This is a genomic window from Rhizobium sp. WW_1 (genome assembly GCF_003610155.1).
Classification (GTDB): domain Bacteria; phylum Pseudomonadota; class Alphaproteobacteria; order Rhizobiales; family Rhizobiaceae; genus Rhizobium; species Rhizobium tropici_A.
In genome coordinates, this window is sequence record NZ_RAIN01000010.1 from 169,275 (window position 1) to 225,923 (window position 56,649).

Sequence of the window (56,649 nt, forward strand, 5' to 3'; positions counted from 1 at the left end):
GTCAAGGCAACCACCAACGAGAAAATCGGCTTCGTCGGCCGCCGCGAAGGCATAGCAGCCATCGCGACGGCGACCGTCGTCTATCGCGGAGGCAAGGCATAATGCATTTTCCCGATGAGATTATCGCACTCGCTCAGAAGATCGTCACCGACTTCACAGCTAAGGGCTGGATGGTCGCGACGGCCGAATCCTGCACTGGCGGCCTGATCGCCGGCGCGCTGACGGAAATTCCCGGCTCGTCCGCCGTCGTCGACCGCGGCTTCGTCACCTACACCAACACCGCCAAGATGGAGATGCTCGGCGTTCAGGAGCAGACGCTCGCGCAATTCGGCGCGGTGTCGAAGGAAACGGCGCTACAGATGGCGCATGGCGCCCTTTTCCGTTCCCGGGCGGATTTCGCCGTGGCGGTAACGGGTGTTGCCGGCCCTGGCGGCGGCTCTGCGGAAAAGCCTGTCGGGCTCGTCCATCTCGCCGCCAAGGCGCGGAGCGGCGGCCTCATCCATCACGAAATGCGCTATGGCGATATCGGCCGCGACAAGGTTCGGCTCGCTACCTTGAACACTGCGCTGGAGATGCTTGTTACGCTCGGTCGATAACCAGCGAGGCTTCAGGCATAGATCTTGTTGGCGCGTGTCTCGAAGGCATCCGTGAACATGCGGAAGGCACGATCGAACATCGACCCCATCAGGGCGCCGAGGATACGGCTCTTGAACTCATAGTCGATGAAGAAATCGATGACGCAGCCGCCGTTTTCCGATGGCGTAAAGCGCCAGCGATTGTCGAGATATTTGAACGGGCCGTCGATATATTTCACATCGATCGCTCGTTCGGCCTTGTTCAGCAGCACCTGCGTCGTGAAGGTCTCGCGGATCGCCTTGTAGCCGACGGTCATATCGGCAATCAGCAGGATCTTACCGTCGCGCTCCTTGCGGCTGCGGATCGTGAGCGCGTCGCACAGCGGCAGGAACTCCGGGTAACGTTCCACGTCGGCGACGAGGTCGAACATCTGATCGGGTGAATGCGGAACGGGGCGATGGGTTTCGAACTGAGGCATGAGCCGCAATTAAGCAGGACGGCCAAGAAGATCAAGAAGCTGACGCATTTCGCCGCGGGATTTCAGCTGCAAGACTGGGACATCGGGACCATGTTGTGCGAGGCCGGCCAGAACTCTCGGCGCAAATTTCTCCTCGAACGTCCAGATGAACCGCAGAAACTCCCAATCGACCTTCTCGATGCAGCCGGGCGCCATTTCCGGCCGCGTACGGCCCATCCATTTGATCCAGCGCGAGACCGCGCCCCAGATGCACACGAGGCGGGGTACCCTCACCCATATGACAAGATCGGTGCGCGGCAAGCGGAGATCGAATGTCGAGGGGTTCGTGCCATCAAAGATCCAACGCCGTTCCTGAACTTTGGAGGCAATGATGGCGCGCTGCTCGTCCTTTGCGCGCTCGACCCAGCCCGGCAGCCAGAGAACGTCGCGATCGATCGAGACATAGGTAAGGCCGAAGCGAGCAGCGATCTTCTGCGACAGGGTCGATTTGCCGCCGCCGGAGCACCCCATGACCATGATCCGATCTGCGCGGCGGATATGATCGGCTGCTTCGGCGAGATTACGCAACAACGGCATCATAACCTGATCCATGACAACCCTCTCAGATCTTGCTTCGGAGAAGCGACAGCAGTTCCTCGCCATCACGATAGGATTTCAACGTCACGACGGGCACATTTCCGCCGTGCCGCGCCAGCATGCCCTCAAACTGCGGCGCCTCGTCGCGTTCGAACGTCCAGATGTAGCGCAGGAATTTCCAATCCAGCCGCTCGGGGCATCCCGGTGCCATTTCGGGCCGGGAATGGCCCCTGTAGCGCAGCCAGCGCGAAATGACGCCTCTCAATGCCACGTACCGCGGCGGCCTTCGCCATATGACGATATCGGTGCGCGGCAGCCGCAGCGGTAACGTGCTGGGGCTGTTGCCGTCCATAATCCAGCGTGGTCCGGCAACCGCCTGCTCGATCAGCGCAATGGCTTCCGGCCGCGGCCGTGATTTCCAGCCGGGCAGCCAGAAAATATCGCGATCCATCGAAACATAGGTCAACACACGCAGCGATGCGATCGCCTGTGCGAGCGTGCTCTTGCCGGTGCCGGAACAGCCGATGACAAGAACACGATCTGCCTTTTCGAGGATGCGAGCCGCCTGATCTATGTCGACAGCACGAACAAGCGCCTGCGGCGCAAGAGTTTGCTCCACGGTTCAGCTCCATAGTCGATTCTAAAGCGCCGAAACCGGTAACAAACGGCGGCGTGTTCCCTAGGCCGCATTAATGACAAGCAAATGACAGCGCGAACAAAAACCGCGGCACAATCGCCGCGGCTCGTTCGGATGACAGGATGTAATCTCGGTGCGCTTATTCGGCAGCCAGCAGCAGCTTCTTTTCGCGAGCCGCACGCAGACGCTCGAAATCGTCACCGGCATGATGCGAGGAGCGCGTCAGCGGGCTGGAAGCGACCATCAGGAAACCCTTGGTATAAGCCACAGTCTCGTAGGACTTGAATTCCTCCGGCGTCACGAAGCTCATCACCTGATGATGCTTGCGCGTCGGCTGCAGGTACTGGCCGATGGTCAGGAAGTCGACATCGGCGGTCCGCAGGTCGTCCATCAGCTGCAGCACTTCGTTGCGCTCTTCGCCGAGGCCCACCATGATGCCCGACTTGGTAAACATGGTCGGGTCCAGTTCCTTGACCCGCTGCAGCAGGCGAACGGAGTGGAAGTAACGGGCACCGGGCCGAACCGTCAGATAGTTGCCGGGCACGGTTTCCAGATTGTGATTGAAAACGTCGGGCTTGGCGGCGACAACGCGCTCCAGCGCGCCCGGCTTCTTCAGGAAGTCCGGCGTCAGGATCTCAATGGTGGTGTTTGGCGAGGCCGCGCGGATTGCCCAAATCACCTTCTCGAAATGCTCGGCGCCGCCGTCTGCCAAGTCGTCACGGTCGACCGAGGTGATGACGACATGGCTAAGGCCCATTTCCTTGACGGCCTTGGCGACATTTTCCGGTTCGGCCATATCGAGAGCGTTCGGCTTGCCTGTCGCGACGTTGCAGAAGGAACAGGCGCGCGTGCAGATCTCGCCCATGATCATGAAAGTGGCGTGCTTCTTATCCCAGCATTCGCCGATATTCGGGCAGCCAGCCTCTTCGCAGACCGTGACAAGCTTGTGCTCCTTCACGATCGAACGGGTTTCGGCATAGCCCTTCGATGTCGGCGCCTTCACACGAATCCAGTCCGGCTTGCGCAGGACTTCCGTATCCGGGCGGTGCGCCTTCTCCGGATGCCGGACGCGCTTGGCTTCGGGGTTGATCGTGTCGAGAATGGTGACCATAAGACGTCTACTTTCCGCCGCTTGAAATGCGGCCCTTCATCGCCGAGCGAATTTGGCGAGGAATATCAGAATGCATGCACCGATGAAACCAGTGATGAAAAAGCCGAGCCGGCCGCCGGGTATGCCGACATGTAGGGCTGTCATCAGCCCTGCAGCGACCACCGAGCCGGCGATGCCGAGGATGATATTCAGGATGATGCCGTAGCGCGCATCCATCAGCTTGCCCGCGAGCCAGCCCGCAAGACCGCCGATGATGATCAGACCCAGCCAACCGACACTTTCCATCGCATCCCCGATCTCAGAGCATTTCCATTTCAACTGAAGTGACGGAAATGCTCTATCCTTTTGTCTTTGCGCAATTCCGGACGGAAAACCGCTACGCACTTTTCCTGGAGTTGCTCTAGGCGATCAATCTCGCCAGCAGCACCACGACGATCGCGCCGACGGTGGCATGGATAACCTCCACCACCAACGCATTCTGAATACCGAGCGAAATCCCGAAATAATGGAACAGGAAGCCACCCACGAAGGCGCCGATCACGCCGCTCACCAGGCAACCGATCAAGCCGCCGCCACCGCCGACGATCAGGCTGGCGAGAAAACCCGCCACCAGGCCGACAAGAAGAAAGACGATCCAACCTTCCGCTGCGATAGACATGTTGATTTCCTTTCCTGTTTTCCACCCCCTGGATAAAGGGCATGGCAGGAAATTATCAAGCGTTCAGCACCCGGCCATAGGCATCGAGCACCGCTTCCTTCATCGTTTCCGAAACGGTCGGATGCGGGAAGATCGTGTGCATCAGTTCTTCTTCCGTCGTCTCCAGGTTCATGGCGACAACGAAGCCCTGGATGAGTTCCGTGACTTCGGCGCCGACCATGTGCGCGCCGAGGAGTTCGCCGGTCTTCTTGTCGAAGATGACCTTGCAGAGACCCTGATCTTCGCCAAGCGCGATCGCCTTGCCGTTGAAGGCGAAGGAGAAGCGGCCGACGCGGATATCGCGGCCGAGTTCCTTGGCCTTGGCTTCCGTCAGGCCGACGGAGGCGACCTGCGGATGGCAATAGGTGCAGCCCGGGACCTTGCCCTTGTCGGTCGGGTGAACATTCGGCAGTCCGGCGATCTTCTCGATGCAGACAACGCCTTCATGTTCGGCCTTATGCGCCAGCATCGGAGGGCCGGCGACGTCGCCGATCGCATAGATGCCGGGAACATTGGTCTTGCCGTAGCCGTCGATGACGACGCAGCCGCGGTCGGTCTTCACGCCAAGCGCCTCGAGACCGAGGTTTTCGATGTTACCCTGCACGCCAACGGCCGAGATCATGCGGTCGGCAACGATCTGCTGAACCTTGCCGTCCTCGGTTTCGACATGGGCGGTGATCGAGTTGGCAGCCTTGTCGACCTTCGTGACCTTCGCCTTGGTGAAGATCTTCAGGCCGCGCTTTTCGAGTTGCTTGCGGGCGATACCGGAGATTTCGGCATCCTCGACCGGCATGATGGTCGGCATGACTTCGACGACGGTAACGTCGACACCCATCGAGCGATAGAAGCTCGCGAATTCGATGCCGATGGCGCCCGAGCCCATGACGAGCAGCGACTTCGGCAGGAAGTCCGGCTTCAGCGCCTCGAAATAGGTCCAGATCAGCTTGCCATCCGGCTCGATGCCGGGCAGCGCGCGCGGACGGGCGCCGGTCGCAACGATGATGTGCTTGGCGGTATAGGTGCCCTCGCCCTTGACGTTCTTCGGCAGCGGATGCTGCGGCTCGACGACGGGCTTGGTCGACTTGCCGACGACGATCTCGCCGGGCTTGGTGATCTTGGCTTCGCCCCAGATCACGTCGACCTTGTTCTTCTTCATCAGAAAGCCGACGCCGGTGTTCAAGCGGGCGGAAACGCCGCGCGAACGGGCGACGACCGCCTTCACATCCGCGCTCACCTTGCCTTCGAGAACGAGGCCGTAATCCCTCAGATGGTTGGAATGATCGAGAATTTCAGCCGAACGGAGCAGCGCCTTGGTGGGAATGCAGCCCCAGTTGAGGCATATGCCGCCCAGGTGCTCGCGCTCGACGATTGCGGTCTTCAGACCAAGCTGGCCGGCGCGCACGGCGGCGACATAACCGCCGGGACCGGAGCCGATGATAATGACGTCGTAATTCTCAGCCATGTGTTTCCTGCCTTATTGCTGGCGGCGGGTCAGAGCCGGCGCCTTGAATTTATCAGAGACCGAGCATCATCCGCACGATCGGCTCGAGGCCGCGACCGAGCGCCCGGGTGTTTTCCGCATCGAGATGCACGCCATCGAGCGGCGTGGTGACGGCGACCGTATTGGCATCGAAGAAGCCGCATCCGAGTTCATCTGCCAGATCGCCATAAAGCGTCGGCAGCTTGCCCGATTCCTTGACAGCACCGAGAAAGCTGGCCGCAAAGGCGGCATTGGCCGTTTCGGTGATTGCCGGCGGGGCGACGATCAGGATATCGGGCACCTCGTAGTCGAACCCCCAGGCATGATTGCGCACCAGCTGGACCAAGCGGCTGATGCCCTGCAGGGCGGCAAAGGCCGAACCGGCGACAACCGGCTTCATGTCGTTGGTGCCGAGCATGATGATGACGAGATCGAGCGGATTGTGGCTCTGCAGGATCGTCGGCAAGATCCTCGCGCCGTTGCGATCGCAATCGGCAAGATGATCGTCGAAAGCAGTCGTCCGGCCGTTCAGCCCTTCCGGGATGACGCGTACCCGATCGCCGAGCGCCTTTTGCAGCACGCTCGGCCACCGATCTTCATAGGCATGACGGCCGACCGTTTCGGCACTGTAGCCCCATGTCAGCGAGTCGCCGTAACACAGAACAGTCTTGGTCATTCATGCCTCCGTGTCAGAACAAGGCTCAGACGAGCATCCCCATCGGATTTTCGATGTAGCCCTTGAAGGCTGCCAGAAGCTCGGCGCCGAGCGCACCGTCGACGGCGCGATGGTCGGTCGACAGCGTGACGGTCATCACGTTGGCAATCACCATTTCGCCCTTCTTGACGATGACGCGCTGTTCGCCAGCGCCGACGGCCAGAATGGTCGCGTGCGGCGGGTTGACGACGGCGGCGAAGTTCTTGACGCCCATCATGCCCATGTTCGACACAGCGGTCGTACCGCCCTGATACTCCTCGGGCTTCAGCTTGCGCTCCTTGGCGCGCTTGCCGTAGTCCTTCATCTCGTTGGAGATGGTCGAGAGCGTCTTCTGCTCGGCGCTGCGGATGATCGGCGTGATCAGGCCGCCCGGAATGGAGACGGCAACGCCGACATCGGCATGCTTGTGCTTGACCATGTTGCTGTCGGTCCAGGAGACGTTGGCATCCGGAACATCGCGCAGCGCCAGCGCCAGGGCCTTGATGACCATGTCGTTGACCGAGAGCTTGTAGGCCGGAACGCCATCCTTCGACTTCGGAGCGGAATCGTTGAGCTGCGTGCGGAGAGCCAGCAGCGCGTCGAGTTCGCAATCGACCGAGACGTAGAAGTGCGGGATCGTCTGCTTGGATTCCTGCAGGCGCTTGGCGATGGTCTTGCGCATGCCGTCATGCGGCACGAGTTCGTAGGAACCCTGCTCGAACAGCTTGAGGACGGCGTCGTCGGACATGCCTTTCGGTGCGGCCGGAGCAGCAGCAGCCGGCTGTGCGGCCGGTGCGGCTGTCGGAGCAGCCTTGGCGATGCCGCCAGAAACAGCAGCTTCCACGTCCTTCTTGATGACGCGACCATGCGGGCCGGTGCCGGAAACCGCCGATACGTCGATGCCGGCTTCCTTGGCAAGACGGCGAGCGAGCGGAGATGCGAAGGTACGATGACCGTCGTTTGCAGCAGGAGCGGATGCCACCGGAGCAGGTGCAGCAGGAGCCGAAACGCTTGCCGGAGCAGGCGCTGCAGCGGGAGCGGCCGCAGGGGCCGCTTCTGCCTTCGGAGCTTCCTTGGCAGCCGGAGCAGCACCGGCGCCAGCGCCGGAAGCCGCCGCCGCAACATCCTCGCCATCGGCGGCGAGCACGGCGATCAGGGCATTGACCTTCACGCCTTCGGTGCCGGCGGGAACGACGATCTTGGCGACCGTGCCCTCATCGACAGCCTCGACTTCCATCGTTGCCTTGTCAGTCTCGATCTCGGCGATGACATCGCCGGACTTGATCTTGTCGCCTTCCTTGACCAGCCACTTGGCGAGGTTACCCTCTTCCATGGTCGGCGAGAGGGCAGGCATAGTGATGTTGATAGGCATCGATGAGCCCTCCCCTTACTTGTAGCAAACGGCCTTCACCGCATCGACCACTTCAGCGACGCTCGGGAGCGCCAGCTTTTCGAGGTTGGCGGCGTAGGGCATGGGTACGTCCTTGCCAGCGATCGTCAGGATCGGCGCATCGAGATAATCGAAGGCCTGCTGCATGACGCGGGTGGCAATTTCCGTGCCGACGGAGGACTGCGGATAGCCTTCCTCGACGGTGACCAGGCGGCCGGTCTTCTTGACCGATTCGATGATCGTCGGAAGATCCATCGGGCGGATGGTACGCAGGTCGATGAGCTCGACATCGATGCCCTGGGCTTCCAGCTCGGCGACAGCCTTCGTGGCATAGGTCATGCCGATGCCGAACGACACGACCGTCACGTCCTTGCCCGGACGGTGGATGCGGGCCTTGCCGATCGGCAGAACGAAATTATCCAGCTTCGGCACATCGAAGTGCTGACCGTAGAGGATTTCGTTTTCGAGGAAGATGACCGGGTTCGGATCGCGGATCGCAGCCTTCAGCAGGCCCTTGGCGTCAGCTGCCGTGTAGGGCATGACGACCTTGAGGCCCGGGATGTGGCTGTACCAGGACGCATAGTCCTGGCTGTGCTGGGCGCCGACGCGAGCTGCGGCACCGTTCGGACCGCGGAAGACGATCGGAGCGCCCATCTGGCCGCCGGACATATAGAGCGTCTTGGCGGCGGAGTTGATGATCTGGTCGATCGCCTGCATGGCGAAGTTGAAGGTCATGAACTCGACGATCGGCCGGAGGCCGGCCATCGCGGCGCCGACGCCGATACCAGCAAAGCCGTGCTCGGTGATCGGGGTGTCGATGACGCGGCGTGCGCCGAATTCCTGCAGCAGACCCTGGGTCACCTTGTAGGCGCCCTGGTATTCGGCCACTTCCTCACCCATGACGAAAACGTCCGGATTGGCGCGCATTTCTTCGGCCATGGCGTCGCGCAGCGCTTCACGCACCGTCATCGATACCATTTCGGTACCGGCCGGAATTTCCGGATCGGCAGCGGCGGCAACCTTCGGCTGGGCGGGAACCGGTGCAGCTGCCGGAGCCGGAGCGGCGGCAGGAGCTTCGGACTTAGCCGGCTCGGCAGCGGGTGCTGCCTTTGCGGACGAAATGGCATCGGCCGATTCACCGTCCTGCAGCAGGATCGCGATCTTGGCGTTTACCTTGACGCCTTCGGTACCGGCGTCGACCAGCAGCTTGCCGATGATGCCTTCGTCGACGGCTTCCACTTCCATGGTGGCCTTGTCGGTTTCGATTTCGGCAATGACATCACCGGAAACGACCTTGTCGCCTTCCTTCTTGAGCCATTTCGAAAGGGTACCCTCTTCCATGGTCGGAGAAAGGGCGGGCATGAGAATGTCGATGGGCATAGTGTCCCTCCCCGATTTAGAGCAGAATGTCGGTGTAGAGCTCGGATGCATCCGGCTCCGGATCGTTCTGGGCGAAATCGGCGCTGTCGGCGACGATGTCGCGGACATCCTTGTCGATATCCTTCAGATCATCCTCGGTCGCCCAGCCCTTTTCGAGAAGGCGAACACGAACCTGCTCGATCGGGTCATGCTCGGAGCGCATCTTCTGCACTTCGTCCTTGGAACGGTACTTGGCCGGGTCGGACATGGAGTGACCACGGTAGCGGTAGGTCAGCATTTCCAGGATGATCGGGCCCTTGCCGGAGCGGCAATGCGCAACGGCTTCGTCAGCCGCAGCCTTGACAGCGCGAACGTCCATGCCGTCGACCTGGATGCCGGGAATGCCGAAAGAAGCGCCGCGCTTGGAGAAATCGGCCTGTGCGGTGGCGCGAGCCGTCGAGGTGCCCATGGCGTAGCGGTTGTTCTCGATCACGAAGATCACAGGCAGCTTCCAGAGTTGCGCCATGTTGAAGCTTTCGTAGACCTGACCCTGGTTGGCAGCGCCGTCACCGAAATAGGCGACGCTGACATTGTCATTGCCGCGATACCAGTTGGCAAAGCCGAGACCGGTGCCGAGCGAGACCTGCGCGCCGACGATGCCGTGACCACCGTAGAAATTCTTTTCCTTGGAGAACATGTGCATGGAGCCGCCCTTCCCTCGGGAATAGCCGCCCTGGCGTCCGGTCAACTCGGCCATGACGCCGCGCGCGTTCATGCCGGTTGCCAGCATGTGACCGTGGTCGCGATAACCGGTAATGACCTGGTCGCCATCCTTCAGCGCCAGCTGCATGCCGACGACGACGGCTTCCTGGCCGATGTAAAGGTGACAGAAGCCGCCGATGAAGCCCATGCCGTAAAGCTGGCCGGCCTTTTCCTCGAAGCGGCGGATCAGGAGCATCTCACGATAAGCCTTGAGCTCCGCATCACGATCGAAATCTGCGATCGGACCGCCATTGGTTTCCTTGGCTGGCCTTGATGCTGTCTTACGGCTGGAAACGGTCGCGTTTTTTCGCGGCGCCATTCAACCCTCCCTGTGTGAGTAGCCTCGTTTTATAATGAGGCGTAACATAGGCAAGATTGTTCGCCACAGCAATGCTATAATTGCATGGCTCGTATTCTTTGCAAGCCATTGATATCGCTTACAAAAATACGATTAACCGAAATCCGGTTAATTGTGGCTATTTATTGAAGATGACGATTTCGTTCGCCTTGGAATAAGTCAGCTGATAGCGCGCGTACTGGTCGAGCATATCCTTGTCCAAAGAGCCGTCGCTGAGCAGCGCGACCTCCTTTTCAAGGTGTTCGCGCTTGGCCACGAGATCAGCCAGTTCCTTGGCGCGGTCGATGCGACGCTGCTCGAAAACCTCGGTCGCCTTCAGGCCGTAATCGCCATGAATGCAATGATAACCGAAGTAGCTCACAAAAGCGATGGTGATGGCGGGAAGGATGAGACGGCCGAACCTTCTCTTCTTATGATATTTTGTCCACATACTCGCTCGTCACGCCCTGGCTTTACGCAACCTCCCCCAAAGCCAATGTCGCCTCGAACAAGATCACATCAAATCAAACACCTAGAGCTAAATTAACCGGCAGAGATTAACCGTCCGTTGACTCTAACTGAGTGGCGCAACAAAAAACCGCGCCCGAAGGCGCGGTTCGATTTCAACGAAGATCATCGTTGCGGATCAGAAGAGATCCGGCGGGATGCTATCAGCCGCGCAGGATGGAGCGGCCGGCGTACTTTGCCTGCGGGCCGAGCGCTTCCTCGATGCGGATGAGCTGGTTGTACTTGGCAAGACGATCCGAGCGCGACAGCGAGCCGGTCTTGATCTGGCCGCAGTTCGTGGCAACGGCGAGATCGGCGATCGTGGAATCTTCCGTTTCACCCGAGCGATGCGACATGACGGCCGTGTAGTTGGCCTTGTGCGCGGTTTCGACGGCGTCGAGGGTTTCGGTCAGCGAACCGATCTGGTTGACCTTGACGAGGATCGAGTTGGCAACGCCCATGCGGATACCGTCGCGCAGGCGGGCGGAGTTGGTAACGAACAGGTCGTCGCCGACGAGCTGGGTCTTCTTGCCGATCAGATCGGTCAGCGTCTTCCAGCCTTCCCAGTCGTCTTCGGCCATACCGTCTTCGATCGAAACGATCGGGTACTTGGCGGCGAGTTCAGCGAGATATTCGGCCATCGCGCCGGATTCCAGCGTGCGTCCCTCGCCTTCGAGAACGTACTTGCCGTCCTTGAAGAATTCGGTCGAAGCGCAATCGAGGCCGAGAGCGATTTCGTCACCCGGCTTGTAGCCAGCCTTTTCGATCGACTTCATGATGAAGTCGAGAGCTGCGGGAGCGCTGGACAGGCCCGGTGCAAAGCCACCTTCGTCACCGACGTTGGTGTTGTGGCCCTGCGATGCCAGTTCCTTCTTCAGAACGTGGAAGATTTCCGAGCCCATGCGGACGGCTTCACGGATGGATTCTGCGCCAACCGGCAGGATCATGAATTCCTGGAAGTCGATCGGGTTGTCGGCGTGAGCGCCGCCGTTGATGATGTTCATCATCGGAACCGGCAGAAGACGGGCATGAGCGCCGCCGACGTAGCGGTAGAGCGGCAGGTTGGCGCTCTGCGCGGCGGCCTTGGCAACGGCGAGCGAAACGCCGAGGATGGCATTGGCGCCGAGACGCGACTTGTTCGGCGTGCCGTCGAGCTCGATCATGATGTTGTCGAGCTGGATCTGGTTTTCTGCATCCATGCCGCCGATGGCATCGAAGATTTCCGAATTGACGGCTTCGACAGCCTTCTCGACACCCTTGCCATGGTAGCGCTTGCCACCATCGCGAAGCTCGACGGCTTCATGCGCGCCGGTCGACGCGCCCGACGGAACCGCCGCGCGGCCCATGCTGCCATCTTCGAGGTAGACATCGACTTCGACAGTCGGATTGCCACGGCTGTCGAGAATCTCGCGGGCGATAATGTCGGTGATTGCGGTCATGATAGCTTCCTGCTCGCTGGTTTATAAATCGATTTAAATCGTCTTAATCGAAGGCGCGGAAATTACAATGGCGATCCGCACCTCGATCTGGCGCTCCCTCAGGCCCGTAACGCAAGTTCATGTCAGCCTGTTGAACGCCGGCTACTTTTCAGGCCTTGGCAATGGCGTCGAAGGCGAGCAGCTTCTCCAGAAGCCGCGGCATGTCCTTCAGATAAACCATGTTCGGGCCGTCGGACGGCGCATTGTCCGGATCTTCATGCGTCTCGACGAAAAGGCCGGCGACGCCGACGGCAACGGCAGCCCGCGCCAGCGTCTCGACGAATCGGCGATCGCCGCCGGTTGAGCCGCCCTGGCCGCCGGGTTGCTGCACCGAATGGGTCGCATCGAAAACAACCGGCGCGCCCATCGCCGCCATGATCGGCAGCGAGCGCATGTCGGAAACAAGCGTGTTATAGCCGAAGGAGGCGCCGCGCTCGCAAAGAAGAATGTTCGGATTGCCGCTCTCGTTCAGCTTGGCAAGCACGTTCTTCATGTCCCAGGGCGCGAGGAACTGTCCCTTCTTGACGTTGACGACGCGGCCGGTCTTGGCAGCGGCAACCAAAAGGTCGGTCTGGCGCGAGAGGAAAGCCGGGATCTGCAGGATATCGACCGTCTTGGCGACTATCGCGCACTGCTCTTCCGTGTGGATATCAGTCAGGACCGGAAAGCCGTATTCCTTTTTCAGATCGGCAAAGACTTCCATGGATTTTTCGAGGCCGATCCCGCGCTTGCCCGACAGCGAGGTACGGTTGGCCTTATCATAGGACGACTTGTAGACGAGGTCGATGCCGAGTTTGCCGCAAAGTTCCTTGAGGACGCCGGCGACCATGAAAGCATGGTCGCGGCTCTCCATCTGGCAGGGGCCGGCAATCAGCGAAAGCTTGGCGTTATTGGAGAACAGGACCTTGGAGGCGCCCTCGCCGACGGTCACTTCGGAATTCGTGCTCATACTATCTCCTCGAAGGCGAACAGTGCGCCCTCACCGGGCGCCAGCCTTGCCAATAGACGATTGTTCTTACGCGTGTAGGTGACGCCGTTAGCAGCGAAATGCGACGATGTCACGGAAAGATCGCGCGTTTTGAAAAGGATTGCGCGCGCCCTGAGCCCAGGATCGCTGGTGCGACACGGCAAATCATAAAATACCTCCATGCCCTCCGGCGTCAAAATCTCCAGATCCGCATTGGCCACCCTGACCGTCAAGCCGAACGAATGCTCCATTATCCGCGGGCCGCCAGCAACCTCTTCAAAGAAGCTGCGATAAGCCGCCGGCTTTGGCGCGCAAAGCGCTACCCGCGCGATGCCTGTCACGCCATTCTTATGGTGTTCGAGCACGCTGCGGTCAGCCGGCAAGGCATTGATACGCTGACAGCAGAAGGCGAGGAAGTCCGGCGCGCGCAGATCGGCAGCAAAAGCGAGACGAAAGCCGGCCGTCGTTTCGGTTCCGTCCGGCATCTTCATAGGTCGGGAAAAATCCAGCATTTGCCCCGCCGAAATGGCTGCCGCCCTGAAACGCTCGTCATCAGCAACGGCATCATCCGTGCCGAACACCACAGCCGAGAAGCCATCCTGACCAACCCGGAAGCGGTAGGCCTGGTCACGGGCGACGAAGACATTCCCGTCGACGATACTCGTCTCGCATTGTTCCGGAGACGCCACGCCGAGTGGCTCGAGATAGGTCTTGTCGGCAAGGAAGACGCAGGCGTTTTCGGTGCCGAAAGGATGGCGCGCCTCCGGAGCCACCGTGAAACCGAGCTTGCCGAGGCGCTCGCGCGCAAGCGCTATGTTCACGGCCGGCAGCACGAGATGATCCAGCGGATGCGGGGACGAAGTCATGGCTCCTCCTGTATGCCTGCGGCAGCAGATTTGCGCCGATCCCTAGCGCAATTCAAGATGGGCACACGAAGCTTTTCAGGACTTCGCCAGCGGAAGACGATCTCGCAAACGTGAGGACTGATTCTGCCTCATAGCCAGCTTCAGCAGTATCACATGTCACTGCTTCGTATCCTAAACATAGCGGCCGCATTACAAAAGGCTGCCAGTTGACAGAACAGCATTTCCCATATTTTCCGATAGTTTAGCGTGGATATAACGCTTTGATCCCTTCAGCCGGTCCATTCGCAAGTCGTAATTATTTAATCGACGCAACAAGGCTTTACCGAAATTTAAGTACTTGCGGAACACATATGGAACATATAGTGTCCGTTCTGGATTTGTTTCACCGTTTTTCTTGATTCTGGGGTTCCAAGACGATGTTGACGCGCAAGCAGCAGGAACTGCTTCTCTTCATTCACGAACGCATGAAGGAGTCCGGTGTTCCGCCATCTTTCGACGAGATGAAGGACGCACTGGATCTGGCCTCCAAATCCGGCATTCACCGTCTGATCACGGCGCTGGAGGAGCGAGGCTTCATCCGCCGGCTGCCGAACCGGGCGAGAGCGCTCGAAGTCATCAAACTGCCGGATGCCTATAATCCCAGCTTGCAGCCGCGCCGTGGCTTTTCACCGAGCGTCATCGAAGGCAGTCTCGGCAAGCCTCAGCCTGTGGCTCCACCCGCCCCGCCGAAAGTGGCAAATGACGATCACAATGGTTCGGCGTCCGTGCCGGTCATGGGTCGCATCGCCGCCGGCGTGCCGATTTCCGCGATCCAGAACAATACGCACGATATTACCGTTCCGGCCGACATGCTCGGCTCGGGAGAGCATTATGCGCTTGAAGTGCGCGGCGATTCGATGATCGATGCCGGAATTTTCGACGGCGATACGGTCATTATCCGCAATTCGACGACGGCCAATCCCGGCGATATCGTCGTGGCGCTCGTCGATGACGAAGAGGCGACGCTGAAGCGCTTCCGCCGCAAGGGCGCCTCGATCGCGCTGGAAGCCGCCAATCCCGCCTATGAAACGCGCATCTTCGGGCCGGATCGCGTCAAGGTCCAGGGCAAGCTCGTCGGCCTTATTCGTCGCTATCACTGACCGGTGATGCCGATATGACTGGCGCGTCGAATTTTCCAGTGCGCCAGTCGTAAGTTCGATGCCGGGTCCATGGTCTCTGCGGATTGTCGAAGGCGGTGGAGATATTGGGCTTATCTGCGTCGAGTGCCATTTCGAGCGATCCCGTTCGCCGCAATGTTGCGCCGGTGATGAGCGTCGCTCCGGAGCGGCAGCGATCCAGCCGCAACCGGATTGGTGTCACGACAATGTTTGCGGTATCGCAGGCTGACGGCAGATAGGCTGCATTCTCTATAGTGATCAAGAAGGCGCCATTGTCGAGCATGGCCACGCACCATGCGCCTTTCTGGCAGGCGAAGCTTCCCTGCATCGTTCGGTCGAGCGCTGCCTCCATTGCCTTGCGGACGACGTTCTGTTCTTCGCTGCTTAACCTCCTGCCGCGATCTGCCTTGCTGAGTTGCGGCAGCCTGCTGTCGGCCGGAAGCATGGTCGGCGGCTGATGCTCTGCCGCGGCCAATGCCTTTTGCCATTGCTCGAAGATGAATGCTTGCGGCCTCTCGCGATTGGTAGCGAGAATGTCGTCCTGCCGCAGCGCCACCAGCATGCCATCTTCGGAAATCATCAGGTCCGGCTTCGGCACGCCGCTCCCGAATGCTGCCACACCAACGGACGAAAGCAACAAGAGGAAGCCAAGGTGGCGAAGCCGCGTCCGCAATATGCTCATGACCAGGAAGCCGACGATGAATGTCGGCATCAACCAGGCGGGCTGACGGCCGAAGGTGATATCGCCGCCCCAGCCGGCGACGGTTTTCGCGATCGCGATGACGAGTTCCAGTCCCTCTCCGGTCACCTTCCAGAAAGGTCCGTCGAGACCGAGTGGCATGAGCATCATTGCCGCCATGCCGAATGGCATGACGATGAAGGAGACAACTGGCATGGCCGCCAGATTGGCGGCAAGACCATATGTCGCCAACCGGTGAAAATGCTCGATCGAGAAGATGGCCGTCGATGCGCCACCGATAAACGAGGTCGACATCACCCCTCCGAAGAAACGCGCGACGAACAGCAGTGGGCTTAACACGCGGATCTTCGGCAGGACGCTTTCGCGATGCCGCCGCCGCTTCCACAGCGAGTAGCCCGACACCAGCGCCAGCGTCGCGGCATAGGACATCTGGAAGCTCGGGCCGAGCACCTGCGACGGCGAGAGAACAAGAATGACGATCGCCGATAACGCGACATTGCGCAGACTGAGGGACGGCCGATCGAAGAGCACGGCCACGAGCATGATCGCCATCATGATGAAAGCGCGCTCGGCGGATACGCCAAAACCGGAGATAAGGTAGTAGGCCGTCACCGTCAGGAGCGCGCCGAAGGCCGCAAATTTCTTGGTCGGCCATGCCTGCGCTACACCCGGAAACAGGCTGAAGAGGTAGCGCAGGCCAACGTAGAAGATGCCGGCTGACAGCGCCATGTTCAGGCCGGAAATCGCAATGATGTGGGTCAGACCGGCAATTCTCAGCGCCTCGGTCGTATCCTTGGAGATCGCGCGTCTCTCATCGGTGACAAGCGCCGCTGCGAAGGCGCCGGTATCTCCCGGCAAGGTTTGCCTTATCCTGTCGCCTATGCCGTTGCGCAGGCCGGCAAGCCAGATATCGGCGGTATCGATCAGCGAGCCCGCAGTATTGTCACCGGCTGGAGATATCAGCTTGGGCGTACCATAGGCAAAACCATTGGCGCCAATACCGTTGAAGTAGGAACTGAAGGCGAAATCGTTGAGGCCGGGCAAGGCTGGTCCGGCCGGAGGCGTCAGCCGCGCCCTGCCCTGGATACGATCGCCAAGCGCGAACGGCTCCGCCTGCTTGCGCACGAAGATCGTCACCCGCTCCGGCGTTCGGCGAATGGTCGGCTTTTCCGTTGCCTCGACGCGGACGACATAGCGCCAGCGGCCATTGTCGTAGGATTCCCGTCGCTCGACCTGACCGATCACGGTCGTCGTCACGGCCGAATCGAGCATGATGGTGGAAACCCGCCAGCTTTCGAATTGCGCCAACGCCATGCCCAAGCAAAGAAGCGTTCCGGCGAAAAGCAGGTGGCGCAGCAGCCTGCCCGCCTCGCGCATGAGCAGACGGGCACCCGCGAAGATCAGCAGGCCCGCAAGAATGGCCTGCGGCGGCGGATCGCTTCCAGCCTTGAACCAGATGATCGCGCCGAGGCCCATATAGATCGGCGCAAGCAGAATAGCGCGGCCGTGGGCAGCCTCCTCTTCGATCAGTGTCAGGATGCCCAGCCGAATGCGACTCGACAGTCGCAGCAACCGGGCCGTCAGCCGCGTCTGATCTTGAGTCCGTCTGTGTCGCCGCGCCTCGGTGCGATCGGCAATCGTGGCAATAACAGGGCGAGGCTGCGAGAGCGCAGCATCGTCCCCTTCATCCTTTTGCTGCTCGGATGCCTCCAAATTAGGCACGCGCTGCCGCCCCCACGCAAAACCACAGCTTTCGCGCGATTTTTGCCGTCACCACACAGTGAATTCAACCGAAATCGGCATGGGCAGAGCTAAATTGAGCCGGTTTCGCCGCGTAGCATAATCAAAGCTGCTTCTGCAGTGCCCAAAAGTTGATACTGCATTGCACAATTCGGCATTAGGATAACTTGGCATTAGGCTCTGGATCATATAGCTAGTCGGTAGTCGCTTAACCTTTTGGCGCTTTTTATGGCGTCAATCCCGCCAAATCTTGGAGGATCAGCATGACGGAACAAAGCGCGAAACTAACTTGGGGTGAAAAGACGGTGGATTTGCCGGTCAAGACCGGAACCATCGGCCCAAGTGTCATTGATATTGGTGCCCTTTATAAGAACACCTCCACTTTCACTTACGATCCTGGCTTCACCTCGACTGCGTCGTGCGAGTCCAGCATCACCTATATTGATGGCGATGAAGGCGTCCTGCTGCATCGCGGCTATCCGATCGACCAGCTGGCCGAACACGGCGATTTCCTCGAAGTGTGCTACCTCCTTCTCTACGGCGAACTGCCGACGGCAGCCCAGAAGAAGGACTTCGATCATCGCGTCACCCATCACACGATGGTGCATGAGCAGATGTCGCGCTTCTTCACCGGCTTCCGCCGCGACGCGCATCCGATGGCCGTCATGTGCGGCTGCGTCGGCGCGCTCTCCGCCTTCTATCACGACTCCACGGATATCACCGATCCGCACCAGCGCATGGTCGCTAGCCTGCGCATGATCGCGAAGATGCCGACGCTCGCCGCCATGGCCTACAAGTACCATATCGGCCAGCCCTTCGTTTATCCGAAGAACGACCTCGACTATGCGTCGAATTTCCTGCGCATGTGCTTTGCCGTTCCGTGCGAAGAATATGTCGTCAATCCGGTGCTCGCCCGCGCCATGGACCGCATCTTCATCCTGCACGCAGACCACGAGCAGAACGCTTCGACCTCGACGGTTCGCCTTGCCGGCTCTTCCGGTGCCAATCCGTTTGCCTGTATCGCAGCAGGCATTGCCTGCCTCTGGGGCCCGGCTCACGGCGGCGCCAACGAAGCCGCGCTGAACATGCTGAACGAAATCGGCACGGTCGACCGCATTCCGGAATTCATCGGCCGCGCCAAGGACAAGAACGATCCGTTCCGTCTGATGGGCTTTGGCCACCGCGTCTACAAGAACTACGATCCGCGCGCCAAGATCATGCAGAAGACGGCGCACGAAGTTCTCGGCGAACTCGGCATCAAGGACGATCCGCTGCTCGACATCGCGATCGAACTGGAACGCATCGCTCTGACTGATGAATATTTCATCGAGAAGAAGCTCTACCCGAACGTCGACTTCTACTCCGGCATCACGCTGAAGGCCCTCGGCTTCCCCACGACCATGTTCACCGTGCTGTTCGCTCTTGCCCGCACCGTCGGCTGGATCGCTCAGTGGAACGAAATGATCGAGGACCCGCATCAGCGTATCGGCCGTCCGCGCCAGCTCTACACCGGTGCTCCGTTGCGCGAATACGTGCCTGTTTCCAAGCGCTAAGCTTTTGGTACTGAAACGAAAAAACCGGTCAGAGATGACCGGTTTTTTTATGGGATAGAACGTCCAGAACAATCTGCGCCGCCTTATCGCCCGGCGGCTCCTCGGTCTGCATCCGCTCCCAGACGACATCGTAGCCCGCCAACATCGCGGCGCGCTCCGTCGTTTCGCTCGATAGGCGCTCCATATAGCGCGCCAGCAGGCCCGGCCGCAGAACGTCGTTGATGAGTTCAGGCAGCACGGCATAGTCCGCGATCAGGTTAGGCAAGGCGGCCGTCCAAGTCTTGATGCGCGACAGCACGAATTTTGCCAGCCATTCCGTCTTGTAGGTCGAAACCACGGGGACGCCTGCAAGTCCCAGTTCCAGGATCACCGTGCCTGAAGCCGCCATGGCCGCATCCGCCTGGGCAAAAGCGCTCCATTTGGCGTCCTGGCCGACGAGGATATCGGGCTTGATCTTCCAGTGTCCCGTCAGGGAGCGAACCAGCGCTTCCTGGCGCGGTACGGTCGGCAGTACAAACCGCATATTATTATTTCGCCGGCTCAGTTCTTCGGTAGCCTGCTCAAAAACCGGAAGAAGATGCCTGATCTCCGATGCACGCGAACCGGGTAGAAGCAGGATCGTCTTCTGCGCTTCAGCGTCGGGGAGCCCGCGCAATTCACGCTGGCGACGCGCCTCGACGAGATTGGCGTCCACCGTCAGCCGATGGCCGACATAGGTCGTCGCCGGACCACCCAGGCGCTGCATGGCGCCAGGCTCGAACGGCAAGACGGCCAGCACATGGTCGACATAGGCAAGCATCTGCTGTGCGCGATATTCTTTCCACGCCCAGACGCTGGGGCAGACGTAATTGACGACCGGAAGATTTGGCAGAGCCTTGCGCACCCGCTTGGCAACGCGATGGGTGAAATCGGGGCTGTCGATGATCAGAAGCACGTCGGGCTTTGCGGCAATGATCGCATCGGCCGTCTGCCTTATGCGGGCAAGCAGCTTTGGCAGCCGCTTGATGACCTGGATGAAGCCCATGATGGAGAGTTCGGAATAATCGAAGAGCGAATGCAGGCCCTGCGCCTCCAGCGCCTCGCCGCCAACGCCTACCAGTTCGACCGGGCCATCGTATCGCCGCTTCAAGGCGGCAGCAAGATCGCCGCCCAAAAGATCGCCGGAGACCTCTCCGGCAACGACGGCAAGCTTCAACGGCACACCACTCACATGAAGCCCTCCGCGCTCAGGCCCCGGTCGATGCCGCAGACGAAGATGCCGGCCTCGTCGGCTGCGGTAATCACGGCCTCGCGATCGAGGATGAGCGCTCTTCCGGCCTCGACGGCGACGCCGGCCAGCCCTGCCTTCTTGGCATTCAACACGGTGGAGACCCCGATCGACGGCAGATCGGCGCGGACGTCCTGCTGAGGCTTGCAAAGCTTGACGAGCACACCGCGCCGGCGGGTCGATATGCGCCCAGCCGCACGCAATTCGGCAACCCGTTCGATCATCTTGTCCGTGCCCTCGGCGCCTTCCAGCGCGACGACGCGACCACCGACGCTGACGGCGCCCTGCCCGACATCCAGGAGCCCCAGCGCATCCGCGGCCTTGGCGCCTTGCCCTATGTCACGCAGATCCTCTTCCGCAGGCGAGATTTTCCCCAGCGGGCCTGTCGTCGCCAGCAGATCGGGCGCGATCTCATGAGCGCCGACAACACGGACGCCACCAGCCTCGATCAATCGGATGACCATCTGCAGAACTGCGTTATCACCGCCCGAAAGGAGCGTCCGTATGGTCGAGGGCAATTCCTTGATAACGCGCCAGGTCGGACGCACCTGTCGCCAGGAAGGGCGTCGCGCAACGCCGCCCGACATGACCACGCGATCCACACCATGACGACGGAACATCGCTTCGAGACCCGCGAAATTACCCACGCCGAGATTGGCGTGATCGAAGGCGGACCAGTCGCGATCCGCCTCGTCAGTCAAAGCAATGATGACTGGATTTTCGCCGGCCTGGCGGGCAGCATCGGCGACATAAACAGGCAAAAGACCGCTGCCTGCGATGATCGCCAGCCTGCCCCTTTCGTTTTGGCCGGCCGAAATCACCTCAAGCCTTGCCGCGATTGGGCGACGAGAGTGCGCGGTCGCTGTCGGCAGCGATGAAATCGAGAATTTCCATCACTTCCTTGCAATCAGCGTATTCCTCGCGGATGGCCGCCGCGTTATCGCGGACCGAGCCCTCGTTCTCGAAGATGCTCTTGTAAGCGCGGCGGACCCGATGAATGACAGCACGGTCTATACCCGCACGCGACATGCCGACGATGTTCAGCCCCGACAGTACGCCCGGATTGCCGTTCAGCATGCCGTAGGGAATGACGTCGTAGCTCGCGGCGGTGAGACCACCGATGAAGGCCTGACGACCGATACGGGTGAACTGATGCACGGCGCAGCCGCCGCCGAGGATGGCGCGATCCTCGATCGTGACATGACCGGCAAGCATGACGTTGTTCGACATGACGATATTGTTGCCGACGCGGCAATCGTGAGCGACATGCGAGTTGGCAAGGAACAGGTTATTGTTGCCGACGATGGTCTTGCCGCCGTAATCGGCCGTGCCGGTGTTGATCGTGACGCCTTCGCGAATCGTGCAATTCTCGCCGATATCGAGCGTCGTTTCCTCGCCGTGGTGGTGAACGCTCTGCGGATCGCCGCCGACAACGGCCATCGGAAAGATCTTCGTTCCCTTGCCGACGCTGGTTCGTCCGGTCACGACGGCATTGTTGAGCAGTTGAATATTGTCGTGCAGCACCACTTTGGGACCGACATAGCAGAACGGTCCTATCGTCACGCCTTCGCCGATGACAGCCCCATCCTCGACGACCGCCAGCTTATGGATGCGGGCGCTCTTTGCAATGCTGCTCATGCCTGTTCCTGATCCTTCCTCACGATCATCGCACCGATATCGGCCTCAGCGACCAGAGAGCCGTCGACCTTGGCATCGCAATGGAATTTCCAGATGGTGCCGCGCTGCTTTTGCTTCACGACGTGAAATTCGACGCGGTCGCCCGGAACGACCGGCCGGCGGAAGCGGGCATTGTCGATCGTCATGAAATAGACGAGATTGCCGCCGATGCCGTCCTTGCGGGCGCAGATCGCGCCTGCGGTCTGCGCCATACCCTCGATGAGCAGCACACCCGGCATGATCGGCGATTCCGGAAAATGCCCGGTGAATTGCGGTTCGTTCGCCGTTACGTTCTTGATGCCGATCGCGGAATTATCGCTATCGATCTCGATGATCTTGTCGACCATCAGGAAGGGATAGCGATGCGGCAACAACTTCATAATTTCAAGAACATCGGCCGACGACAGTGACGTCTTGGCTAACTCAGTCATGCTCCGCACTCCCGTCTTTCTTGTCTCTGGCTCCTGACCGCTTCGCGATCTCCGCCGATTCCCTTAGAAAATCCCAAAGCGGCCGCGCCGGAAGCCCCGCATAGCGCTCGCCCGCCGGGATGCTGTTCATGACGCCGCTCTTGGCACCGATCTGCGCGCCGTCGCCGATATGGATATGCCCGTTCAGACCCGCCTGGCCACCGATCTGCACGCCATCGCCGATTACGGTGCTGCCGGCAATGCCGACCTGACTGACAATCGCACAGTGGCGACCGATGCGGACGTTATGTCCGATCTGAACCTGATTGTCGATCTTGGTGCCCTCGCCGATCACAGTATCATCCATAGTGCCGCGATCGATCGTCGTATTGGCGCCGATCTCGACATTGTCCTGAATGATGACGCGGCCGATCTGCACGATCTTGACCATGCCGCGCGGCCCCGGCGCATAACCGAAACCGTCCTGGCCGATACGCGCGCCGTTATGAACGATGACACTGTTGCCGAGATAGGCGCAGAGCACGCTTGCCCCGCCGCCGATGCTGCAATTGCGCCCGATCTTGACGCCCGGTCCGATCAGGGCATTGGGTCCGATATAAGTCCCCTCGCCGATCTCCGCGCCCGGACCGATGATCGCGCCCGGCTCCACACCAACGTTGGTCTCCAGCTTGGCTGTTGCATCAATCGTGGCTGCAGGCGAAATCACACCCGGATTTGCAGTAAACGCGACCGGTCGCATGGCTTGCGGATGCAGCAAGGCACCGGCAATAGCGAAATCGGTATGCGGCTTCTTCGACAGAAGCACCGGAATATGATCGGGGACGAAAGATTTCAGCGCAGGGAGGCAGATGATGGCCGAAGCCTTGCACGTCTCCAGCTCAGCCCGATTCTTTCGGGAAAGAATATAGCAGATGTCGCCGTCGCCTGCCCGATAGACAGGAGCGATAGATCTGATGACGACCTCCGAAGAGGCCGCATCAGCAAGCTCCGCCCCAAGATGCTCGGCCAGCTGTTTCAAGCTGACGCCACCATGGGGCGGAAAAAAACCAGTATGTTCCATAAGCACCAGCTCCAGAACGGTGTTCAAGCCCGAAGTTCTGGACTGCCGATATCAGAACTGGTTGGCGATGCCAAACCGGAAATTCTCAACCTGGTCGTAATCCTGCTTGAGAACCGGCACAGCATAGTCAACGCGAATGACACCGAACGGCGACGACCAAATCAGACCCGCGCCGAGCGAGGCTCGGATCGAGCTGTCGTTGTAAACCGCATCGCCGAAGGAATTCGCCTTGTTGCCATAGAGCGTACCCGCATCCGCGAATGCTGCGATACGCAGACCGATATCCTGCGGTATGCCTGGCATCGGCATGCTGGCTTCAGCCGAAGCGGTGAAGTAGGTCGTGCCACCGAGCGGGTTGTTGTCGTTATTGCCGACGCGCGGACCGATACCGGCATTCTGGAAGCCGCGGATTTCACGGCCACCAAGCGTGAACTGGTCAAAGACGTTCAGCTTGCTGCCATCCGTCGGCATCACGTAACCCGCACCGATCGTCAGCGAGCCGATGATATCGGCTTCGTCGCTGATCATCTTGTAGTAACGGGCCTTGCCGCTCAGCTTGTAGAAGTTGGAGTCGCCGCCGAGACCCGCAAATTCATGCGTGAACTTGGCGATGATACCTTCACGCGGCAGATTCTGGTCATCCAGCGTGTTGTAGGTGAAGGTCTGCGAAACCGTCGACTGAACCCACGGGCCGTTCTCAATGAGATTGACATAGGCGCGTGAAAGATTGTCCTGCCAATCGTTCGTGCCGTCATAGGTCAGGCGCTTGTAGTTATAGCGCAGGGTCGTCGCCAGGTTCTCGGTGATCGGCGCGGTGACGCGCAGCGAGAAGCCTTCCTCCGAATAGTCGTAGTAATCGGCGCTCGACGTCTGGTTTTTAAAGATATCGAAACCTGCAGCAAGACGATAACCGAGGAAGTAAGGCTCGGTGAACGAGATGTTGTAGGTACGATTGCCTTCCGTACCGGCACCTGCAGCAAGACGGATGTACTGACCGCGGCCGAGGAAGTTCTTTTCTTCGACCGAAGCCTCCAGCAGCAGACCACCATTGTTGCCGACGGCGTAACCGGCACCGATACCGAACGAGCCGGTCGGCTGGTCTTCGACGTTGACGATGACGATGACGCGGTCCGGAGCGCTGCCCTGTGCCGTCGAGATATCGACCTTGGTGAAATAACCCAGCGCATCAAGACGACGCTTGGCGCGGGTGATCATTTCCTGGTTGAAGGCATCACCTTCGTTGAGATCGAACTCGCGGCGAATGACGTAATCACGCGTACGGGTATTGCCGCGGATTTCGATACGCTCGACATAGGCGCGCTCGCCCTGATCGACGAGATATTCGATGCCGATGGTATGACCCGTGAGATCACGATTGCCACGCGGCGTGATGCGGGCGAACGGATAGCCGGCAGCCGCGACACGCTTGGAAATGTTCTCGATCGAAGTCTGGATATCCTTGGCGCTATAGGTATCGCCCTTGTGGGTGATGACGAGACCCTTCAGTTCGTCGGCATTGATGCCGTCGACCGTCGAGATGACATTGATGTCGCCGTAGGTATAACGCGGGCCTTCATCGACATTGAAGTTCAGCGTGTATTCATTGCTCTGCTCATTCAGCGTCGCATCGGCGCTGATAACGCGGAAATCGGCGTAACCATGGTTGTAGTAGAACTGGCGCAGCTGATCCTGGTCGCTCTGCAGACGCTCGGGCGTATAGACGTCCTTACGCGTGAGGAACGACAGGAAATTGCTCTTCTTGGTGCTGATGACCGAAGCGAGACGGCCGCTGCCGTAAGCCTGGTTGCCCGAGAAATTGATCTTGTCGATCTTGGTACGATCGCCCTCGTTGACGACGAAGGCCACATTCAGGCGGCCCGGCGCGACTTCGGCGGTCTGCGTCGTTACCTGGACATCGTTACGACCGATGGATGCATAGGCATCCTTGATGGTCTTGACGTCAGCCTGGACGGTCGCCTCGTTATACGGGCCTGCCGCATGGGTCTGGATGATGCCCTGAAGCTTGTCATCCTTGATCTTGCGGTTGCCGTTGAAGACGACAGCATTGATGAGCTTGTTTTCCTGAACCGATACGACCAGCGTGCTGCCCGATACGGTGATGTGGACATCGGAGAAATATCCGGTGGCATAAAGCTGCTTCACCGAAGCGTCGATATCGCTGGGAGAGAAGCTCTTACCGGGCTTAATAGTGATATTGTCCCGGACAGCCGTCTCGCCGACACGCCCAGCACCGCGAACATCGACCCGCTGAATGACAGCTGCTTCCGCGACTGAAACAGAGGCAAGGGTGATCACACCAGCGCCCGACGCAACAACACCTGCAGACAGCGCTACCGCCGACACTGCGTTCAAAAATTTTGAACCAGCCTTCATTTCACTTCTTACCTTTTTTCAATCGTCCCCAGCCTCGAGCGAACCCGATTCCGGCCACGTGTGTCGTTTTACCCGCTTTTGACATACAAGCAAGGGAGCACGTTAATTTCTGTTTACTTCATTTCAAAGCGTGGCCCATTCGCCACTACGGCTTTGAAACATCGTAAATAAATCGTAATTTCCTCTCGTGTCCCACTAGCCTATTCTGGAACTGATATCGTTCCAGGTCGCAAACACCATGAGTGAGAGCACCATCGCAAATCCGATCCGGAAAGCGATATCCTGTGCCCGTGCACCCAAGGGTTTTCCCCTTACGGCTTCAATCGCATAGAACATCAGATGGCCGCCATCAAGTACCGGCACCGGCATCAAATTTAATAACCCTATTGAAACAGAAAGTATGGCGGCGAATTGGAGCACCGCCGCAAAACCCAAGGTTGCCATCTGCCCAGACAATTGTGCAACCCTGATCGGCCCTCCAAGCTGATCGGCCTTCATGTATCCGCCGATGACATTGCCGATATATTCGAAGGTGCCGGAAACGATGCTGCCGGTCTGCTTTACGCCTTCGGCAAGCGCCTGCAGCGGCCCATAGGCCTCGTAACGCAGCCTTATCGGCTTCTGACCGTCGCCGATGCCGATCGTGGCAATCTCCGTCCGAGCGCCGAAGACATCCGTTTCTTCCGACTTTTTCGGCGTCACCGCCACGTCGCGCGTCTGGCCGTTGCGTCTGACCGCCAACGTTATCTGCTTGTCGGCGTGAGCCGCTGCAAAACGCTGTACCTCGCCGATCGAGCCGACTTCCCGTCCATCCACAGAAAGAATACGGTCGCCGACTTCAAGACCCGCTGTCTGAGCAGGACCGTCGGAACCTATCGAGGCGATAAGCGGATCAATCGGCGCAATGCCTATGCTGCCGACATCCTTCTTGCTGCCGGACGCATCGGTATCCATCAATGTCTCGGGCACTATCGGGAAATCGCGGATTACACCATTGCGCTGTATGGTCAGCACGACGCTCTTGCCCGGATGCTCGGCGATGTAGCGACCGATATCGTAATAGGTGGCGGCATTGTTGCCATCGACCGCGATCAGGCGGTCTCCTGCCTGCACACCGGCCTTTGCCGCGGGCCCGGACGGCTCCACAGTCGTTACGACAGGGTCGACAAGCGCGATGCCGATGCGGCCCATCTCCATCTTGTTGCCGAATTGGTCCGTGTCCTCGACCAGTTTCGGAACGATACGAAAATCGCGATTCTGACCGTCGCGGTCGACAGTCAGAGTGATAGTGCGGCCCGGACGCAGCCCGACATAGCGTTGCACTTCATCGAAAGTCGTCACTTTGTTGCCGTCGACGGCAATCAGGCGGTCGCCCGGCTCGATACCGGCTTCCGCGGCAGCGCCGTCGCGTGTCACCATGGCCACGACAGGGTCGGCAACCGTGCGGCCATAGACGCTGAAGAGGACGGCAAAAATCACGATGGCGAGCAGGAAATTGGCGATGGGGCCGGCTGCGACGGTTGCCGCCCGCTTCCAGAGCTTGGCCCCGGCAAAAGATTGGGCGCGCTCCTCCTCCGTCATCGTAGCAAGCTGATCCACGTCGGTCTTGCTGGAGGCATCTTCGTCGCCGAAGAATCGCACGTAGCCGCCGAGCGGAATGAGGGAAAGCTTCCAGCGCGTGCCGTGCCTGTCGGTAAATCCGGCGATCTCCGGCCCGAAGCCGATCGAGAAGGCCATGATGCGAATGCCGGACCAGCGGCCGACCAGATAATGGCCCATTTCGTGCACAAAGACGAGCAACGACAGCACAAAGACGAAAGTGATGACGTTGTTCGTCAAGAAACCGATGAAGCCAGCCGCGCTACCCATGCAACGATCCTGTTCGTGTTAGTATCAGACCCCGAGCAGAACGCCGCCCAATGAAAAGGTCTCGCCGCTCATTGTCAGCGATATTACGATAGCCAACAAAAACGCTGCAAAACAAGCAAAAATTAGTCCATCGACCCGATCCATGACGCCGCCATGGCCGGGAATCAGGTGGCTGGAGTCTTTCACGCCAAATTTGCGCTTTATAAACGACTCGAAAAGGTCACCGATCTGGCTGCAGATGGAAAGCACCAGGGCGAGGAGAGGAATCCACAAATCATCGGCGGAAAAGAAGCTCCAGACCACCGCCGTTCCCGCGATGACGGCCGCGATGGCGCCGCCGATCGCGCCTGACCATGTCTTGCCCGGCGATATGCGCGGCGCCAGTTTCGGCCCACCGATGGCGCGGCCGACGAAATAGGCGAAAATGTCCGTCGCCCAGACCGTCGCAAAGACGAACAGCATCAGCACGAAGCCGCGAAAATCGTCGTCGCGAATCTCGGCAAGGGCGATCGCCGTCAATCCGGCATAGAGTATGCCGCCCGGCAGCCACCAGCCCTTGTTGCGTATCGCAACCATGATTGCGGCGACTGCGATGAAGGCGACCATAACCTCGATGGAATAGACCGATTCGCTCAAAGCCGTGGCGCCGGCTATCAGCACGACCCCGAGCCAGCCGAGCGCGTTTCCCTGCGGATCACGGCCATGCAGGTCCGCTATCGTCGACCATTCATAATAGACGAGCAAGCCGATCACCGCCGCCAGCAGGCGAAAGACCGAGCCGCCATGCCATGTGGCCACAAGAACGATGACGGCGAGAATGATGCCGGAGACTATGCGCAGCCTGAGTTCGCGAGTCATCAGGAACCCACGGCCGCCGCCTGCTTACCGGAAAGGCCGCCAAAGCGCCGGTCGCGCGCTGCATATTTCTCAAGCGCTGCGAAAAATAAATCGCGGCTGAAATCGGGCCAGTAGTCCGGCACGAACATGAATTCCGAATAGGCGGCCTGCCAGAGCAGGAAATTCGACAGTCGCTCCTCGCCGCTCGTACGGATGATGAGATCCGGATCGGGAATACCGGCCGTATCCAGTCGGGCGTCGACCAGCTCCGGTGTGATATCCTGCGGGCGCAGCCGCCCCGCCTCGACATCCTTTGCCAGACTTGCAAAGGCACGCGTGATCTCGTCGCGCGAGCCGTAATTGAAGGCGATGACCAGAGTCAGCGCCGTATTGTTCCTGGTGGTCTCCTCTGCCTCGATCAGCAAGGGCAGAATATCGCCGCGCAGGCCGGTGCGATCGCCGATGACGCGGATACGCACGTTCTGGCGATGAAGTTCGGCAAGATCCCGCCGGATGAAAGCCTTGAGGAGGCCGAGGAGATCGCTCACCTCCGCCTCGGGGCGACGCCAGTTTTCCGAGGAAAAGGCAAAAAGCGTCAGATATTTGATGCCGATATCGCCGGCCGCCCGTACCGTCTCACGAACCGCCTCCACGCCCTTGCGATGGCCCATGGTGCGCGGCAGTCCGCGCGCATTGGCCCAGCGACCGTTGCCATCCATGATGATGGCAACGTGTTCGGGTACGACAGAGAACGTAGGAGCTGACATATGGGTCCGGTTTCGTTCGGCGGAAAGATGCTCTGGCCTCGTAATCTAGGGCGCAGCCGCCGCTTTCAATATTGCGAAAATCGAAAGCGCGACACTCCCCAGCATACGATCAGACCTGCATGATTTCCTTTTCTTTGTCGGCTAGCAAGCGGTCGATTTCCGAAATCGTCTCATCCGTCATCTTCTGCACACGTTCGGAGAGAGAGCGGCTTTCATCTTGACCGATTACGCCATCTTTTTCGGCCTTTTTGAGGCCATCCATGCCGTCGCGGCGGACATGGCGAATCGCCACCTTCGCCTTTTCGGCATATTCATGGGCAACCTTCACCAGCGAGCGGCGGCGCTCTTCATTGAGCTCCGGCAACGGAATGCGCAGGTTCTGACCATCGACGATCGGATTGAGACCGAGATTGGATTCGCGAATCGAGCGCTCGACGGCGCCGACCATCGACTTGTCCCAGACGGACACGGTCAGCATGCGAGGTTCCGGCACGGTGATGTTCGCCACCTGGTTCAGCGGCATGCGCGAGCCATAGGCTTCGATCGTGACCGGATCGAGGATGTTGGCGGATGCGCGGCCGGTGCGCAGCGAGGCGATATCGCTCTTGAATGCCGCGATGGCGCCGTCCATGCGGCGCTTCAGTTCCTTGAGGTCGGTGCCTTCACTCATGTTTATACTCCCGTCAAATAAGGCGACGCCGGGCACACCCGGCGCCACAGGAACGTCAATTGTCTGATACGATGGTCTTACGGCCGCCGCCGGTCAAGATTTCCGCGAAGCCGCCCTTCTCGTGAATGGAGAAGACGACGATCGGAATGGAATTTTCGCGTGCAAGCGCCACGGCGGCAACGTCCATAACAGCAAGCCCCTTTTCGAGCACCTGACTGTGGGTCAGATGGTCAAAGCGCTCGGCATCGGGGAACTTCTTCGGGTCGGCGGAATAGATGCCGTCGACCTGGGTGCCCTTGAAGATCGCCTCGGCGCCCATTTCGGCGGCGCGCAGCGCTGCGGCGGAATCGGTCGTGAAGAACGGGTTGCCGGTGCCGCCGGCAAAGATCACCACGCGGCCGAGCGAAAGATGATAGAGCGTGGCGCGCTGCGAGAAGCTTTCGCAGATTTCCGGCATGGAGATGGCCGAGAGCACGACGGTATCGATATCGAGCTTGCGCAGCGAGGTCGCGAGCGCCAGCGCATTGATGACGGTGCCGAGCATGCCCATATGGTCGCCGGTCACGCGGTCGCCGCCCTTGGAGGCCACGGCAACGCCGCGGAAAATATTGCCGCCGCCGACGACAACGCCGACCTCGACCCCCATCGCGCGCGCCTGCGCGATATCGCCGGCAATCCGGTCAGCGACGGTGACGTCGATACCGAAGCCCTGACTGCCCATTAGAGCTTCACCGGAGGCCTTCAGCAACACGCGCTTGTAGATCGGCTGGGACATCGTAGCTCCTTGAAGTGATCACCGGGGGAATGAATGTGAAAGCCGGATACACGAAGGGCACCGCGTTGTCACGCGATGCCCATACGTTTTCCCTGATATGGTTTCACCAAACCGGGATATGTCTTCTTTTCGCCAATCAGCCCTTGGCGACAGCGGCAACTTCGGCAGCGAAGTCGGTTTCTTCCTTCTCGACGCCTTCGCCGAGCAGCAGACGGGCCATGCCGACAACTTCGATCGAGGCGCCGGCGGTCTTTTCAGCTTCCTTGATGGCGGCACCGACCGTCAGGTCCGGGTTGATGACGAAAGCCTGCGAGAGAAGAGCGACTTCCTCGAAGAACTTGCGCATACGGCCTTCGACCATCTTCTCGATGATGGCTTCCGGCTTGCCGGATTCGCGGGACTGCTCGATGAAGACGTTGCGCTCGCGCTCGGCGACGGCGGCATCGACTTCTTCGGCGCGGATAGCGAGCGGGTTGGTAGCAGCAATGTGCATGGCAACCTGGCGGCCGATCGAGGTCAGAACGGCCTTGTCGCCGACAGACTTCAGGGCGACCAGAACGCCGAGCTTGCCGATGCCGTCGCCGGCAGCGTTGTGGATGTAGGTCGCAACGACGCCGTGCTCGACTTCCAGCTTGGCGGCACGACGGAGCGTCATGTTTTCGCCGATGGTTGCGATCGCGTCCTTGATGGTATCAACAACGGGCTTGCCGGATGCCGGATAGGTCGCAGCCGAAATGGCTTCGACGGTGCCGTCGGTGGACAGCGCAACTTCGGCGACGCCGCGAGCGAGGTCCTGGAAGGCATCGTTACGGGCAACGAAGTCGGTTTCAGAGTTGAGCTCGACGACAACAGCCTTGTGACCGGCGCCAGCAATGGCGATCAGGCCTTCGGCGGCGGTGCGGCCGGACTTCTTGTCGGCCTTGGAGATGCCCTTGGCGCGCAGCCAGTCGATCGCTGCTTCGATATCGCCGTTGGTTTCGGTCAGCGCCTTCTTGCAGTCCATCATGCCTGCGCCAGACTTTTCGCGCAGTTCCTTCACCAGTGCAGCCGTAATCTCGGTCATAAGCTTCCTCTTGTCGGTTCATACGGTGCGGCTGCGGTTTGAGCTTGAGCGGCACCGATTTGAGGGACGAAATGTACCCGTAAGTATGACAGCGTTATGAAGCAGCGTCATACTCTGGAATTCTGTTTGGAGCATGCCTGGATTTACCGCCCAGGCAAAACGTTATCCAAAACGCGATAAGGCCGCTCGAACTTGTTGAAGTCGCAAACGGCCTTATCCCGGATGTCATTGCGATTGGGCGGACAGTTTATTGCCCGCCGCAACGCGCGATCAGGCTTCGGTGCCGTCCGCCAGGGTCGGCTCGACCGGAGCTTCCTCGGAAGCGCCGAGGTCACGGCCCGATGCGCTCTGCTGGCGAGCGATACCGTCGATGGCAGCGCGCGAGATCAGGTCGCAGTAAAGAGCGATGGCGCGCGAGGCGTCGTCGTTGCCCGGGATCGGATAATCGATCAGGTCCGGATCGCAGTTCGAGTCGATGATGGCGACAACCGGGATGCCGAGGCGCTTGGCTTCGTCGATCGCGATCTTTTCCTTGTTGGTGTCGATGATGAACATCAGGTCCGGCGTGCCGCCCATGTCCTTGATACCGCCGAGGGCCTTGTCGAGCTTTTCGCGTTCGCGCTCGAGGTTCAGACGCTCCTTCTTGGTGAAGCCCTGGGCTTCGCCGGAGAGGATTTCGTCGAGCTTGCGCAGACGCTGGATCGAGTTGGAGATCGTCTTCCAGTTGGTCATCATGCCGCCGAGCCAGCGGGCGTTGACGTAGTACTGAGCCGAGCGCTTTGCGCTGTCGGCGATCAGTTCGGACGCCTGACGCTTGGTGCCGACGAACAGAACGCGGCCGCCACGGGCAACGGTGTCGCTGACAACCTGCAGAGCGCGGCTCAGCATCGGAACCGTCTGAGCGAGGTCGATGATGTGGATGTTGTTACGATCGCCGAAAATGTACGGCTTCATCTTCGGGTTCCAGCGGTGCGTCTGGTGGCCGAAGTGAACACCTGCTTCGAGAAGCTGGCGCATAGAAAAATCGGGCAATGCCATGCCTTTGTATCCTTTTCCGGTTGAACCTCCGCAAGGCGAACAGCATCCTCTTCGAGAATGCCACCGGGCGGAAAAATCCGGATTTCTCCCGGACAATCCCATGCCTTACGTGTGGAATGCGGGTGCCCATACATTCGATTCGCTTGGAATGCAAGGCTTTTGAAGCAAAAAGCTACCTCGCCCTGCCCTCAGCTTGCGAGTTTGTCGAGCAGAGCCAGCATGACATTGGCATCCGGCATCGGCAATACGGCATCGATCTCGGCCGGCAACAGGCCGGCAATCGCGCTGTCGGCGTTGCCTGTCGCGGTGCCGAGCGGCCCGCGGAAGCCGTGCTTGGTCCAGGCGAGCTCCTGCAATCGTGGACTGATGAGAGCCTCGATCATGCGATCGACCTGTTCGTCGATGGCGATGAGGGGATGAGCCGAATAGACGGTCGGATGCGGATAGAGCACGACGGGCTTGGCGCTATTGCTCGCCTGAACCCTCTTCCAACGCTGCGGATCGGCGATGATCCACTCCACCAGCTGATTCTCATAACCGACGATCATCGGTTCGCCACCAATGCCGCCTGCGAGATACTGTTCGAACAGCTTGCCCGAGGACGACGACTTGAAGCCCATGTTGCGGAAGATGGCTTGCGCCTTGTCGCCGAACTGCGCGAGACCGTCAGCGCTCGCCACATTGCCGCTCAGGAGGCTTAGCACCAGACCGGAGAACATGAAGCCGGAGTTCGAGCGATTAGGATCGGTCGACACGATTCTGGCTTGGCCATAGAGCGAGTTAACGCCGAGCTTCGACCAGTTCGTGCCGGCGAGCACGGCATCCAGCAATGCCTTCAGATCAAGCTGGTGCTGCCCTTCCGGCGTCGTCGTCACGAGTCCTGCCTTGGTCAACCCATCGACCACGGGCTGCCAGGAGTAGACGACGACGGGCGTATTGAGAATGACACGATCGTTGCGAATCTTGATGCCGCCCTGCCGCGCGATATCGACCATGATCGACGAGGAAGGCCAGAGAAATGCGGGATTCTGCGACAAAAGCGCCTGCTCGCGCACCATTTCGACCGAGCCGGCGACGCGGCTGTTGATTTCGAGCCCATGGCTATGCAGTGCCGAGATCACGTCGCTGTCGGCGAGAAATGCCTCCTTCTCACCGCCGATGAAGCCGAACAGCTTCGTGCGATTGCCGAGCAGCCCCTGCAGCTCCGGCCGGTCCTTGACGGCGAAATAGCCGCCGGTTCCTGCGACACCGGCGGCAAGAAGCCCTACTCCAAAAGCGCGGCGGGAAATGGCCATCAGCGTCCTATATCCTCTTTGAGCGAGGCCTGTATGAGGCGCAGCTCCGTATCAAGCGTATCGAGCCTGTCTTCGACCAGACTGTCGGAATAGTGAACGAAAGCGTCTTCCAGCTTGGTCAGAACGAGGCCGACCTCCTGCAGGCGCGCGGCATCCGGCTGGCGCTTCGCCTCGATCACCGCGAAACCTTCCGCGACTTCAGCCGCCCTCGGCAAATAATAGCTGAGGAACCGCCTGACGGTGCCTGCGCTTTCCGGATTGGCCTCCACCTTGGCAAAGACGTCCGCGGCAATTTCCGCTAGATGCCGCACCCGTTTTGCCACATCCTTGCTGCCGATCTGTCTTGCCGATGCCTCGAGCCTCTCGGCGGCCGGTGCCGCCGTGCTCAACAGATCGCGGGCAAACTCCATACGTCCCCTGCCGATCGCCTTGGCATCCAGCCCCTCGAACATGCGCTTGGGCGCAAGGACGAAGATCAGGCCGACGAAGACCAGAAGACCGATGATCGCGGCGATCCATATCGGCATCCCCGCAAGGAAGCTGAGCACAGGAACGACGATCGCAGCGGCAAGCCCCGCCACGATCCAGTTCCAGTCATTGCCGAACCAATTGCGCATTATCGTCCTAGTTATAGCCGCGCACCGCCCGGAATGCGCTGACCAGATCGCCACGGCCGTCGAAGACGCGCGCCGAGGTTTCCTGTGCGAGCGCATCGAGCTGCCGCTTGTCCGCATCGCCGAAGGTGATGCCGAATACGGGCACATGCGGGCTCACGGAGGCCCATCGGCTCATAAAATCGCCATTGGCATCATCGGATTTTCCATCGGTCATGATGACGATCGCCGGGAGATAGGATGACAGATCACCCGTCTTTTTCATCCAGTCCAGCGCCCTGCTCGCGCAGGCATACATATCCGTACCGCCGCCGGCACGCTGGCGGGAGACCCGGTCGACCAGCAATTTCTGCTGAGCCGGGTTTCCGGTGCCCTCGTAGGTGGTGCGCACGTTGGCGTCGAAGGGAATGACCATGATGCGGTCGGCCGGCGTCCATTGCGCTAGCACCTTGCCGGTTTCATCCGGATTGAACAGGAACCGCATGGCCGCCTGCAGCTGTTCTTCGCCCTTGCCCCCCATCGAGCCCGAAAAATCGAGGCAGAGAGCCGTCAACGACGGCTTGCGCAGCGCCACCTGATAGAGATCCAGCGCCTGGCGGATCATGGCGGGCTCCGGCATGCGGATCGCCGTCACGATCCGGGTCGGATCGAAATTCCATGCTGGGTCCGGTTTGGCGGCGATATCGGAAAGGGGAATACGGCGGCCCGTATCGGCGATGCGCTTCTGCACCGCAGCGGAGCGCAAATAGTCGACGAGCTGATTGAAGAAGGTCTCGACCTCCTGCCCTCGCCCATGATCGACGAAGCCGATCGGCGAATCGGCAACGACGACGCCATCGGCCGGGTAAATCGCGTAGAGCGGCTCCTTGCTCATGCCGGTGAGCTTGTCGTTGGTCTCCTTCAGGATCGCCTCGTAATTCCACATGGCGTCGTAGAGCACGCCCTTGCCGGCAGAATCCGTATAGAGATCCGCAAGCCAGCCCGACGAGCCGGAGGAACGTTCGACACCGCCAAGCAGCGCGCGCACCGCGCCCTGCACGTCGGGCTTGTCGAGATCGCCCGGCTCGATGACCGGCTTGTTGCCGAGCGCGCTCGACAGCATCGCGAGATAGGCGCTGGCGCCGGAATTGGATTGCGTCGCCGATGTCATGAGAAATTTCAGCGAGCCGTTCTTCACCGCCGCCAGTATGTCCTTCATATAGACCGGCTTGCCGACCCAGCCGAGCGCTTCGGCCTTGGATTTGCGCACGCCGAGAATGACGGGCATCTGCGCAACGGACGTCAGCGACTTCACCCGGCGCTTGGTATCGAACATGTCGACCCACACGCCCGACGCCGGCCAGACTGCGTCCTGCTCAACGCCTTTCTCACTCTGGAGAGCAAGGCCGATATCCAGGGTGCCCTCGTAGGTGAAGCTGCAGCTCGCCTTCTTTTCCTTGCAGAACTCCTCGACGATCGGCTGAAGAACCGTGTTTTCCGAGCCGGAGATAATCGAGAATTTCGGGCCTTGCCCGCCGACGTTGCAGCCGCTCAGCGCAAGAGCCGCCGCGAGCGTCAGGCCGGTAACGAATGTGCGGATTGTCATGCGAATTACCGCGCCTCGATCATTGCTTTCTTGAGCTCGATAGTCATTTTCTGCATCCGCTGCTCCGCCTCGGCCCGCTTGGCGCGGCCATCCTCCTGCACCTTCAGGACGCCACCGATCGTGTCGATCAGGTCGCGATTGGCGGCGGCGAGCGTGTCGATATCCACGATACCGCGCTGCGATTGCTGTTCTATGGCAATCGCCTGATCCTTCATCATCTTCGAAGCCTGGCGGATCATGTCGTTGGTGGCGTCGGTGACCGTCTTTTGCAGCTCGAGCGCCGATTTCTGCTGGGTGAGACCGAGCAGGATAACCATCTTCTGCTTCCATGCCGGCACGGTCAGCGCCGATGTCGCCTGCAGGTTCTCGATCAGGGTTTCATCACCCGCCTGGACGATGCGGATCTGCGGCAATTGCTGGATGCCAAGCTGGCGAGCCTGCTGCAGGTAGAAGACCCGCTTTTCCAGCCGATCGAGCGCCTGCAGACTATCCTGATAGACCTGCGCCTCCAGCATGCCGCCGCCGGGATTGGCCGAGGCAGCATCGGCAGCGCTCTTCAACCGGGGAAGTTCGATCGTGCGAAAGCGCTCGGCGAACGTCTTGCCGGCCTGCACATAGGCATCGAGCTGCACGATGGACTGCTTGGTTTCCTCATGCAGGTCGTCCAGAAGCGCGATATCACGACGCAGGACATCCTTATGGCGATCAAGCTCGAGACCGATGCGATCGATCTGGCCGGCCACGTCCTCGAACTGTTCCTTGAAACGCTCCAGCTTCGCCCTGAACGAGGAGAACATCCGCGACAGGAAACCCTCGTCCTTAAGCGAGGCCGGATCGAGCTTCTTCGACTTGACGATGATATCGGTCAAAAGCTTGCCGACTTCGCCGAGATCGCGATTGCGCACCTCGCGCAGGATGCGGTCGGAATAGTCGGAAACGGCCTGCTGGGCACGGTCGCCATAGACGGAAATGCCGGCGCGGTCGGTCAGGTCGATGCTGTCGCCGATGCGAGCGATCTCCGCCGGATCGGCGACGGCGACAGGCAGGCTATTGCTGGAACTGGCGGAGATATCGGTATTGCTCATAAGTCGTGCTTTCCTGTGCATGAACACGGAGCCGACCGCAAAAATTACCAACCGCCCCCAAGACGATCATTCCCCCGCGCGCCCCACTACAATTCCTGATCGGCGCGGGCAAAGACAGACTCACCCACACGTGCCGATCCTTTCACACCATAGTGAAACTTGGATCACAGTTTTATGACGATGATTTTACGTCCTGGGCGCAGCCCGTCCTGGGGCTATTGGCACGCCTTGGTATTGAGGACTTCAAGCTTGGTGAGCTTGCCGGTCAGCACAAAGTCACCATAGTCCATGGTGAGATCGCGCGTTATGCCGTTCTCGTAGAGCTTGAAGGACATGCGGTAGACTGGCGTGGCATCGCCCGTGGACTTTTCGTTGAAATAGGCGACGGTCACGGGCCAGAAAGGCGTCGTCGCAAAGGCGCCGGCTTTATCGGCATCGGGATCGTCCTTGCCCGGTGTCTGCTCCTTGCCGACAACGGTGGTCGCGATCAGCGGCTTGTCGCCATCATCGGAACCGTCGAAGACCTGCGCCTCGAAGAAATTCTTGCCGAGCTTCGCATTGTGGATGATGTCGAGCATATGCTCGGTCGGGAAGCGGCTTTCGATGATCTGGACCTGCTTGTTGTGCGGCTGCGTGAGGTCGACCTTGATGCCTTTCTGGTCGTCGCTTGCCGCACCGCGCACGTCCTTGTCGAGCTGGTTGTCCGTATAGGACTTGGTCTCGAAGCGGAACAGGCGCTTGCCGAGGTCTTCGAAGGTCGTCGTCTGCTGGTCGCTGACGCGGGTGGAATCGCCGGTATCGATCTTCGTCACGAAGCGGAAGTTGGTGGTGAAACCCGTGCAGTCGGAACCGTCGAACTCATAGACCATGCGGCCGACCATGCCGGAAATGCCGGAGCGGTCCGAGGCATCCTTGAGCTCGAGATCATACACGGCGCGATGCGCGATCAGCCCGCTCGGACCGGCCGGATAGGCCGCCGAAGTCCCCAGTGACAGAATGCCCAGCCCCGAAACAACGGTGGCTGCAAGACTCGAGCGGAACATTCATTATCTCCTGTTGGACTCGCACGCGATGTTATAAGAACGCTTTCGGCTGAAACGAGGCTGCCGATCCTAAGTGACGGAATTTAGTCTTGATGCCGGATTTTTGAAGTTTTTACAACAAAACGGGAGATGAAAATGTCCGACGCTATTGAGGGCCGCCTGAAGGAACTCGGCATCGTTCTGCCACAGGCTGCGGCACCGGCCGCCAACTATGTTCCCTACGTCATCAGCGGCAATCTTCTCTATCTCTCGGGCCAATTGCCGATGGAAAACGGCAAGATCGCCGTGACGGGTCATCTCGGCAAGAATGTCGACGTTGCCGGCGGCCAGCGCGCTGCCGAACTCTGCGCCATCAACATTCTCGCCCAGGCGAAGGCTGCCCTCGGCGGCGATCTCGGCCGCATCAAGCGCCTGATCAAGCTGAACGGTTTTGTCGCCTCGACCCCTGATTTCGTCGAACAACACCTTGTGATCAACGGCGCTTCCAATCTTCTCGCAAACGTACTCGGCGAAGCCGGCAAGCACGCCCGCGCCGCCGTCGGTATGGCAGCCCTGCCGCTGAACGCCGCCGTCGAAATCGATGCCATTCTGGAAATTGCCTGATGAGCAAGCTTGCCTGGTTGACCGAGCGTCCCGTCGCTCACCGCGGCTATCATGACATGAACAGGCAAGTCTGGGAGAACACGCTCTCAGCCTTCAGCCGCGCCGTCGAGGCAGGCTTCGCCATCGAGTGCGACCTGCACTACGCTTCGGACGGCGTTCCGGTCGTCTTCCATGACGACGACCTGCAGCGCGTCTGCAACCTGCCTGGCGAAGTGCGCGAGCGTACCTCGGCCGAACTCGGCCTGCTGTCGATCGGCGGCACCAAGGACAAGATCCCGACGCTGAAGCAGCTTCTGCAGCTTTGCGACGGCAAGGTGCCGCTGGTGCTGGAGCTGAAGGGACGCGAAGGCGATGACGAGGGCTTTGCGGAATCCGTGTTGGAAGTGCTCGAAGGCTACAAGGGACATGTGGCGCTCATGAGCTTCGACCATTGGTTGCTCAAGGACCTCAAAAGCCTGGAAGCATCCTACCCGGTCGGGCTTACAGCCGAAGGAAACAAGCCCGAGACATTTTTTCAGCATGACGAAGCCATGCATCTTGGGCTAGACTTCATCTCGTACTTCTACGGCCACCTGCCGAACCCCTTTGTCACGGCGCAGCGCCAGCGCGGTATTCCGGTCATCACCTGGACCGTGCGCGACGAAGCGGCCCGCAAACATACATTTGCCAATGCAGACCAGATGACCTTCGAAGGTTTTGACCCGCGCATAGTCTCGTAAATCGGGATCGATTGAAGGCGAGGCTTTGCGCAAACCCAAATTATCGCTGCGCCTGTGGCGCGTCCCCTTGGATGCATGGCGCAGCGGTGAGAGCCCTCCCTTCCTTCTTAGCGCAAGAATTTGATGACAGACGAATTATCCATTCGAGTCGAACGATCCTTCAAGAATATCGCCCCGGGAAGCTGGTCGAAGCTCGCCGGGGCATCCAGAACCGGCAGCGTGCTGCCATATAATCCCTTTGTCTCGCACGCCTTCCTCTCATCGCTTGAGGAGTCCGGCTCCGCGACCGACAAGACCGGCTGGCTTGGCAATCACCTGCTGCTGGAAAACGACGGCGGCGAATTGCTCGGTGCCGTCATCGGCTATCTGAAGAGCCACAGCCAGGGCGAATATGTCTTCGACCATGGCTGGGCCGACGCTTTCGAGCGAGCCGGTGGCCGGTACTATCCCAAGCTGCAATGCTCCATTCCCTTCACGCCCGCCACGGGACCGCGGCTCCTCGTCGCCGAGGGACAGGATCGCAGCGTACTGCAGCCTGCGCTGGCCGAAAGCCTCAAGGAAGTCACACGGCAGCTCGGCGTTTCCTCCGCGCACATCACTTTCCTGCCGGAAGAGGAAGCGTCCGTCTTCGAAGGCGATGGCTATCTGCACCGCACCGACCAGCAGTTTCACTTCATCAACGAGGGCTACGCTGATCACGACGCCTTTCTGGAGACGCTGGCGTCGCGCAAGCGCAAGGCACTGAAGAAAGAGCGGCGCGCGGCGGTCGAGCATGGGATCAGCATCGATTGGCTGACAGGAAGCGATCTCACCGAAAACATCTGGGATCAATTCTTCGCCTTCTATATGGATACCGGCAGCCGCAAATGGGGCCGCCCTTACCTCACCCGGAAATTCTATTCGCTGATCGGCGAGCGCATGCCTGACGACATCCTGCTCGTCATGGCCAAACGCGAGGGCCGCTATATCGCCGGCGCCATCAACTTCATCGGCGGAGAAACACTATATGGCCGGCACTGGGGCTGCATCGAGGATCATCCCTTCCTGCATTTCGAAGTCTGCTATCATCAGGCGATCGACTTTGCCCTCGACAAGGGGCTGAAGCGGGTGGAGGCCGGCGCACAGGGCGAACACAAGCTGGCGCGCGGCTATCTTCCGGTCATCACGCATTCGGCACATTATATCGGCCATCAGGGCCTGCGGCGCGCCGTTGCCGACTACCTGAAACAAGAGCGGGAACAGGTGGAGGAGATGAGCGAAATCCTCACTGAGCACAGCCCCTTCCGCAAAGGCGAACGGCAGGATATCTAGGGCTTTTCCGCTTTTCTTCGAATCGCGAAAACGCTCTATCTTTTTGTTTTTACGCAATTCCGGACGGAAAACCGCTATACACTTTTCCTGGAATTGCTCCAGCTATTCTGGACAACAGCAAACGCAAGACGAGGAGACACTGGATGACCAGCCCCGCCTATGACGACAACAATATCTTCGCGAAGATCCTGAAGGGCGACATCCCTTCCTATCGCGTCTACGAGGATGAGCACACGGTCGCCTTCATGGACGTGATGCCGCAATCGCCAGGCCATACGCTGGTGCTACCGAAATCCCCTTCCCGCAATATCCTTGATGCCGATCCGGCTGCATTGCAGCACGCGATTACGGTCGTCCAGAAGATCGCCGTCGCCGTTCAGGAAGCCTTTGACGCCGACGGCGTCTATATCGCCCAGTTCAACGAGCCGTCCGCCGGCCAGACCGTGTTCCACCTGCATTTCCATGTCATTCCGCGGCTCGAAGGCGTCGCGCTGAAGCCGCACTCGGGCAAGATGGAAGATGGCGCGGTGCTGGCGGAGAACGCCAGGAAGATCATCGAAGCGCTGGCTTGAGCGGGAGGCGCATATGATTCGTCATACCGTCGCCTTTCGGCTGAAACATGCCGCCGGCTCAGCTGAAGAGGCCAGCTTCCTCAAGGATGCCCTTATTCTCAAGGGTATACCGAGCGTCCGGAACTTCGAACAGCTTCGGCAAACCAGCCCGAAGAATGATTTTACCTTCGGCTTCTCAATGGAGTTCGATGATCAAGGGGGCTACGACGCTTATAACATCCACCCCGACCATGTCGCTTTTGTCAGGGATCGCTGGTCGCCTGAAGTCGAGGCCTTTCTCGAAATCGATTACACAAAGCTCTAGCATTACATTAGATAATTAAAATACGCATATAAAAAGGCTGCATTGTTTCCAATGCAGCCTTTCGTTTCCTAACATCACCAGTCGGCGATTACTTGCGCGGAACCTTCGGAACCGTGCCGCCCTTGCGCGGCGACTTGCCTTCCGACTCGTCGTTCTCGCCCGAAGTAGAGGCCTTGGCCGAGCGGCGGCTATCCGCTGCCGTTGCAGCCTTGCCGACGCGGCTTCTGGCCTTGACGGTCGTGTCGCCGTCATCCTCATCCGCCTCGACATGTGGTTCGCCCACCTCGGCTTCCGGCTTCGGCCGGATCGGAGCGGTATCGGCGGTCGCGTCGAGCAGGATGCCGGTCGAACCGTCTTCCTTCTTGCCGACCGTGACGGTGACGACGCCACCCTTCTTCAGCTTGCCGAAGAGGATTTCGTTGGCCAGCGGCTTCTTGATGTTTTCCTGGATGACGCGCGCCAACGGACGGGCGCCCATCTTGTCGTCGTAGCCCTTCTCGGACAGCCAGGCGATGGCGTCCTCGTGCAGGTCGAAGGTCACGTTGCGTTCCGAAAGCTGCGCTTCCAGCTGCATGATGAACTTCTGAACGACCTTATGTATAACCGTGGTCGGCAGCGGTGCGAACGGAATGACCGCATCCAGACGGTTGCGGAATTCTGGCGTGAACAGGCGGTTGAGCGCCTCTTCATCCTCGCCCGTACGCTTGGACGAGCCGAAGCCGATGGCGGCCTTGGCCATTTCCGAAGCGCCCGCATTGGTCGTCATGATCAGAATGACGTTGCGGAAGTCGATCTTTTTGCCGTTGTGGTCGGTCAGCGCGCCATGGTCCATGACCTGCAGCAGGATATTGAAGATATCCGGATGCGCCTTCTCGATTTCGTCGAGCAGGACCACGCTATGCGGATGCTGATCGACGCCATCGGTCAGGAGGCCGCCCTGGTCGAAACCGACATAGCCGGGAGGTGCACCGAGCAACCGGGAAACCGTATGACGCTCCATGTATTCCGACATGTCGAAGCGCAGCAATTCGACGCCGAGCGACGAGGCAAGCTGCTTGGCGACTTCGGTCTTGCCGACGCCGGTGGGGCCGGAGAAGACGTAGCAGCCGATCGGCTTGTTCGGCTCGCGCAGGCCGGCGCGAGCCAGCTTGATCGAGGTCGACAGCGCTTCGATCGCCGTATCCTGGCCGTACACGACCGAACGCAGTTCCTGTTCGAGGTTGGCGAGAACCATCTCGTCATCCTTGGAAACCGTCTTCGGCGGAATGCGGGCCATGGTCGCGATCGTCGCTTCGATCTCCTTTTCGGTGATCAGCTTGCGGCGCTTGGACGGTGGCAACAGCATCTGGGCGGCACCCGTCTCGTCGATCACGTCGATCGCCTTATCCGGCAGCTTGCGGTCGGAGATATAGCGAGCCGACAGTTCGACAGCCGTCTTGATGGCGTCGTTCGAGTAACGCAGGTGATGATACTCTTCGAAATAGGGCTTCAGGCCCTTCATGATTTCGATGGCATCCTCGATGCTCGGCTCGTTGACGTCGATCTTCTGGAAGCGACGGACGAGTGCCCGGTCCTTCTCGAAGAACTGACGATATTCCTTGTAGGTGGTAGACCCGATGCAACGGATCGCACCCGAGGAAAGAGCCGGCTTCAGCAGGTTCGACGCATCCATAGCGCCGCCGGACGTGGCGCCTGCGCCGATGACGGTGTGGATCTCATCGATGAACAGCACGGCGCCGGGATACTCTTCAAGTTCCTTGACGACCTGCTTCAGGCGTTCCTCGAAATCGCCGCGATAACGGGTGCCGGCAAGCAGCGTGCCCATATCGAGCGAAAAGATCGTGGCGTCAGCCAGCGCTTCCGGGACCTTGCCTTCGACAATCCGCTTGGCAAGGCCTTCGGCAATCGCCGTCTTGCCGACGCCGGGATCGCCAACGTAAAGCGGGTTGTTCTTCGAGCGGCGGCAAAGCACCTGGATGGTGCGATTGACCTCGGAGTGACGACCGATCAACGGATCGATCTTGCCGTTCTTGGCCTTCTCGTTGAGGTTGACGCAGTAGGCCTTCAGCGCGTCCTGCTGCTTCTTGTTGTTACCCTCTTCCTGCTCGCCACGAGCAGTCGGCTTGCTTTCAGACTCGGTGTCTTCGGCGCCGCGCGGCGTGCGGGTCTGGGAGGAACCCGGGCGCTTGCCGATACCGTGCGAGATATAGTTGACCGCGTCGTAGCGGGTCATTTCCTGCTCCTGCAGGAAGAAGGCGGCGTGGCTTTCCCGTTCGGCGAAAATCGCGACGAGAACGTTGGCGCCCGTCACTTCCTCGCGGCCGGAAGATTGTACATGGATCACGGCGCGCTGGATGACCCGCTGGAAGCCGGAGGTCGGCTTCGAGTCCTCATCATAGCCCGTGACCAGGTTGGAGAGTTCATTATCGACGTATTCAGTCAGAGTCTTACGGAGCGCGTCGAGATCAACATTGCACGCGCCCATGACAGCTGCGGCATCGGCGTCGTCTACCAGCGCCAAAAGCAGATGTTCCAGCGTGGCATACTCGTGATGCCGCTCGTTCGCGTAGGTCAGTGCCTGATGCAGCGCCTTCTCAAGACTAGGCGAAAATGTTGGCACGTTCAGATCCTCACTTCTTTTCCATAACACATTGCAGCGGATGCTGGTGCTGCCGGGCAAAGTCCATCACCTGGCTCACCTTCGTTTCGGCTACTTCATATGTATATATCCCGCACTCGCCCACGCCATGGTTGTGGACATGCAGCATGATACGGGTGGCACCTTCTAGATCCTTTTGGAAGAAACGCTCCAGGATATGGATCACGAAGTCCATGGGCGTATAGTCGTCATTCAGAAGCAGCACGCGGTACAGGTTCGGTTTTTTGGTCTTGGGCTTGGTACGTGTGATGACCGAGGTCCCACGGTTTCCGTTGTCCCCGTTCCTTTCGCTGTTGTTTTGCATCCGGATCGGCTCAGCGATCATTTCATTCATTCCTCAAATCATCCGGCAGAAGCTATCGCATTCCGACTTGGTACTAGGGTTGGTTACTTCACTTGGTCGGGCCGGATATCCGAACCACTAACTTAGTTCATATTGGCGTGATTTTAAGCCCCTTGCGGGACACTGCAATCACAATTCGCTGACAAAGAGGGCTGCGATCAAAAAAGTCGCTGCATATCTTCAAGCCTAGTTGAGCAGGCGAAAACGCAAAAGACCGGCCACGCATCGCGCAGCCGGCCTTTTAGAAATTTTTGCCTTACGGCGTATCGAAAGCTTAAGCGGCGGTTGCCGTTGCTGCAGCCTTGCTAGCAGCCTTCGTCGCGGCGGCGACAGGCGCTTCGTAGGGCTTGTAAGCGTTCTTGGCGAGATCGGCATACATTTCGCCGAGCTTGGTGGCTTCGGCAACGAAGTTTTCGTAGGAAGACTTCACATAGCTGCTCTGCAGTTCGAAGGCAGCTTCAAAGCTCTTGACGCCAGCGAGCGTTTCGAAGTGTGAGACGCCATCCTGGAAAGACTTCTTGGAGTATTCGGCGGCTTCGGCGGCAATCGCCTGAAAGCCCTTGGTGACATCGGAATAGCTCTTCAGCGCCGTGTCCATGGCTTCCTTGCCCTTCTTGTTCGCTTCATCGAGATTGAACATGCTTCTCCGTCCCTTGTTGGCCGGCCGGCGGCCGGTTTACAGGGCTAAAGGTTAAATGCGACGCACAATTAGTCAAGTAGTCTTGTGCGTCGCAATATCACCTTTCGGTTGCATTTCCAATGACAGGGCGGTGTCACCGGCAATGAATGCACCGCATCATTCTGATTTTCCTAATATATATCTTAAGCCCTGCAACCACAGGCTTTGCTTAAAATATTGGCATTCCGTCGGAAGAAGCTGCCTGAGATCAAAACGGCAGCGGAATGATCAAATTGACATCAACCAAAGAAAAAGGCCGCATTTCAATGAAATACGGCCTGGATATTCGATCACTATACGAGACCGAGGGAATTAGAGATCGACGTCCAGGATGGCCATCGAGAAATTATAGGAGCGGTCGCCGTCTTCGTCGTCGATATAGACGACGCCCAGAAACTCTTCGCCAAGATAGACTTCCGCAGAATCGTTCTTGCGCGGGCGGGCCTTTACCACGATCTGCGGGTTGAACGTGCGCTTGAAATAGGCGTCGAGTTTCTTGATTTCTTCTGGCTTCACAATGCTTCTCCGTGAGGATCTCGGTTGGCCGCTTCTTGCATAGGAAAAGCGGCTGTGTAAAGACCGGAACCGCGCATAGCTCTCCGGCGACAGCGCACGCCTCCGCAAGTCGTACTGGATTTTCCTAGATTCCCGCGCCCATGATCTGATCCACGACCAATTGCTCGGCCAAAAGCTGATCCATCGAGCGAGACGGTTCCGAACACCCTGCTTCTCCGACGACCTTGGCCGGAACGCCGGCAACCGTGGTCTTGGCGGGCACTTCCTTCAGCACCACCGAACCGGCGGCAATGCGCGAGCAATGGCCGATCTGGATATTGCCGAGAATCTTGGCTCCGGCGCCGATCAGGACGCCGTGGGCAATCTTCGGATGGCGGTCGCTGCCTTCCTTGCCGGTGCCGCCAAGCGTCACGCCGTGCAGGATCGAGACGTTATCGCCGATCACAGCCGTTTCGCCCACCACGAGGCCGGTCGCATGGTCGAGGAAGATGCCCTTGCCGATGCGCGCCGCCGGATTGATGTCGGTCTGAAAGACGCTGGAGGATCGGCTCTGCAGATAGAGCGCGAAATCGCGTCGACCGCGATTATAGAGCCAGTGTGCGAGACGATGCGTCTGCAGCGCATGGAAACCCTTGAAATAGAGCACTGCCTCCATGAAACGTAGGCAAGCGGGATCGCGGTCATAAACGGCCTGGATATCGACCCGCAGAATCGATCCCCATTCCGGCCAGTCGGCCAGCATTTCCTCGAAGGTCTGCCGCAAGAGAATGGCCTGCATGTCCGGATGGTCGAGGCGCTCGCAGATGCGATAGATGACGCATTCTTCCAGCGAACGATGGTTGATGATCGTCGAATAGAGGAAAGCGGCAAGGAGTGGGTCCTTTTCGGCAGCAGCGCGTGCTTCCTCGCGCATGCTGTCCCAGATCGGGTCCATGACCTTCACCGCGCCCAGGCCTTCTACCTGGCGAATATCCGTTACTGCGACCATTGGCGGTCTCCCGATTTTCTGTCAGGGGTGCATTATATAGAATAAATGCCACACAAGACAAATGGGTTGGTCGCGCATGAATTTCGAACATGATTTTGCCGGCGGTCTCATTCGAGCGACATGCAGCGATGCGATAGGCACCATCGCGATCGGCAACCCCGACAGAAAAAACGCCGTGACATCCGCCATGTGGCGCGCCATTCCGCAGGCGGTGCGCATTCTGACCGATGAAGCCCATGCGCATGTGATCGTTTTGCGCGGCTCGGGCGCAGATTTTTCGGCTGGCGCCGATATCAGCGAATTCGACATCGTACGCAAGAATTCCGAGACAGCAGTCGCCTATGAAGCGCTGAACAGTCAGGCCTTCGCCGCCATCCGCCATTGCCGCGTGCCGACCATCGCGGCGATCCGCGGCATATGCTATGGCGGCGGCTTCGGGCTTGCCGCCGCCTGCGATCTGCGCGTCGCCGAACGAGGCGCGCGCTTTTGCGTTCCCGCCGTTCGTCTCGGCATCGCCTACCCGGCAGACGCGGTGCAGGACATCATCAACGCGCTCGGACCGCAGATGGCCAAGGTGACCTTGTTTACCGGCGCTCCCATGTCGGGCGAGAAAATGGCCGCCGCCGGATTTCTATTGGAGGAAATCGAGGCGGCGGCTTTCGATGGAGAGGTATCCGCGCTTGCTCATGCCATCGCCGCCAATGCTCCGATTGCGCTACACGCCTCGAAACTGGCAGTCCGCGCCGTCATCGAGCAGGATGGCGACCTGTTGCGCGAGGCGGAGGTGATCGGCGCCGAAACCTTCGACAGCGCCGATTACGCCGAGGGCCGCGCCGCCTTTGCCGAACGGCGAAAGCCCCACTTCACCGGACGGTGACTTAGGCATTTCCCAGCGCATTTCAGACGGAAAACCGCTGCGCCCTTTACTAGAAATGCCTTAGCGCCGGTCGAGGCGCTGATAGAATTCCAGAACCGCCGTTTTGAAGATCTTGTCGCCGACGGCGAGCATGTGATCGCGGTTCGGAATGTCGATGGCCTCAGCGTTCGGCATCAGTGCCGCTAGTTCCTGTCCGGAGCCGGCAATATCGTCCTTGGTGCCGACGGCGATCAGCGTCGGCGCCTCGATCTTCGCCACATCCTCGCGTGAGGCCAGATCGCGCGAGCCCTGGATGCAGGCGGCGAGCGCCTGGCGGTCGCTTTTCGTCTGTTCGGCAAAGGCCCGGAACATGCGCCCACGCGCATGGCTGACATCATCAAGCGAGGGAGCAACCAGCGCATCGGCGATCGGGTCCCAGTCGCCGACACCTTCGACCATGCCGATGCCGAGCCCGCCGAGCACCAGCGATCGGACACGATCGGGATACGCAATGGCCATGAAGGTCGAAACGCGTGCACCCATGGAATAACCCATGACATGGGTCTCGGGGATACCCAGATGATCGAGGAGCGCCACGGCATCCTCAGCCATGATCCAGGGATGATAGACATCGGCATCATAGAGCTTGTCGCTCAAGCCGTGGCCACGATTGTCGATGGCGATGACGCGATAGCCCGCCTCGCCGAGCGTCTTCAGCCAGCCCGGATTGACCCAGTTGGCAATCGCGGTCGAGGCGAAGCCGTGTATCAGCAGCACCGGCGGGCCGTTCGGATCGCCTTCATCGAAAAAGGCGAGCTTCAATCCGTCTCGAACAAAGTGAGACATCGGGGGAGCATTCAAATTCATGGCGTCGTCTTTGCAATCTGGGTCGTGTTGGTGCCGGACCATATTTTATCGGCGATATCAAATGAACCCTGCGCTTGCGAAAATCTCTGCATCGAGCCGGACTTTCGCACTACACAATCGGGAAGAAGGATTATAAAGAGGGGCTACCAAGTCTGGCGCAACATTCATGCCGCTTTAGGCAAGACGCATTTGGAGATCATCATGGCCGGCCACAATATTCCCCATTTCCAGAACGACGGCGGACATCGCGTCATCGAAATCGGCGTGAAGGAATTCATGTGCACCGGCGCCTCGGTTCCCTATGATCATCCGCACATCTTCATCGACATCGGCGACGAGAGCGAGAAGGTCTGTTCCTACTGCTCCACGCTTTACCGCTATAATCCCTCGCTGAAAGCGGACCAGACCAACCCGGCCGGCTGCGTCTTCCACTTCAAGGCGGCGTGACGCCTTAGAGTCCGATCGGACAAAAGAAATGCCGATCAAAGCAGCTGCCATCATCGGCGCCGGAATAGCCGGATTGACGGCAGCACTGGCGCTGGCGAAGCATGGCATAGCCTCGGACATTTTTGAGCAAGCCGAAGTGCTGACCGAAGTCGGCGCCGGTCTGCAGATTTCACCGAACGCCTCCCGCATTCTCGATGCGCTCGGCGTGCTCGACAGGTTGCGGTCGGTCTGGCTGGAGCCAGAGGAAGTCCGGCTCGTCTCCGGCTCATCGCTGCGCCCTGTCGCATCGGTTCGCTGCGGAAAATTTGCCCGGGAACGATGGGGATCGCCTTACGGCACCGCGCATCGCGCGACACTGCAGAAAGCGCTCCTCGATGCCGTGACCGCCAATGAGCTCTGCAAACTGCATCTCGGGCGGCATATCGACCTCAAAAGCAAGCAGGCGCTGGAAGAAATCGCCGGCAGGGAATTCGATCTGATCATCGGTGCCGATGGCGTTTGGTCGAAGGCGCATGCAATGGTGCCCGGCGCGCCCTCGCCGCTCTTCTCCGGCAATGTCGCGTGGCGCTTTTCCGTTCCGGAGGCGGCTGCCCCTGCTCTGTTGGACAAGGCAAGTGTCACCGCATTTCTCGGCCCGTCCAGCCATCTCGTCTGCTACCCCATCCGCGAAAATGCAGCCTTTAATATCGTCGCCATCGTCTCCGGCAGCAGCGCCAGCCGCGATTGGGGCTCGGCGGGCAACAAGGCACAGCGCGAGCAGATGCTGCGCGGCTTTTCCGGCTGGAATAATACAATTCTGAAAATGCTCGAAGCCCAGGATCAGGCGAGCTTCTGGCCGCTCTACGAGATGAAGGGCGGCCGATGGCATAATGGCCGCGATACGATCCTGATCGGTGACGCCGCGCATGCGATGATGCCGTTCGCCGCGCAAGGTGCCGCCATGGCCATCGAGGACGCCTTCGAGCTTGCCGGCATGCTTTCCGCGCGTTCGCCGGCCGAGGCCTTCGAGCTCTATGAGAAACATCGGGCGCCGCGTATCGCGCGCTTGCGACAGCGCGCCGCCTTCAATCAATTCGCCTATCACGCACGCGGCCCGATCCGTATGGCGCGCGATCTCGTCCTTTCACTTCGCCCGCCGCAAAGCCTCGCGGCGGACATGGACTGGATCTATGGGTATCGCGCGATCGGCTGATTAAACCGCCTTGACGGCAGCAAAACCCTTTTCGATATCTGCCTTGATATCGGCGACATCCTCAAGGCCGATCTGCAGACGGATCACCGGCCCCTCGGTCGGGGCCTTGGTGACGCGGCGGTCGTTGAGGTTGACGTGCACCGCAAGGCTTTCGAAACCGCCCCAAGAATAGCCGAGTCCAAAAATCCGCAGCGCGTCGAGGAAGGCGTGCGCCTTGACCTTGAACTTCTCGGGGCTATCGGCGGCAAGCACGAAGGAGAAAATGCCGCTCGCCCCCTTGAAATCACGCTTCCACAGCTCGTGACCGGGAAAACTCGGAAGAGCCGGATGCAGGACGCGCGCGACTTCCTCCCTGCCCTCAAGCCATCGGGCGATCGCAAGTGCGCTCTCCTGGTGGCGCTCCAGGCGCACGCCCATCGTGCGCAAGCCGCGCAGGACCTGATAGGCATCGTCAGGTGCGCCGCAGATACCGAGCTGGCCATGCGCATCCAGCAGCCGCCCCCAGTGCGCCGCATTGGCGGAAACCGTTCCCATCAGAATATCGGAATGGCCGGCGGGATACTTCGTTACCGCATGGATGGAGACGTCGACGCCGTGATCGAGCGGCTTGAAATAGAGCGGCGTCGCCCAGGTATTGTCCATGGTCACGACCGCGCCGTGCCGGTGCGCCGCAGCCGAGATCGCCGAAATATCCTGCATTTCGAAGGTGTTGGAACCCGGTGCTTCGGTATGGACGAGCTTGGTGTTCGGCTTGATCAGTTGCTCGATGCCGGCACCGACCAAAGGATCGTAATAATCGACCTCGATACCAAGGCGCTTCAGCATGGTATCGCAGAAGAAGCGCGTGGGACCATAGACCGAATCAACGACCAGCGCATGATCGCCAGCGGACAGGAAAGCCAGAAATGGCACAGTGACGGCAGCAAGGCCGGAGGGAACGATAACCGTTCCGGCCGATCCCTCCAGCGCATCCATCGCCTCACACAACGCATCCGTCGTCGGCGTTCCGCGCGTGCCGTAGGTGTATTTCTGGTCGTGGGTTTCCATCACGCGCGCATTGGGGAAAAGCACCGTCGAGGCATGCACCACGGGCGGATTGACGAAGCCGTGGAAATCGAAGGGTGAATTGCCGATGTGAGACAAACGCGTATTGATGCCAGCGTTCTGCAGGAGTGTGTCTTTGTCTTTCATGTCCGGATATGCCTTTGGCGCTGTAGGAAGCTGGATTTGTGGCCGCCAAGTCCAGTGAGGTCAACCCCGGCCCCTTGCGTGTCTCATATTATTCGAAGGCTAAAATAACAAAACTCGCGAAAAAACTCCAATTTCGAGCAGTTTTTCGGCAGAATGCCGCCCATTTTGGCGCCAAACGCCCATTTTTCGACCGCAAATAGCGAAAATGCCGAATAAATCCGCAATAGTGGGGCCAATGTCTTGACCGCCAATACATTTACGACTGTGATAGGACCACTCGCACCAGGAGAGTGAGGAAACGCGGTTCTCGGGGAACCCGCTTCAGGAGCGATACACTTTAACTATAAAACAAATAGACAAAGGTAGGGAAAATGAAAAAGTTTGCTCTCTCCGTATTTCTCGGAGCCGCGGCATTGGCTTACACCGCGTCCGGCGCTTCCGCGTCGACGCTAAGCGACGTAAAGGCCAAGGGCTTCGTTCAATGCGGCGTGAATACAGGCCTTCTCGGCTTCGCGCAGCCAGACGCCTCCGGTAACTGGGCCGGTTTCGACATCGACTTCTGCAAGGCCGTCGCTTCCGCCGTATTCGGCGATCCCACCAAGGTGAAATATACGCCTCTCAGCGCCAAGGACCGCTTCACCGCGCTGCAGTCGGGCGAAATCGACGTGCTTTCCCGTAATACCACCTGGACCATTAACCGCGACACGGCGCTTGGCCTCAAGTTCCGCCCCGTCACCTATTATGACGGCCAGGGCTTCATGGTCCGCAAGGAACTGAACGTGAAGTCGGCACTTGAATTGTCGGGTGCCGCCATCTGCGTCCAGTCCGGCACGACGACCGAACTGAACCTCGCCGACTATTTCAAGACCAACAACCTGCAGTACAATCCGGTTGTTTTCGACAAGCTCGAGGAAGTCAACACCGCCTATGATTCCGGCCGTTGCGACGTCTACACGACAGACCAGTCTGGCCTCTATGCGCTGCGCCTGACGCTGAAAAACCCGGACGACAACGTCGTTCTGCCCGAAATCATCTCCAAGGAGCCGCTCGGCCCGGCCGTTCGCCAGGGCGACGACCAGTGGTTCAATATCGTCAGCTGGACGGCTTACGCGATGGTCAATGCCGAAGAATTCGGCATCACGCAGAAGAACGTCGACGAGATGAAGAACTCGGCGAACCCGGACATCAAGCGCTTCCTCGGCGCCGAGCAGGGTTCGACGATCGGCACCGACCTCGGCCTCACCAATGACTGGGCCTACAACATCATCAAGGGCGTCGGCAACTACGGCGAAGTCTTCGACCGCAACATCGGCGCAGGCAGCCCGCTGAAGATCGCCCGCGGCCTCAATGCCCTGTGGAACAAGGGCGGCATCCAGTACGCGCCTCCGGTTCGCTAAGCCGCAAAGCGCCTAACTAAAAGAGAGAGGCGGCTCCGCCTCTCTCTCCTCAAGAAAACAAGCCTGAAACAGGCACACTGGGGAAAAACTCTATATGGCAATTACTGCAAACTCGCCCGAAGGCGAGCGCTCAGCCTTATCGGCGGCGTTGTACGACCCCAAAGTTCGGGGTGCCTTCTATCAAGCGCTTACCATTATCATCCTGGCAGGGCTCTGCTGGTTCGTCGTCACAAACACGGTCGACAACCTGCGCGCTTTGAATCGTTCCTTCGGCTTTGGTTTTCTCGAAGGACGCGCCGGCTTCAATCTGGGGCAAGCGCTGATTCCCTATTCCAGCGATTCGACCAACGCCACCGCCCTTCTCGTCGGCTTGCTCAACACGCTGCTGATTTCGCTGGTAGGCATCGTCGCGGCAACGATCGTCGGCTTCATGATCGGCATCGGCAGGCTTTCGCATAATTGGCTTATTGCGAAGCTTTCCCAGGCCTATGTCGAGATCTTCCGCAATATCCCGCCGCTGCTGGTCATCTTCTTCTGGTACAGCGGCGTTCTGGTGCTGCTGCCGCAGGCGCGCGATGCCGTGCACCTGCCATTCTCCAGCTATCTCAGCAATCGCGGCCTCGCCTTCCCTAGCCCGATCTTCGGTGCGGGCATGTGGGCGGTTGGCGTTGCCTTCCTCATCGCCATAGTCGCCGTATTTTTCGTGGCGCGTTGGGCCCACAGGCGTCAGACGGCAACCGGCCAGCAATTCCATACCATCTGGGTCTCGGTCGGCATATTGATCGGCCTGCCGTTGCTGGTCTTCCTGGTAACGGGCATGCCACTTTCCTTCGATTATCCTGTTGCCGGGAAATTCAACCTGACGGGCGGCACGGTCATAGGACCGGAGTTCCTGGCGCTTCTGCTTGCGCTTTCCCTTTATACCGCATCCTATATTGCCGAAATCGTCCGCGCTGGCATCCGCGGCGTGCCGAAGGGGCAGTCGGAAGCAGCCGGAGCGCTGGGCCTGCGGTCGTCGGCCATCAACCGGCTGATCGTCATACCGCAGGCAATGCGCATCATCATCCCGCCGCTGACGAGCCAATATCTCAACCTGATCAAGAACTCGTCTCTCGCCATCGCTATCGGCTATGCCGATATCGTCGCAGTCGGCGGCGTGATCCTCAACCAGTCCGGACGAGCCGTCGAAGTCGTCATCATCTGGATGGTCATCTATCTGATCCTGAGCATCGTCACATCGCTGTTCATGAACTGGTTCAACGCCAAGATGGCCCTGGTGGAGAGATAAGATGTCGAGCGTAGATCAACACTTCGTCAGCAAGACGCTTCTCGTGGCGCAGCCGGCACCCGCCGGTGAAAAAGGCGCGTGGCACTGGTTGAAAAAGAACCTGTTTGCCACGCCGAAGGACATCGTCCTCACCTTGCTCGCGGTCTCCTTCCTTGCCTGGGCGATCCCGCACTTGGTCGACTGGTTGTTCATAAACGCCGTCTGGAGCGGAACCGACCGCACCTTCTGCGCCACCACGGTTCAGGGTGGAACGCAGCCGGACGGCTGGAACGCCGCCTGCTGGGCCTTCATCCGTGCGAAATTCACCATCTTCATGTTTGGCCTCTATCCGCCGGACGAGCGCTGGCGCCCGATACTCGTCTGCATCTTGATGATCGTCAGCTTCGCCCCGTTGCTGATACCGTCCATTCCAAGGAAGGGATTGAACGCTATCCTGGCGTTCTTCGTGCTGCCGGTTGTTTCGTTCTTCCTGCTCCACGGCGGCTTCGGCCTTGAGACCGTCGAAACGGAAAGATGGGGTGGCCTGCTCGTAACGCTGGTGATTGCGTTCGTTGCGATCGCGGTCTCCTTCCCGTTCGGCATTCTGCTCGCGCTCGGCCGTCGCTCCAGGATGCCAGTCGTGCGGATGCTGTGCGTGGCGTTCATTGAAATCATCCGCGGCGTGCCGCTGATCACGGTGCTGTTCATGGCGAGCTACATGCTGCCGTTGTTCATGCCGCAGGGCTGGACGGTGGATAAGCTGCTGCGCGCCGTCGTCGGCGTCGCGATCTTCACCTCGGCCTATATGGCCGAAGTCATTCGCGGCGGTCTGCAGGCCATACCCAAGGGCCAGTTCGAGGGTGCGGACTCGCTCGGCCTCGGCTACTGGCAGAAGATGCGGCTGATCATTCTGCCGCAGGCGATCAAGCTGGTCATTCCGGGCATCGTCAACACCTATATCGGCATGTTCAAGGACACGTCTCTCGTGGCGATCATCGGCATGTTCGACCTGCTCGGCATCGTCCGCCAGAACTTTTCGGATGCGACCTGGGCGAGCGCGGTGACCCCCATAACGGGTCTTGTTTTCGCGGGCTTCGTTTTTTGGCTGTTCTGCTTTGGCATGTCGCGCTATTCAGGTTTCGTGGAACGCCATCTGGACACCGGCCACAAGCGATAAAATTGAGGGAAATATAAAATGGCTGAAGCCCAATCGAGAAAAATGACCGTCTCCGAGACGGAGGTCGCGGTCGACATGATCAACATGAACAAGTGGTACGGTGATTTCCACGTGCTGCGCGACATCAACCTCAAGGTCATGCGCGGCGAGCGCATCGTCATTGCCGGCCCGTCCGGTTCGGGCAAATCGACGATGATCCGCTGCATCAACCGCCTGGAAGAGCACCAGAAGGGCCAGATCATCGTCGATGGCGTCGAGCTGACGAACGACCTGAAGAAGATCGATGAAGTGCGCCGCGAAGTCGGCATGGTGTTCCAGCACTTCAACCTCTTCCCGCACCTGACCATTCTCGAAAATTGCACGCTGGCGCCGATCTGGGTGCGCAAGATGCCGAAGAAGCAGGCGGAAGAGATCGCCATGCACTTCCTTACCCGCGTCAAGATTCCCGAGCAGGCGAAGAAATATCCCGGTCAGCTTTCCGGCGGTCAGCAGCAGCGCGTGGCGATCGCCCGCTCGCTCTGCATGAACCCGAAGATCATGCTGTTCGACGAGCCGACGTCCGCGCTCGACCCGGAAATGATCAAGGAAGTGCTCGACACCATGGTCGGCCTGGCCGAAGAAGGCATGACCATGCTGTGCGTGACCCACGAAATGGGTTTTGCTCGCCAGGTCGCCAACCGCGTCATCTTCATGGACCAGGGCCAGATCGTCGAACAGAATTCGCCGAAGGAATTCTTCGACAATCCGCAGCATGAGCGCACCAAGCTCTTCCTCAGCCAGATCCTGCACTGATCCGGCAGAGATAGAATCAAACGACCCGCCGCTGCATCGCACCGGCGGGTTTTTTATTGAGCGCCATTCTCCAAACGCGGCCGCTCAGCGCAGCGGCAATGCATAGGTCTGCTTGACGATCTGGCTCGGCACGTCGGTCTTGACGTTCTGAATGCCGTTGACCTTCGTCAGGTGCGTCGACTGGAACCGCCTGTAATCATCGAGATCAGAGACGGCGACACGCAGCAGCGCGTC

The 56,649-nt window shown here is 59.5% G+C and carries 58 protein-coding genes (2 of these 58 running past the window's edge); 16 read left to right on the plus strand and 42 right to left on the minus strand.

The genetic code is table 11. The annotated features are described in order from the left end of the window. On the plus strand, positions 1-102 hold the 3' end of the coding sequence (locus tag BJ928_RS26330; protein WP_047633315.1) for a bifunctional 2-C-methyl-D-erythritol 4-phosphate cytidylyltransferase/2-C-methyl-D-erythritol 2,4-cyclodiphosphate synthase. Its footprint begins 1,119 nt before the window's first position; only the last 102 of its 1,221 coding nucleotides appear in the window; its start codon lies off the left edge, out of view; its stop codon occupies positions 100-102. Continuing rightward, positions 99-596, plus strand: a complete 498-nt coding sequence (locus BJ928_RS26335; protein WP_082011907.1) for a CinA family protein — start codon at positions 99-101, stop codon at positions 594-596. The genes BJ928_RS26330 and BJ928_RS26335 overlap by 4 nt, the downstream gene beginning before the upstream one ends. 11 nt (positions 597-607) lie before the next feature. Here the strand turns inward: BJ928_RS26335 and BJ928_RS26340 are convergent, their stop codons facing one another. The 15 genes from BJ928_RS26340 to BJ928_RS26410 form a co-directional block, all read right to left on the minus strand. Beyond that, positions 608-1,054 (minus strand): type II toxin-antitoxin system RatA family toxin, encoded by a 447-nt coding sequence (locus BJ928_RS26340; protein WP_047633313.1) that lies wholly within the window; start codon positions 1,052-1,054, stop codon positions 608-610. Between the two features lie 9 nt (positions 1,055-1,063). Further along, positions 1,064-1,645 (minus strand): ATPase AAA, encoded by a 582-nt coding sequence (locus tag BJ928_RS26345; RefSeq protein WP_047633312.1) that lies wholly within the window; start codon positions 1,643-1,645, stop codon positions 1,064-1,066. A 10-nt stretch (positions 1,646-1,655) separates the two neighbouring features. After that, positions 1,656-2,249, minus strand: a complete 594-nt coding sequence (locus tag BJ928_RS26350; protein ID WP_047633311.1) for an ATPase AAA — start codon at positions 2,247-2,249, stop codon at positions 1,656-1,658. Between the two features lie 157 nt (positions 2,250-2,406). Then, positions 2,407-3,378 (minus strand): lipoyl synthase, encoded by a 972-nt coding sequence (lipA, locus tag BJ928_RS26355; protein WP_047633310.1) that lies wholly within the window; start codon positions 3,376-3,378, stop codon positions 2,407-2,409. Positions 3,379-3,414: 36 nt separating this feature from the next. Further along, the gene (locus BJ928_RS26360; RefSeq protein ID WP_047633309.1) at positions 3,415-3,663 is read right to left on the minus strand and encodes a GlsB/YeaQ/YmgE family stress response membrane protein; all 249 of its coding nucleotides are present in this window, start codon (positions 3,661-3,663) and stop codon (positions 3,415-3,417) included. Between the two features lie 115 nt (positions 3,664-3,778). Then, positions 3,779-4,036 (minus strand): GlsB/YeaQ/YmgE family stress response membrane protein, encoded by a 258-nt coding sequence (locus BJ928_RS26365; protein WP_047633308.1) that lies wholly within the window; start codon positions 4,034-4,036, stop codon positions 3,779-3,781. A gap of 55 nt (positions 4,037-4,091) precedes the next feature. Continuing rightward, positions 4,092-5,537: a dihydrolipoyl dehydrogenase gene (gene lpdA / locus BJ928_RS26370; protein ID WP_047633307.1), complete on the minus strand. Its 1,446-nt coding sequence runs from the start codon at positions 5,535-5,537 to the stop codon at positions 4,092-4,094. 52 nt (positions 5,538-5,589) lie between these two features. Further along, on the minus strand, positions 5,590-6,231 hold the full coding sequence (locus tag BJ928_RS26375; protein ID WP_047633306.1) for an SGNH/GDSL hydrolase family protein: 642 nt from the start codon (positions 6,229-6,231) through the stop codon (positions 5,590-5,592). Between the two features lie 25 nt (positions 6,232-6,256). Beyond that, positions 6,257-7,621: a pyruvate dehydrogenase complex dihydrolipoamide acetyltransferase gene (locus BJ928_RS26380; protein ID WP_047633305.1), complete on the minus strand. Its 1,365-nt coding sequence runs from the start codon at positions 7,619-7,621 to the stop codon at positions 6,257-6,259. A 15-nt stretch (positions 7,622-7,636) separates the two neighbouring features. Then, positions 7,637-9,019, minus strand: a complete 1,383-nt coding sequence (locus BJ928_RS26385; protein WP_047633304.1) for a pyruvate dehydrogenase complex E1 component subunit beta — start codon at positions 9,017-9,019, stop codon at positions 7,637-7,639. Positions 9,020-9,035: 16 nt separating this feature from the next. Next, complete coding sequence (gene pdhA, locus BJ928_RS26390; protein WP_047633303.1) at positions 9,036-10,079, minus strand: pyruvate dehydrogenase (acetyl-transferring) E1 component subunit alpha; 1,044 nt, start codon at positions 10,077-10,079, stop codon at positions 9,036-9,038. Between the two features lie 157 nt (positions 10,080-10,236). Further along, entirely contained in the window at positions 10,237-10,548 is a 312-nt protein-coding gene (locus BJ928_RS26395; protein ID WP_047633302.1) for a septum formation initiator family protein, read from the minus strand. A 220-nt stretch (positions 10,549-10,768) separates the two neighbouring features. Next, entirely contained in the window at positions 10,769-12,043 is a 1,275-nt protein-coding gene (gene eno, locus BJ928_RS26400; protein ID WP_047633301.1) for a phosphopyruvate hydratase, read from the minus strand. A 148-nt stretch (positions 12,044-12,191) separates the two neighbouring features. Beyond that, positions 12,192-13,031, minus strand: coding sequence for a 3-deoxy-8-phosphooctulonate synthase (gene kdsA / locus BJ928_RS26405; RefSeq protein WP_047633300.1), 840 nt, complete (start codon positions 13,029-13,031; stop codon positions 12,192-12,194). Beyond that, complete coding sequence (locus BJ928_RS26410) at positions 13,028-13,915, minus strand: VOC family protein (RefSeq protein ID WP_047633299.1); 888 nt, start codon at positions 13,913-13,915, stop codon at positions 13,028-13,030. Before BJ928_RS26410 ends, kdsA begins: the two co-directional genes overlap by 4 nt. A gap of 416 nt (positions 13,916-14,331) precedes the next feature. Between BJ928_RS26410 and lexA the strand changes: the two genes are divergently transcribed. Continuing rightward, positions 14,332-15,054: a transcriptional repressor LexA gene (lexA, locus tag BJ928_RS26415; RefSeq protein ID WP_047633298.1), complete on the plus strand. Its 723-nt coding sequence runs from the start codon at positions 14,332-14,334 to the stop codon at positions 15,052-15,054. Here lexA and BJ928_RS26420 read toward each other — a convergent pair. Then, positions 15,035-17,485, minus strand: coding sequence for a ComEC/Rec2 family competence protein (locus tag BJ928_RS26420; RefSeq protein ID WP_082011901.1), 2,451 nt, complete (start codon positions 17,483-17,485; stop codon positions 15,035-15,037). The genes lexA and BJ928_RS26420 overlap by 20 nt on opposite strands. A gap of 290 nt (positions 17,486-17,775) precedes the next feature. Here BJ928_RS26420 and gltA point away from each other — a divergent pair, with 290 nt between their 5' ends. Beyond that, entirely contained in the window at positions 17,776-19,065 is a 1,290-nt protein-coding gene (gene gltA / locus BJ928_RS26425) for a citrate synthase (protein ID WP_047633297.1), read from the plus strand. Between the two features lie 28 nt (positions 19,066-19,093). Here gltA and lpxB read toward each other — a convergent pair whose 3' ends face one another. The 18 genes from lpxB to BJ928_RS26515 form a co-directional block, all read right to left on the minus strand. Next, positions 19,094-20,275, minus strand: coding sequence for a lipid-A-disaccharide synthase (lpxB, locus tag BJ928_RS26430; RefSeq protein ID WP_047633296.1), 1,182 nt, complete (start codon positions 20,273-20,275; stop codon positions 19,094-19,096). After that, on the minus strand, positions 20,272-21,153 hold the full coding sequence (locus tag BJ928_RS26435; protein ID WP_047633295.1) for an LpxI family protein: 882 nt from the start codon (positions 21,151-21,153) through the stop codon (positions 20,272-20,274). The genes lpxB and BJ928_RS26435 overlap by 4 nt, the downstream gene beginning before the upstream one ends. A gap of 1 nt (position 21,154) precedes the next feature. Further along, positions 21,155-21,970, minus strand: a complete 816-nt coding sequence (gene lpxA, locus BJ928_RS26440; RefSeq protein WP_047633294.1) for an acyl-ACP--UDP-N-acetylglucosamine O-acyltransferase — start codon at positions 21,968-21,970, stop codon at positions 21,155-21,157. Continuing rightward, positions 21,967-22,440, minus strand: a complete 474-nt coding sequence (fabZ, locus tag BJ928_RS26445; RefSeq protein WP_047633293.1) for a 3-hydroxyacyl-ACP dehydratase FabZ — start codon at positions 22,438-22,440, stop codon at positions 21,967-21,969. The genes lpxA and fabZ overlap by 4 nt, the downstream gene beginning before the upstream one ends. Beyond that, positions 22,433-23,500 carry a UDP-3-O-(3-hydroxymyristoyl)glucosamine N-acyltransferase gene (gene lpxD, locus BJ928_RS26450; RefSeq protein ID WP_047633292.1) on the minus strand — a complete coding sequence of 356 codons (1,068 nt, stop codon included), beginning with the start codon at positions 23,498-23,500 and terminating at the stop codon, positions 22,433-22,435. The genes fabZ and lpxD overlap by 8 nt, the downstream gene beginning before the upstream one ends. Before the next feature lie 51 nt (positions 23,501-23,551). Further along, complete coding sequence (bamA, locus tag BJ928_RS26455; protein ID WP_047633291.1) at positions 23,552-25,894, minus strand: outer membrane protein assembly factor BamA; 2,343 nt, start codon at positions 25,892-25,894, stop codon at positions 23,552-23,554. 195 nt (positions 25,895-26,089) lie between these two features. Further along, positions 26,090-27,763 (minus strand): RIP metalloprotease RseP, encoded by a 1,674-nt coding sequence (gene rseP, locus BJ928_RS26460; protein ID WP_047633290.1) that lies wholly within the window; start codon positions 27,761-27,763, stop codon positions 26,090-26,092. Between the two features lie 24 nt (positions 27,764-27,787). Next, positions 27,788-28,621, minus strand: coding sequence for a phosphatidate cytidylyltransferase (locus tag BJ928_RS26465; protein ID WP_047633289.1), 834 nt, complete (start codon positions 28,619-28,621; stop codon positions 27,788-27,790). After that, the gene (locus BJ928_RS26470; RefSeq protein WP_281024155.1) at positions 28,621-29,412 is read right to left on the minus strand and encodes an isoprenyl transferase; all 792 of its coding nucleotides are present in this window, start codon (positions 29,410-29,412) and stop codon (positions 28,621-28,623) included. The genes BJ928_RS26465 and BJ928_RS26470 overlap by 1 nt, the downstream gene beginning before the upstream one ends. 64 nt (positions 29,413-29,476) lie before the next feature. Next, positions 29,477-30,037, minus strand: a complete 561-nt coding sequence (frr, locus tag BJ928_RS26475) for a ribosome recycling factor (RefSeq protein WP_047633287.1) — start codon at positions 30,035-30,037, stop codon at positions 29,477-29,479. Between the two features lie 55 nt (positions 30,038-30,092). After that, positions 30,093-30,812 (minus strand): UMP kinase, encoded by a 720-nt coding sequence (pyrH, locus tag BJ928_RS26480; protein ID WP_047633286.1) that lies wholly within the window; start codon positions 30,810-30,812, stop codon positions 30,093-30,095. Between the two features lie 136 nt (positions 30,813-30,948). After that, the gene (gene tsf / locus BJ928_RS26485) at positions 30,949-31,875 is read right to left on the minus strand and encodes a translation elongation factor Ts (protein WP_047633285.1); all 927 of its coding nucleotides are present in this window, start codon (positions 31,873-31,875) and stop codon (positions 30,949-30,951) included. Between the two features lie 270 nt (positions 31,876-32,145). Beyond that, positions 32,146-32,913: a 30S ribosomal protein S2 gene (gene rpsB, locus BJ928_RS26490; protein WP_047633284.1), complete on the minus strand. Its 768-nt coding sequence runs from the start codon at positions 32,911-32,913 to the stop codon at positions 32,146-32,148. A gap of 188 nt (positions 32,914-33,101) precedes the next feature. Further along, a complete protein-coding gene (locus tag BJ928_RS26495; RefSeq protein WP_047633283.1) occupies positions 33,102-34,208 on the minus strand; it encodes a substrate-binding domain-containing protein in 1,107 nt (368 codons plus the stop codon). Beyond that, positions 34,208-34,825 (minus strand): 5-bromo-4-chloroindolyl phosphate hydrolysis family protein, encoded by a 618-nt coding sequence (locus BJ928_RS26500; protein ID WP_047633282.1) that lies wholly within the window; start codon positions 34,823-34,825, stop codon positions 34,208-34,210. Before BJ928_RS26500 ends, BJ928_RS26495 begins: the two co-directional genes overlap by 1 nt. 7 nt (positions 34,826-34,832) lie before the next feature. After that, complete coding sequence (locus BJ928_RS26505; RefSeq protein WP_047633281.1) at positions 34,833-36,407, minus strand: VWA domain-containing protein; 1,575 nt, start codon at positions 36,405-36,407, stop codon at positions 34,833-34,835. 5 nt (positions 36,408-36,412) lie between these two features. Further along, on the minus strand, positions 36,413-37,492 hold the full coding sequence (locus BJ928_RS26510; protein ID WP_047633280.1) for a toxic anion resistance protein: 1,080 nt from the start codon (positions 37,490-37,492) through the stop codon (positions 36,413-36,415). Between the two features lie 215 nt (positions 37,493-37,707). Then, entirely contained in the window at positions 37,708-38,535 is an 828-nt protein-coding gene (locus BJ928_RS26515; protein ID WP_047633279.1) for a cell envelope integrity EipB family protein, read from the minus strand. 135 nt (positions 38,536-38,670) lie between these two features. Between BJ928_RS26515 and BJ928_RS26520 the strand changes: the two genes are divergently transcribed. From BJ928_RS26520 to BJ928_RS26540, 5 genes are all read left to right on the plus strand, one after another. Further along, complete coding sequence (locus BJ928_RS26520) at positions 38,671-39,138, plus strand: RidA family protein (RefSeq protein WP_047633278.1); 468 nt, start codon at positions 38,671-38,673, stop codon at positions 39,136-39,138. After that, the gene (locus tag BJ928_RS26525) at positions 39,138-39,857 is read left to right on the plus strand and encodes a glycerophosphodiester phosphodiesterase (RefSeq protein WP_047633277.1); all 720 of its coding nucleotides are present in this window, start codon (positions 39,138-39,140) and stop codon (positions 39,855-39,857) included. The genes BJ928_RS26520 and BJ928_RS26525 overlap by 1 nt, the downstream gene beginning before the upstream one ends. A 123-nt stretch (positions 39,858-39,980) precedes the next feature. After that, a complete protein-coding gene (locus tag BJ928_RS26530) occupies positions 39,981-41,168 on the plus strand; it encodes a GNAT family N-acetyltransferase (RefSeq protein ID WP_047633276.1) in 1,188 nt (395 codons plus the stop codon). 143 nt (positions 41,169-41,311) lie between these two features. Then, a complete protein-coding gene (locus BJ928_RS26535; RefSeq protein WP_047633275.1) occupies positions 41,312-41,740 on the plus strand; it encodes an HIT family protein in 429 nt (142 codons plus the stop codon). Positions 41,741-41,753: 13 nt separating this feature from the next. Further along, a complete protein-coding gene (locus BJ928_RS26540) occupies positions 41,754-42,044 on the plus strand; it encodes a Dabb family protein (protein WP_047633274.1) in 291 nt (96 codons plus the stop codon). Positions 42,045-42,132: 88 nt separating this feature from the next. Here BJ928_RS26540 and clpA read toward each other — a convergent pair whose 3' ends face one another. From clpA to cysE, 5 genes are all read right to left on the minus strand, one after another. Beyond that, complete coding sequence (gene clpA, locus BJ928_RS26545) at positions 42,133-44,664, minus strand: ATP-dependent Clp protease ATP-binding subunit ClpA (protein WP_047633273.1); 2,532 nt, start codon at positions 44,662-44,664, stop codon at positions 42,133-42,135. A 10-nt stretch (positions 44,665-44,674) separates the two neighbouring features. Continuing rightward, the gene (gene clpS / locus BJ928_RS26550) at positions 44,675-45,028 is read right to left on the minus strand and encodes an ATP-dependent Clp protease adapter ClpS (protein ID WP_041677877.1); all 354 of its coding nucleotides are present in this window, start codon (positions 45,026-45,028) and stop codon (positions 44,675-44,677) included. Positions 45,029-45,320: 292 nt separating this feature from the next. Further along, positions 45,321-45,686: a phasin family protein gene (locus tag BJ928_RS26555; protein ID WP_047633272.1), complete on the minus strand. Its 366-nt coding sequence runs from the start codon at positions 45,684-45,686 to the stop codon at positions 45,321-45,323. Between the two features lie 351 nt (positions 45,687-46,037). Beyond that, on the minus strand, positions 46,038-46,241 hold the full coding sequence (locus BJ928_RS26560; RefSeq protein WP_047633271.1) for a DUF3126 family protein: 204 nt from the start codon (positions 46,239-46,241) through the stop codon (positions 46,038-46,040). A 124-nt stretch (positions 46,242-46,365) separates the two neighbouring features. Then, positions 46,366-47,229 carry a serine O-acetyltransferase gene (gene cysE / locus BJ928_RS26565; RefSeq protein WP_047633270.1) on the minus strand — a complete coding sequence of 288 codons (864 nt, stop codon included), beginning with the start codon at positions 47,227-47,229 and terminating at the stop codon, positions 46,366-46,368. Positions 47,230-47,305: 76 nt separating this feature from the next. Here cysE and BJ928_RS26570 point away from each other — a divergent pair, with 76 nt between their 5' ends. Then, entirely contained in the window at positions 47,306-48,106 is an 801-nt protein-coding gene (locus BJ928_RS26570; protein WP_047633461.1) for an enoyl-CoA hydratase-related protein, read from the plus strand. Positions 48,107-48,166: 60 nt separating this feature from the next. On the opposite strand, the gene BJ928_RS26575 is transcribed toward BJ928_RS26570, so the two are convergent. After that, the gene (locus BJ928_RS26575; RefSeq protein WP_047633269.1) at positions 48,167-48,952 is read right to left on the minus strand and encodes an alpha/beta hydrolase; all 786 of its coding nucleotides are present in this window, start codon (positions 48,950-48,952) and stop codon (positions 48,167-48,169) included. 201 nt (positions 48,953-49,153) lie between these two features. On the opposite strand from BJ928_RS26575, the gene BJ928_RS26580 reads away from it, so the two are divergent. Together BJ928_RS26580 and BJ928_RS26585 are read left to right on the plus strand one after the other, a co-directional pair. Then, complete coding sequence (locus BJ928_RS26580) at positions 49,154-49,399, plus strand: zinc-finger domain-containing protein (RefSeq protein ID WP_047633459.1); 246 nt, start codon at positions 49,154-49,156, stop codon at positions 49,397-49,399. A gap of 28 nt (positions 49,400-49,427) precedes the next feature. After that, on the plus strand, positions 49,428-50,591 hold the full coding sequence (locus tag BJ928_RS26585) for an FAD-dependent monooxygenase (protein WP_047633268.1): 1,164 nt from the start codon (positions 49,428-49,430) through the stop codon (positions 50,589-50,591). Here BJ928_RS26585 and BJ928_RS26590 read toward each other — a convergent pair whose 3' ends face one another. After that, positions 50,592-51,782: a cystathionine beta-lyase gene (locus BJ928_RS26590; protein WP_047633267.1), complete on the minus strand. Its 1,191-nt coding sequence runs from the start codon at positions 51,780-51,782 to the stop codon at positions 50,592-50,594. Between the two features lie 371 nt (positions 51,783-52,153). On the opposite strand from BJ928_RS26590, the gene BJ928_RS26595 reads away from it, so the two are divergent. The 4 genes from BJ928_RS26595 to BJ928_RS26610 all read left to right on the plus strand — a co-directional run bounded on the left by BJ928_RS26595 (position 52,154) and on the right by BJ928_RS26610 (position 56,415). Beyond that, a complete protein-coding gene (locus tag BJ928_RS26595; RefSeq protein WP_047633266.1) occupies positions 52,154-53,179 on the plus strand; it encodes an amino acid ABC transporter substrate-binding protein in 1,026 nt (341 codons plus the stop codon). 94 nt (positions 53,180-53,273) lie between these two features. Continuing rightward, positions 53,274-54,467, plus strand: a complete 1,194-nt coding sequence (locus BJ928_RS26600) for an amino acid ABC transporter permease (RefSeq protein WP_047633265.1) — start codon at positions 53,274-53,276, stop codon at positions 54,465-54,467. 1 nt (position 54,468) lies between these two features. Then, complete coding sequence (locus tag BJ928_RS26605; RefSeq protein WP_047633264.1) at positions 54,469-55,623, plus strand: amino acid ABC transporter permease; 1,155 nt, start codon at positions 54,469-54,471, stop codon at positions 55,621-55,623. An 18-nt stretch (positions 55,624-55,641) separates the two neighbouring features. Next, entirely contained in the window at positions 55,642-56,415 is a 774-nt protein-coding gene (locus BJ928_RS26610) for an amino acid ABC transporter ATP-binding protein (RefSeq protein WP_047633263.1), read from the plus strand. A gap of 84 nt (positions 56,416-56,499) precedes the next feature. Here the strand turns inward: BJ928_RS26610 and BJ928_RS26615 are convergent, their stop codons facing one another. Continuing rightward, positions 56,500-56,649, minus strand: the final stretch of a protein-coding gene (locus BJ928_RS26615) for an Lrp/AsnC family transcriptional regulator (RefSeq protein ID WP_197070136.1). It continues 318 nt past the right edge of the window; only the last 150 of its 468 coding nucleotides appear in the window; the start codon falls outside the window, past its right edge; it ends in the stop codon at positions 56,500-56,502.

Excerpts from the sequence above, each read along its gene's own strand:
- BJ928_RS26590 (WP_047633267.1), bottom strand. The coding sequence starts at position 51,782 with ATGAAAGACAAAGACACACTCCTGCAGAACGCTGGCATCAATACGCGT.
- fabZ (WP_047633293.1), bottom strand. The coding sequence starts at position 22,440 with ATGACTGAGTTAGCCAAGACGTCACTGTCGTCGGCCGATGTTCTTGAA.
- BJ928_RS26570 (WP_047633461.1), top strand. The coding sequence starts at position 47,306 with ATGAATTTCGAACATGATTTTGCCGGCGGTCTCATTCGAGCGACATGC.
- BJ928_RS26410 (WP_047633299.1), bottom strand. The coding sequence starts at position 13,915 with ATGACTTCGTCCCCGCATCCGCTGGATCATCTCGTGCTGCCGGCCGTG.
- BJ928_RS26360 (WP_047633309.1), bottom strand. The coding sequence starts at position 3,663 with ATGGAAAGTGTCGGTTGGCTGGGTCTGATCATCATCGGCGGTCTTGCG.
- clpS (WP_041677877.1), bottom strand. The coding sequence starts at position 45,028 with ATGATCGCTGAGCCGATCCGGATGCAAAACAACAGCGAAAGGAACGGG.
- rseP (WP_047633290.1), bottom strand. The coding sequence starts at position 27,763 with ATGGGTAGCGCGGCTGGCTTCATCGGTTTCTTGACGAACAACGTCATC.
- BJ928_RS26340 (WP_047633313.1), bottom strand. The coding sequence starts at position 1,054 with ATGCCTCAGTTCGAAACCCATCGCCCCGTTCCGCATTCACCCGATCAG.
- BJ928_RS26395 (WP_047633302.1), bottom strand. The coding sequence starts at position 10,548 with ATGTGGACAAAATATCATAAGAAGAGAAGGTTCGGCCGTCTCATCCTT.
- lexA (WP_047633298.1), top strand. The coding sequence starts at position 14,332 with ATGTTGACGCGCAAGCAGCAGGAACTGCTTCTCTTCATTCACGAACGC.
- BJ928_RS26380 (WP_047633305.1), bottom strand. The coding sequence starts at position 7,621 with ATGCCTATCAACATCACTATGCCTGCCCTCTCGCCGACCATGGAAGAG.
- tsf (WP_047633285.1), bottom strand. The coding sequence starts at position 31,875 with ATGACCGAGATTACGGCTGCACTGGTGAAGGAACTGCGCGAAAAGTCT.
- BJ928_RS26375 (WP_047633306.1), bottom strand. The coding sequence starts at position 6,231 with ATGACCAAGACTGTTCTGTGTTACGGCGACTCGCTGACATGGGGCTAC.
- gltA (WP_047633297.1), top strand. The coding sequence starts at position 17,776 with ATGACGGAACAAAGCGCGAAACTAACTTGGGGTGAAAAGACGGTGGAT.
- frr (WP_047633287.1), bottom strand. The coding sequence starts at position 30,037 with ATGAGTGAAGGCACCGACCTCAAGGAACTGAAGCGCCGCATGGACGGC.
- BJ928_RS26595 (WP_047633266.1), top strand. The coding sequence starts at position 52,154 with ATGAAAAAGTTTGCTCTCTCCGTATTTCTCGGAGCCGCGGCATTGGCT.
- BJ928_RS26345 (WP_047633312.1), bottom strand. The coding sequence starts at position 1,645 with ATGGATCAGGTTATGATGCCGTTGTTGCGTAATCTCGCCGAAGCAGCC.
- BJ928_RS26515 (WP_047633279.1), bottom strand. The coding sequence starts at position 38,535 with ATGTTCCGCTCGAGTCTTGCAGCCACCGTTGTTTCGGGGCTGGGCATT.
- BJ928_RS26500 (WP_047633282.1), bottom strand. The coding sequence starts at position 34,825 with ATGCGCAATTGGTTCGGCAATGACTGGAACTGGATCGTGGCGGGGCTT.
- BJ928_RS26540 (WP_047633274.1), top strand. The coding sequence starts at position 41,754 with ATGATTCGTCATACCGTCGCCTTTCGGCTGAAACATGCCGCCGGCTCA.
- lipA (WP_047633310.1), bottom strand. The coding sequence starts at position 3,378 with ATGGTCACCATTCTCGACACGATCAACCCCGAAGCCAAGCGCGTCCGG.
- pyrH (WP_047633286.1), bottom strand. The coding sequence starts at position 30,812 with ATGTCCCAGCCGATCTACAAGCGCGTGTTGCTGAAGGCCTCCGGTGAA.
- BJ928_RS26495 (WP_047633283.1), bottom strand. The coding sequence starts at position 34,208 with ATGGCCATTTCCCGCCGCGCTTTTGGAGTAGGGCTTCTTGCCGCCGGT.
- BJ928_RS26385 (WP_047633304.1), bottom strand. The coding sequence starts at position 9,019 with ATGCCCATCGACATTCTCATGCCCGCCCTTTCTCCGACCATGGAAGAG.
- BJ928_RS26525 (WP_047633277.1), top strand. The coding sequence starts at position 39,138 with ATGAGCAAGCTTGCCTGGTTGACCGAGCGTCCCGTCGCTCACCGCGGC.
- kdsA (WP_047633300.1), bottom strand. The coding sequence starts at position 13,031 with ATGAGCACGAATTCCGAAGTGACCGTCGGCGAGGGCGCCTCCAAGGTC.
- lpxD (WP_047633292.1), bottom strand. The coding sequence starts at position 23,500 with ATGGAACATACTGGTTTTTTTCCGCCCCATGGTGGCGTCAGCTTGAAA.
- cysE (WP_047633270.1), bottom strand. The coding sequence starts at position 47,229 with ATGGTCGCAGTAACGGATATTCGCCAGGTAGAAGGCCTGGGCGCGGTG.
- BJ928_RS26510 (WP_047633280.1), bottom strand. The coding sequence starts at position 37,492 with ATGAGCAATACCGATATCTCCGCCAGTTCCAGCAATAGCCTGCCTGTC.
- lpdA (WP_047633307.1), bottom strand. The coding sequence starts at position 5,537 with ATGGCTGAGAATTACGACGTCATTATCATCGGCTCCGGTCCCGGCGGT.
- BJ928_RS26600 (WP_047633265.1), top strand. The coding sequence starts at position 53,274 with ATGGCAATTACTGCAAACTCGCCCGAAGGCGAGCGCTCAGCCTTATCG.
- BJ928_RS26605 (WP_047633264.1), top strand. The coding sequence starts at position 54,469 with ATGTCGAGCGTAGATCAACACTTCGTCAGCAAGACGCTTCTCGTGGCG.
- bamA (WP_047633291.1), bottom strand. The coding sequence starts at position 25,894 with ATGAAGGCTGGTTCAAAATTTTTGAACGCAGTGTCGGCGGTAGCGCTG.
- BJ928_RS26535 (WP_047633275.1), top strand. The coding sequence starts at position 41,312 with ATGACCAGCCCCGCCTATGACGACAACAATATCTTCGCGAAGATCCTG.
- BJ928_RS26365 (WP_047633308.1), bottom strand. The coding sequence starts at position 4,036 with ATGTCTATCGCAGCGGAAGGTTGGATCGTCTTTCTTCTTGTCGGCCTG.
- BJ928_RS26530 (WP_047633276.1), top strand. The coding sequence starts at position 39,981 with ATGACAGACGAATTATCCATTCGAGTCGAACGATCCTTCAAGAATATC.
- eno (WP_047633301.1), bottom strand. The coding sequence starts at position 12,043 with ATGACCGCAATCACCGACATTATCGCCCGCGAGATTCTCGACAGCCGT.
- BJ928_RS26585 (WP_047633268.1), top strand. The coding sequence starts at position 49,428 with ATGCCGATCAAAGCAGCTGCCATCATCGGCGCCGGAATAGCCGGATTG.
- BJ928_RS26575 (WP_047633269.1), bottom strand. The coding sequence starts at position 48,952 with ATGAATTTGAATGCTCCCCCGATGTCTCACTTTGTTCGAGACGGATTG.
- BJ928_RS26610 (WP_047633263.1), top strand. The coding sequence starts at position 55,642 with ATGGCTGAAGCCCAATCGAGAAAAATGACCGTCTCCGAGACGGAGGTC.
- BJ928_RS26520 (WP_047633278.1), top strand. The coding sequence starts at position 38,671 with ATGTCCGACGCTATTGAGGGCCGCCTGAAGGAACTCGGCATCGTTCTG.
- BJ928_RS26580 (WP_047633459.1), top strand. The coding sequence starts at position 49,154 with ATGGCCGGCCACAATATTCCCCATTTCCAGAACGACGGCGGACATCGC.
- pdhA (WP_047633303.1), bottom strand. The coding sequence starts at position 10,079 with ATGGCGCCGCGAAAAAACGCGACCGTTTCCAGCCGTAAGACAGCATCA.
- lpxA (WP_047633294.1), bottom strand. The coding sequence starts at position 21,970 with ATGAGCAGCATTGCAAAGAGCGCCCGCATCCATAAGCTGGCGGTCGTC.
- rpsB (WP_047633284.1), bottom strand. The coding sequence starts at position 32,913 with ATGGCATTGCCCGATTTTTCTATGCGCCAGCTTCTCGAAGCAGGTGTT.
- BJ928_RS26465 (WP_047633289.1), bottom strand. The coding sequence starts at position 28,621 with ATGACTCGCGAACTCAGGCTGCGCATAGTCTCCGGCATCATTCTCGCC.
- BJ928_RS26505 (WP_047633281.1), bottom strand. The coding sequence starts at position 36,407 with ATGACAATCCGCACATTCGTTACCGGCCTGACGCTCGCGGCGGCTCTT.
- BJ928_RS26555 (WP_047633272.1), bottom strand. The coding sequence starts at position 45,686 with ATGTTCAATCTCGATGAAGCGAACAAGAAGGGCAAGGAAGCCATGGAC.